Raw genomic sequence first — 57671 nt, 5'->3', positions numbered from 1 at the left:
CAATCCCTTCTGGTGGAGGGAAATGGTCTCAGACTTAGCCTCCCCTGTAATGGAAACCCTGCCTGAAAAAGTCTTGTCAGCACGATTCAAGTCCAAAAATAAATCATAATGCTCAGGGACAAATGTATCAATAAAGTGCGCAACTGCTTGCATATTTTTCTCCTCATCTAACCTAGCAGAGCTCCCGGCGCTGCTTGGTATCATCTTTTAACATTGTAACATATTTAACTGAATTCGTCATAAATGGGTGGCAGAGAAGCCCTGTGAGCAGGACAAAAATCGGTCAGACGAAGTCTTCAATCTTGTCAGCCAGTCTTCCTTTCTAGCTGCTGGCCAGAGGAAGCCAAATCCCAAGCTGTTTTTGACACTTACTTTGTCAGTTTATGCCCCTGCCTCAAACGAAAAGACGGAATCGTTTGCTTGTGTGCCGGCCACTGAAGGCCAAGGGATTCAGCTTACGCTTTCCGAGTAAGTCCGGCATAAACAATCTCTCCTTTTGTTTCCTGATACAGCAGGCTTTTGCAACTTATCCTAAATATATTTTTCTAAATATATGGTAAACGCTTTCTTTTTTTAGAAAATCAGTGGTATAATTAACATATGAAGTATCTTTTCCTAATCATTTTAAGGAGGTGGTACTATGGAAAAGAACAATAAACAGCTGAATTGGGCGATGATTTCATTAATCGCCTTCAATTTGGTATGGGGGCTGGGAAATGTCGTCAATAACTACGCCCAGCAGGGACTGAGTGTCGTGACCTCTTGGGTCATCATCCTCGTCATCTACCTGATTCCTTATGCCCTCATGGTCGGTCAGCTCGGCGCTACGTTCAAGGAGCAGGAAGGCGGGGTAACGGACTGGATTGCCAATACTTCCACCAAGCGTCTGGCCTTCTTTGCTGCTTGGACTTACTGGGTGACGCAGATTCCTTATCTGGCTCAGAAGTCTCAGGTTATCCTGATTTCTTTGGGTTGGATCGTGCAGGGGAATGGGGATTTCCTCAGCTCACTGTCAACGCCTGCTCTGGTTGGACTGGAACTGCTGGCCTTCCTTCTCCTGCTCTACCTGTCCACCAAGGGCCTCAAAGCCTTAAAATATCTAGGCACCTTGGCTGGCGGTTCCATGCTGGTCATGTCCCTTCTGTTCATCCTTCTAGCTGTAGCCCTGCCTGCTATCAAGCCTGACCTGCAGCTGGCAACGGCAAATATGGACAAGGTTTCTACCTATATTCCTAAGTTTGACTTTGTCTACCTGACGACCATCGCCCTTCTCGTATTTTCCGTCGGCGGTGCCGAGTCAATGTCTCCTTATGTCAACAAAGCCAAAAACCCCGCCAAAGAATTTCCCAAAGGCATGATTGCCATGGTCATCATGGTTGGGGTCTGTGCCATCTTTGGCTCCTTTGGAATGGCCATGCTCTTTGACAGCAATAACATCCCTGCTGACCTGATGCGCAACGGTGCTTATCAAGCCTTTGACGTCCTTGGCCAGCACTGGGGTATCGGCCGTTTATTGGTCTTCATCTATGCAGTGACTCAGTTTCTGGGACAAGCTTCCGTATTGGCTCTCAATGTGGATTCCCATATGCAAATTTTCCTCGGCAGTGCTGATAAGGACTTTATCCCCGGCTGGCTGCGAAAACGCAGCAAGACCGGTACACTGGTCAATGGCTACATCCTAACAGGAGTATTGGTCAGCATTCTGATAGCCCTCCCGCTTCTCGGACTGAAGCAAATCGACAGTATCGTGCACTGGCTGACAAATCTGAATGCTATCGTGCTGCCAACATCCTATCTGTGGGTTTTCCTGGCCTTTATCTTCCTCTATCGGAATTGGGATCAATACAAGAATGCCCAATACATCTTTATCAAGAATAAAAAACTAGGCATTCTTATCGGAGGCTGGGGATTCTGCTTTACAGCTTTTGCCTGTATACTGGGAATGTTTCCGCAGATAGACATGGGCAAACAGCCGACTGAATGGTGGTTTACTTTCCTAACAAACATCATCACGCCGGTCCTTCTCCTCGCCATCGGCTTAATCCTGCCATGGCTGGCACGCAGAGAGCAAAAAGCAAAAAATTAAAAAACGAGGCTGGGACAACCGTACCCAGCTTCGTCTATTTTTATCATTTGATACTCTTCAAACTTCGTCAGCTCCAACAGACTGTTGAAGCAAATCGTGCGGAGAGCCTCATATCGTCATTTGTTCCTCTTTTATTATGTCGTTAACTCGCCTTGCAACAGTCCGGGGGAGTGAAAAGCAAAGGAAAAGACTGTAAAAGGCTATAATTCAATAATCTTACCTGTCTCAAAGTAAACAACCCATTCACAGATATTCTTGGCATAGTCGCCGATTCGTTCCAAGTAAGAGATAACTTGGAAGTAGTCACGGCCAGTCACAATCAGCTCTGGATTTTGTTTGATTTCCTCAGTAGCAAGATCGCGAATATCATCAAAGTATTGGTTGATTTTCTCATCTAGAGCTGCTACTGCATAGGCTTGGTCTACATTTCCATTGAGGTAGACGTTCAGGGTTTCTTCGACGAAATTCTTAACATCGCGCCCCATCTTGCTGATGGCATCTTCTACAGACTCGATGCGGACTTCTCCCTTCATCCGAACAGTAGCTTTGGCGATAGATACAGCGTGGTCGCCCATGCGTTCCAAATCACTGCTGGCTTTCAGCACGGTGATAACGGTTCGCAAATCCTGAGACACAGGTTGCTGCAGGGCGATGATTTCTAGAGATTTCTTCTCCAGTTTCACCTCGTATTCATTGACTTCAGCGTCGTCTTCAATGACCTGACGAGCCAGTTCACGGTCATGTGTGACAAAGGCACGAACCGTTCGGTTAATCTGCGATAGGACTTCGTTTCCCATCGCATAGAATTGATTATGAAGTTTTTCTAAATCTTCTTCAAATTGTACTCTAAGCATAAAATTCCTTTCTCTTCTGCAGCTGTTTAGCCAAACTTACCGGTGATATAGTCTTCTGTTTCCTGATGTTCAGGACTGAGGAACATCTTTTTCGTCTCGTTAAACTCAATCAGATCGCCCCCTAGGAAGAAGCCGGTCCTTTCGGAAATCCGTGATGCCTGCTGCATGGAGCGGGTGACCAGCAGCATGGTGTACTTGTCTTTCAGACCGTACAGCGTTTCCTCAATCTTTCCGGCAGAAATCGGATCCAGCGCTGAGGTTGGCTCATCCAGCAGGATGATTTTCGGACTGGTCGCCAATACCCGGGCCACACAGACCCGCTGCTGCTGACCGCCGGAGAGACCGATAGCCGAATCATGCAGGCGGTCCTTCACCTCATCCCAGATAGATGCCCCGATAAGGGAGCGCTCGACTGCTTCATCTAAAATATTTTTGTCCTTGACACCATTGATGCGCAGGCCATAGACCACATTCTCATAAATGGTCATCGGAAAAGGATTGGGCTGCTGAAAGACCATACCAATCTCCTTGCGCAGCTCCACCGTATCTGTCCGCGGACCATAAATATTGTGGCTGTTGTAAATGACTGTCCCAGTCGTTGTCACTTCGGGATTCAAATCCCCCATGCGGTTGATGGCCTTGAGCAAGGTTGATTTGCCGGATCCCGACGGTCCGATTAAGGCCGTGATTTCATTGGGCATAAAATCCAGTGACACACTGTTTAAAGCCTTCTTTTTATTATAATAAACCGACAAGTCCTTGACTTGCAAAATAGGTTCTGTCATTCGTTTTTCCTTTATTTTTATTAGCGTTTATCGGAAAGGCATCGCCGCATCCTGCGCCCCCCCTCCAATGTTTAGCCAAAATGGCCGGATACATAGTCATTGGTGGAGCGCAGTTTGGCATTCTGGAAGATATTGGCGGTCTTGTCGTATTCGATCAAGTCGCCCAGATAGAAAAATCCTGTATAATCACTGGCCCGGGCAGCCTGCTGCATGTTGTGGGTCACAATGATAATGGTATAGTCATTCTTGAGCTCAAACATCGTTTCTTCCAGCTGCATGGTCGCAATCGGATCCAGGGCAGAGGCCGGCTCATCCATGAGCAGAATGTCCGGCTTGACGGAGATGGCCCGGGCAATGCAGAGCCGCTGCTGCTGACCGCCTGACAGGGTCAGAGCAGACTTGTGCAGGTCGTCCTTGACCTGATCCCAGAGAGCTGCTTGCTTGAGCGAGGTCTCCACGATTTCATCCAGAACCTTCTTATCCTTGACACCGGCCCGCTCATGGGCAAAGGTGATATTGTGATAAATGGATTTGGCAAAAGGATTGGGCCTCTGAAAGACCATGCCGATGTGCTTGCGCATCTCATAGACATTGATTTCCGGCCGATTGACATCAATCCCCTCATAGAGAATCTCACCAGTCACATTGGCAATATCAATAGTATCGTTCATGCGGTTGAGGCTGCGAAGATAGGTGGATTTCCCTGATCCAGACGGGCCAATCAAAGCAGTGATTTTATTTTTTTCAAACTGCATATCAATGCCCTTGATGGATTCCTTTTTACCATAGTAAACATGCAAATCCTTGGTCGACAGGGCTACCTTTTCTTCAGGAAAAGTAATGATATGTTTTTCATTCCAATTATATTCTGTCATTTCTTCTCCTTTAAGCAGAGGTTAATTTCTTATGCAGATAGCTACCTAGTTTGCGGGCTCCAAGATTGAAAATCAAAATGAAGATCAGGAGAACCGCTGCTGAACCTGCAGAAACAGCCGTTCCATCAGGAATTGTTCCCTCGCTGTTGACCTTCCAGATATGGACAGCCAAGGTCTCAGCCTGACGGAAGATAGAGATAGGACTAGTAACGCTAAAAATATTCCAGTTTGACCAGTCAAGAGCTGGAGCTGACTGACCTGCTGTATAAATCAAGGCCGCTGCTTCACCAAAGATACGACCAGAAGCCAGTACAATCCCTGTCACAATACTAGGCAAAGCTTCTGGGATGACCACATGCAGGACCGTTTCCCAGCGGGAAATTCCCAAGGCCAAACCAGCTTCACGTTGCGTATGATGGACATGGCGCAGGCTGTCTTCGACATTCCGCGTCATCTGTGGCAGATTGAAGACTGTCAGAGCCAAGGCACCAGAAATGATTGAGAAGCCATACTCAAACTGGACAACAAAGATCAAATAACCAAAGAGCCCTACCACTACCGAAGGCAGTGAAGATAGAATTTCAATACAGGTGCGGACAAAGTTGGTCACTGGGCCTTTCTTAGCATACTCTGACAGATAAACCCCAGCCCCCATAGAAAGAGGCACAGAGATAATCAGAGTAATTACCAGCAGGAAGAAGGAATTGTATAGCTGAATCCCAATACCACCGCCAGCTTGGTAAGAAGAGGATTTCCCTGTCAAGAAAGACCAAGAAACATGCGGCAATCCTCTAACTAAGATATAGAGGATGAGAGAGGCAAGGATGGCAACAATGATACTCGCTATTGTATAGAGAACACCAGTCGCCAATTTATCTAATTTCTTAGCGTGCATAGTTTTTCTTACCTCTTTCTTTTGTAATTAGTTTAATCACACTGTTAAAGGCTAAGCTCATCATCAAGAGCACCAGAGCCAGAGACCAGAGAACGTTATTGTCCACTGTTCCCATAACGGTATTTCCGATTCCCATGGTCAAGACAGAAGTCAATGTAGCTGCTGGCGTTGTCAAAGAGGTTGGAATCACCGCAGAGTTACCCACGACCATCTGGATAGCTAAAGCTTCACCGAAAGCACGCGCCATTCCAAAGACCACAGCTGTAAAAATACCTGAGCGAGCAGCCTTGAGTGTTACCCGCCAAATAGTCTGCCAGCGCGTTGCGCCCATAGCCAGACTTGCTTCACGGTAGTGGCGTGGCACAGCACGCAGACTGTCCGTCGTCATAAAGGTTACTGTTGGCAAAATCATGACAAAGAGCACAAAAATACCAGACAAAATCCCAAAACCCGTACCGCCAAAGACTGTACGGACAAAAGGTACTACGATTTGCAGACCGATAAATCCATAAACAACAGACGGAATACCAACTAAAAGCTCAATCGCAGGTTGCAGTATCTTTGCTCCTTTTGGAGAAACCTCTGTCATAAAGACAGCTGCACCAATCGCAAAGGGAGTTGCTATCAGAGCAGATAGAATAGTAACGATAAAGGAGCCTAAAATCATTGGCAGGGCACCGAATTCCTTACCAGAAGGATTCCAGACACCACCAAAAAGAAAATCAAAAACATTAACGCCGTTGACAAAGAAAGTGGATAAACCTTTCTGAGCAACGAAAATTAGAATCATAGCCACAATCACCACAATCAGTGACAGACAGGCAAAAGTCAGATAGCGGCCAAACTTCTCCAAGCGAGAATTCTTAGAAGGCGATAACAACTTTTTGGTTAATTCCTCATTTTTCATTTTGAATCTCCTTCTATTGCTGTGACATTCCCATCAGCATCCTTGCTGACTTTCATATCATTGATAGAAATATAGCCCATGCTGGATACAATCCCCTTCTGAACATCGTCAGACAGCATGTACTCCAGAAATTCAGCCGCCAGACCCGAAGGCTCTCCCTGTGTATACATATGCTCATAAGACCAGAGCGGCCAGCTGTTGGTCGTTACATTTTCAGCAGTAGGCTCATAGCCATTCAGCTTGATGGTCTTCACCGAATCATCCACATAGGCAAAAGCCAGATAAGAAATCGCCCCTGGTGTCTGAGACACGATGGACTTCACCATACCGTTTGAGTCCTGCTCCTGACTCTGTACTGCAGTTTTTCCATCCATAATGACGCTGTCAAAAGTCGCCCGCGAACCAGAGCTGGCAGCCCGATTGATGATGGAAATCTCCAGGTCCTTGCCGCCGACCTGATTCCAGTTGGTAATCTCACCGGCAAATATCTTCTGCAGCTGCTCGGCCGTCAGATTGTCAACATCGACTTCTTTATTGACAATCACTGCAAGACCGGCCACGGCAACCTTATGGTCCACCAGAGCCGAAGCATCAATGCCGTCTTTTTCCTCCGCAAAAACATCGGAATTGCCGACTTCTACCGCACCGGACTGAACCTGCGAAAGCCCCGTACCAGAACCGCCGCCCTGGACATTGACAATTTTGCCAATATTGTTGGAAGCAAACTCATCCGCCGCTGCTTCTACCAAAGGCTGCAGAGCAGTTGAGCCGACCGCCGTCATGGACTCACCGCGGTCAATCCAAGACGAACAGGCTGAAAGAGCCAGACCCAGAGTCAGCGCCGCCGCCGACAAGATTATTTTTTTGAATGTGTTCAAAAGATTTCTCCTTAAATAAAATGAAGAGGTCGAAAAAGCCTTGCCATTCTGAAGTCACTGCTGGCCATGCCTTCACACCTTCAACTATATCATATAATAGCAGCTTTTCCTAATATTTTACCTAAATCGCAGACCCTTGGGAAAAAAATTTTTCAAGGTTGTCCCAGTGACCTTGGCAAAGCCCAGACCATTGCCCTCCAAAACCAGCTGATACCAGCCATTCGCAAGGCTTTGAGGCAGCACCAGAGTCTCACCGGCAGCATATTTTTGGAAATCCTGCCGGTCAATTTTGACGCACTTTTTTACTTCGCTGGGTTTGAGAGCCAGACCGAGAGCAAAGCTCGGCTCAAAGCGATTCTTTTTGAACTGCCCCAGATGCAGGCCGTTGCGGACGATCCTCAGCTTGGACATATCCGGGAGCCCGGCAGGCAGCAGATAGAGATGATCCCCAAAAGTCTGCAAATCACCTGTCAGGTCAGCCTTTAGGTGCTTTTTCTGAAAGTCCTGCCAGAGTTGCTGCTGTTGGGCTGTCAGACGATGCCGAAAGGGCTTGATTTTCTTGCAGGTATGGTCACAGGTAAAGCGGAATTTCGCCGCAAACTGCCCCTCGCCCCGAAAATGATGCGGATACATGCGGGCTGTCTGCGGAAAGCCAATCCCTTCTGTCATGCCGTTGATTTTCGGAATTTCCTGCAATTCCAGCGGAAATTCCTGCAAGAGCCAGGCAACCATTTCTTCATTTTCCTCCGGCGCCCAAGTACAGGTCGAATAAAGGAGCTGTCCGCCGGGTGCCAGCATTTTGACCGCATCCGTCAGAATCTCTCGCTGAAGGCGGGCACAGCTGGCAGGATAGTCCGGTGTCCAGTACTGGGCGGCCTCCGGCTGCTTGCGGAACATCCCCTCACCTGAGCAGGGAGCATCCAGCACAATCAGGTCAAAATACCCCTGAAAGACAGCTGCCAGACGATCAGCTGATTCATTGGTGATCACGGCATTTCTGGCTCCGAAACGCTCAAGGTTCTCCGCCAGAATCTTGGCCCGCTTGCTGCTGATCTCATTGGCCACTAAAAGGCCGGTATTGTCCAGAAAAGAAAGCAGATGGGTAGACTTGCCGCCGGGAGCGGCAGCCAGATCCAGCACTTTCATGCCCTTAGCCGGAGCAGCGGCCTGCGCTACCATCTGCGCGGCCGGCTCCTGTGAATAGACCAGACCAGTCACGTGCTCAGGCGACCGGCCGGATACCTTGCCGTAGTGTCCCCAGTCCGTATGGGGAATGGTATCAGGAAAATCCTGCTGCCCTTCTTTCAAAGGATTGGTCCGAAAGGCTGCGATGGGCTCCTCGTCAAAAGCCGCCCAAAAATCAGCTGCTTCTGATCCCAGCAGTTTCTCATATTTTTCCTTAAATCCTAGCGGAAAATCCATCACTGCTCTTTCCCCTTCTCTAAATACTTCTGCAAGTCTTTCAGCTTAGACTGGGGAGCCATCATGATGGGCTCCTGCCTTTGAAAATCAGGCTCTTTGCCGTCCAGTGTCTGAATGACAAAGCCCAGCTTAGCTGCCATGACATAAGCCGCCGCATAATCCCAAGGCCAGTTGTAGGAGAAATAAGCCACCAGACCGCCGGACAGGACCTTGGCAAAACTGATGCCGGCACTGCCATAGACCCGCACTCCCAGACATTCCCGTGAAAAATCCGCCAATCCCCAGTGATTGTGCTTGAGCATGCCGGCATTGGAAGCCATCAGATAGTCACTGAAAGGCTTGTTTTCAAAAAACGGCAGTTTTCTGTCATTGCAGTAAACATCAAAAAGCCCGCCGCCATGATAGAGCTGGTCTCTGGTCACATCATAAATCAGGCCGAACTGACCGATTCCATTTTCAAAATAGGCCAGCATAATCGCAAAATCAGCCTTCTGGGTAATGAAATTGGTCGTGCCGTCAATGGGGTCAATCACCCAGACCGATCCGTCCGCAATGCTGTGGCGCAGCCCGTTTTCCTCCGCCAGAATGGCATCCTCGGGGTAGCGGGCCAGAATCTTCTTCACCAAATCGTTCTGAATCTTTTGATCCATCTCCGTGACCAGATCGGTCGGACTGGACTTCTGCTTCACATCCAAATCATCGTACAGATGATCCAGCAAAAAAGCACCAGCCTGATAGATGATTTCCTTCGCAAAACGAAATTTATTTTCCAAGAGAAATGCTTCCTTTCCCCTTTCTTTTCGCCTCCTGAACAGCACGATAAATCGAATAGCCGCTGACAGTCTCAAACTCACGGCCAATCCGCTTTTCCTCTCCCTTGCCGGGAACGACCTGCTTAAAAGCTGCGTAGGACCTGAGCAGGCGCTCCGCCTGAATGTGCCGCTCATAGGCAGCTTCTACATCATTAAAAAAAGAAAGCACCGAAGCAAGCTCTTCAGTGCTCCACGATAAATCTAGTGGGTAACTATAATTTTTGTCCATCTTTACTGAATCTCTGCTCTCATCGTTGCAGCTCTCAGCTCTTCCTTACGGTAGCCCCGAGGCAGAAAAGCGCGAATTTCATCCTCATTAAAACCAATCTGCATGCGCTTGCCGTCTAAAATAATCGGACGCCGCAAAAGACTGGGGTTTTCCTCAATCAACTGAATCAAAGTTGAAATGGACAAGCTCTCCACATCCAAGTCTAATTTCTGAAAAATTTTTGAGCGAGTTGAAATAATGTCATCCGTACCATTTTCTGTCAGCGAAAGGATATGCTGCAATTCAGAAGCTGACAGCGGGCTTGTCATGATATTGTGTTCGGTAAAGGGAACTTCATGATTAAGCAACCAAGCACGCGCCTTGCGGCAGGAGGTACAACTCGGCGATAAAAATAGTGTGATCATGCTTTTCTCTTCTTACTTTGTATAATAACTACTTCTATTATACTAAATTTTACTGGACTTGACTAGGTTTTTTTGGGAATCCTTCAGCTTTTGTCATAAAAATATAATCTTTTTATCTTTTTAGGCTCCTGCTGTCCATGCACGGGCCGTCTCCTCATCGCTTTTCAGCTGGGCAGCCAGCTGGTCTACACCGTCAAATTTGACCATGTCCCGGATCTTATCCAGCCAGAAAACCCGAATGGTATCGCCGTAAATATCCTGCGAAAAATCGAAAATATTGACTTCAAAGCGAAGCTCATCGCCTTCAAAGGTCACGTTTTTGCCAACGCTGGCCATACCGCGGTAAAGCCGGCCTTCATGCTCAACATGGACTACATAGACACCGTCTGCCGGCAGGATAACCCGGTCCAGCGGCGCCAGATTAGCTGTCGGATAGCCAATCGTCCGGCCTCTGGCATTGCCATGCACCACAATGCCCCGCGTAGAAAGCGGGTAGCCCAAAAGCTCCTGTGTCTTGGTCATGCTGCCAGCTGCAATGGTCTCGCGAATGCGGCTGGAAGAGATCTTCTGCCCGTCCAGATTGACTGAAGGGATAATGACAATTTTCCCCTCAAAATAATCACCCAGTTCATGCGATTCCTTGCGGTCAGAGCCAAAATGATAGTCAAAGCCGGCCACCACAGCCTTGGCCCTCAAACGTTTGACATATTTTTCAAAAAACTCCTGAGCAGTATTGCCTGCAAAACGGCTGGTAAAGTCAATCAGATAAAGGCAGTCAACTCCCAGCGCAGCCAGCTGCTGCCTGCGGTCTGCAGGACTAGCCAGATGCAGCATGAGCTCTGGCTGGTAGCGGACAAAGGCCAGTTTGGGCGACTCCGGAAAGGTCAGCACTGCAATCTTCAAGTTCTGCTCCTTGGCGATTTTCCGAGCCTCAGAAAAGAGAGCCTGATGTCCCCTGTGAAGTCCGTCAAAATACCCCAGAACCAGAACCGTGTCCTCCGCCTGCTCAATATCTTTTTCATCTTTAATACGAATCGTTTTCATCATTCCTCTATTTTACTATGCCTCGTAGTTTTTTACAAGATAGAAGCTGAAAAAAACAAAAAGAGGCCAGTTGTGCGGCTGGCATCTTTTTGTGAGGTTTAATGTAGCCATTATATCATAGAGACAGCTGACTATCCATTACACCATTGTGACAGTTTTTTGACAATTCTAATGCTAAAGATCAGAGAAAGACCTTTCTGGGCTTGTACATCTCGTCCCGCTTTTCCAAAATCGCCGCTAACTTCTCCCCATCAAAACCAGCCAGCTGGACCTCGTCTGAAAGCAGGCTGATAAAACGGCCGTTTTTCACATCTTGGATCTGCTCCTCTGTGAGCTGGACCTTGGTCAAATCACCGATTCCTAACTCCAAGGGCTGGAGAAAGGAGAAGTCCTCTGCTGCCGCCAGCTCTTCAATCTGAGCCAGCGTCAGGGCCTTTTCTAAGCGCATACCGGCAGCAGCCGTCCGCGTCAGCTGGGACATGTGGCTGGCATAGCCCAGCCTGGCTCCCAGATCCACCGACAGGGTGCGGATATAAGTTCCCTTACTGCAGCGGACACGGAAAGGAAAGCGGGCTGCCTCCTCCTCATAGGCCAAAGGACCTGTCCGCTCAAAACTGTATATCGTCACCAGCCGCTCCGGCCGCTCCACTTTCTGACCGCTTCTGGCGTACTCATAAAGTTTGCGGCCCTTGACCTTGACCGCTGAGTACATAGGCGGAATCTGCCGCAGCTGACCGGTCATGGACTGCATCGCCTCATCAATCAGGGATTCTTCCACAAGCTCTTCTACCGGTGTGCTTTCCACCCGCTCACCGCTGGCATCCTCAGTCGTCGTCGAAAAGCCCAGAGTGATCTCCCCCTCATAGGTCTTGCCTTCCTCCTGCATAAACTCCACCAGACGCGTGGCCTTGCCGACTGCAATGGGCAGAACCCCCACCACATCCGGATCCAGGGTCCCGCCATGACCGATTTTCTTGGTCTGTAAAATCTTTCGCAGCCTAAAAACTGCATCATGCGAGGTCATGCCCGCTTCTTTTCTTAAGTTGATAATTCCGTTCATTGGTTACTTTCTAAAAATTCCAAGACAAGCTGCTGAAATTCTTTATTTTTTTCGTAGAGGGCATGGCCGCAGTCAGGCAGGACAATCAAGCGGCTGTTTTCGATGATTCGATTTAATTCGTAAGAGGCTTCCAGACCCAGAACATCATCCATCTTTGCACCGACAATCAAGGTCGGACAGAAAATCCTGGCCAGCTCTGCTCTGGCATCGTGTTCCTTACAGGCCTGGGCCTGAATCAGCAGTCTCTCTTTATTCTTTATTTTCCCGAAAAATCCCATTAGCTTATAGAGATATTTCAGACAAGCATAGGTCCTGCTGCTATAGGAGTGTTGGCCAATATCAGCCATCAAATCCTGATACTGATCTGCCTGTGCCAGCCTCATCCAGTGTCCGACCCGCTCCCTGCTCAGTTCATTGGCCCTAGCTGTCGTAACTGCTAAAAGCAATCGACTGACCTTATCCGGAAAGTCAAGGGCCAGCCACTGAGCAATCATGCCGCCCTGAGAGATGCCCAGAACAGGAGTTTGGGTCAGTCCCAGCGCTGTCATGGCTCGCGCTAAATCTCCGGCCATGTCTCGGGTGCTACAGCCCACTGGCAATTCATTCATCCGGCTGAAAACATAGACCTTGTAGTCCCGACCCAGTCGCCGATATAGAAAGGAAATGCTCTGAGCCATGCCCCTTACAGTCGCCAAGCCGTCCCCCAGGCCGGGAATCATCACCAGAGGCTTCTCCCCTCGGCCAAAGGTCACATAATCCATACTTTTGTCTGCCAGATGCAGGACATGATTTTTTGCGCTATATACCATCTTCCAAACCTTTTTATAAGAGCAGACTAATCTACAATGTCTTCCTCAGTAATAAGCATAAGTTCTTCTTTTGAAACTGAGGAGATTTTGAATATTCTTTTTGCCTGGTTCATAATCACGGCATCAAATAAATTCCTAGCCAATCGTCCGTTAGAATTAACTTCGTCTTCATTTTTCATCTGTTTTTCTAATACCTCTTTGAGTTTTATTTTAGCTTTGTCACTAATCAGATAATCGTTCTTGTTACAAAAAAATGTAAAAATAGAGAACATTTCATCTAAAGAATAATCATTAAAAATTATAAAATTATTGAACCGTGATTTTAATCCTGGATTTGATTGAAAAAACTTCTCCATCAAATCTTGATAACCTGCAACTATTACAACAAGATCTTCTCTATAATCTTCTAAGGCTTTTGTTAGTTCAGTTAAGCATTCCCTCCCATAACTATCACTATTTTCATTTTCAGTAATACTATACGCCTCATCTATGAATAGGACTCCTCCTTTGGCCTTTTGAACCAAGCGCTTCACCTTGATAGCTGTTTGTCCTTGGTACTCCGCAATCAAATCTGTTCGACTTGTTTCAATAAAGTGTCCTTTACTTAATAGGCCAAGAGATTTATACATTTTTCCAACAATCCTTGCTACAGTTGTTTTAGCTGTTCCTGGATTTCCTAAAAAAGCCATATGCATCGTTCTATAAGCTTTTTTTAGATTTTGTCTTTCTCTTAAAATTTGTACTTTATTAAAACAAATCAAATTGCTGATTTGTTCTTTTACAAAATCTAATCCAATCAACTCATTCAGTTGATTAGATAAATCCTCAAAGGAAAGAGCGGCTTCTGACTTTAAAACACTATATTTCTCATCAATTTCCCTTGCCCCTAAATATTTATAAAGCAATTCTATAATATTCCCCTGCTTAACATCAAACTTAGGGATAATTCGTTCTTTCTTTAAAATTCCCAATTTTTGAATAAGTTCAAGCTCGGCATTGCTAGAATAATTTGCTATATCATTGACTATCTTTTCCAACTGATATTTAGATGAACTAAATTCGTCTAAATTCCTAACCTCTTTACATAATAATTCAAAATACGTTTCGCTTATCATCTAATCCCCCAATAAAGTGTCAAAATAAACAAAACAACAAAAAATATTATAAAAATATACATTGTCTTTCTAAGCATCGCACTTTCTGCCTTTACAGTTTTTAATTCAGATTGATAACCAGTAATTAAAAGTTTCAATTCATCGTATTTACTTGTATCAGAAATATTTTTTTCTATTTTGTTTATTTGAGATTGTAAATAATCTTGGTTATTCTTTTGACTAATAAAATTCTGTAAAATTGAATCGTGTTTATTAAGAATCTTTAAAATTGTATCTTCATTGTTTAAAACTTCATTTAATAATTCTTTGTTTTGGTTTTGGTAACTTTCGATTTCTTTTAAACCTTGAAGTGCTTTTTGGTTTGCAGCTTGAGCACTATTCAGTGAAAATGATATATGTTTCAAGTAATCATCATCTAAAATCTGAAATGTCTCATAGATTGTATTAAATTCCTGAATAATTTTTTTGATATTTTTATTCTGTTCAATCATTCTATCCTGAATTACTTCAGTCAAATGATTCATATCTTTTCCTTTTACAGCATAATCAATATCAACCAGCCCAAACATTTTTTCATTTTGTGGCACTGTGGGCAACTCAGATTGTTTTGGAATTTTTTCACTAAATTCTTTCAACTCATCTTTTTTATTATTAAACTTTTCTAAATTTTTAAGTCCCATAACTTCAAGCGATTGTTCAATTTGTTCCGACATTTTTCACCCCTATAATAAATCAAGCAAGTCTTCCTGCATTTTTTTTAAACCAGTTTGTTTATTTACAAAATATTCTTCATTTTCAATAATTTTCTGCTTATAATCATTCGTTTCTATAAGTTCATCATTTCCCAATTTAGCTACTATTTCTTGCAAATTCCGATGATTCTCAGACATGTTTGCCAATATACTGTTGCGATAATGAGCTACTTTACCTTCTACAACAGCAATTTGGGTATCCTGAATATGTAATACACTATTTTTCACCTCTAGTTGCTTCTTTACATTCTCTTCAACCAGTCTATTAGAAATGAATCTATCTAGCTGGTTAATTGCAACAGCTCCTATTAAGCCAGATGTTAAACTAGCAAAAAACAGACCTATAATATTGGCAAAGGATCCTAAAAATGGAATTTCTATCTGCATTCCTGGGACTGTCATTAAAAATTTTGAAATAGTTTCACCAAGAAAAAATGCTCCTGTTGCTGTAATCCCTGTTATAAGAATTTTAGAAATACTTGCTATTTTTAATTCTACAGTTTGATTTTTATTTGCAGGATTTAGCAAGTAAGAAATTGCCTGATTTACAGAGGCTATAGCCTGCTTAATAATACTTGTAAACTTCACAAATGTTTGACCTACAGCACCCAAAATTTCTGAAATGATACTGCCAATAAAGGAAACTGCTCCCGCTTCAAAAATACTAGAAAGCTTGTTAAAAAATGATTTAATTGCTTGTTTCATTTCCTCCAAAAAAGAATCAACTGACTTTTTCTTAGATTTTAGAAAACGTATAAAAGCATTCATGATTTCTTTTAACAATGCAAATAAAGATGAAATTGCCATAACTTTTAAAGCATCTTTACCTGCTTTTTTTCCTATATTCAAAGTTGCTTTTGGAGCGATGTCTTTATAGATTGCTTTCTTTGCAGATTTTTCAGAATCCATCATCAACTTATCCTCTGCATCTAGTTTATCCTGTAATTTTTTGTCATTTTTTGCTTTAAGCTGTTTCTTTTCAACTGTACTAATACCACTTCTCTTATCAATCTTATCATTAGCACGTTTATTTTGCTCTATTAATTTTTGTTCTCTTACTTCTCTACCTTTAATGTATTCTGTATTTGATTTGGCACCTTTACTCTTATTAAGTGATTCGTTGGTCGCTTTAAGGTTTTCTGGTTTATTTGCTAAATCTTTTGTATTGATATCAGCAATCTTACGCCAAGAATTATCATATATTTCTTTTCTAGGAACAACATGGTCCAAATTAGCTTTATCATTAATTTTCAGTTTCTTTCCTGTGTATTCATCTTTCAAATTCCCCTCACGCTGCTGTTGTTTCATTTGCTTATTGGCATCACGATAACTCTTGTCCTGAAGAACAGAGTTTCCTACATTTTTAGTGTATCCATCAGGATTTTTTCTGTCATAGGCTTGCACGAGTGTTTCATCTGTTAAATCCAAACCAATTTGATTAGCAAACTGATTCCAGACTTCTTCCAAAACAATCTCTCCTAAATTATCTGGGTTGCTGATTTTTTCTTTTTCTTGTTTCAGAATTTCCAATTCTTCAAAACTTATTGCCAACTGACTTTCCAAAAGTTCCTCTAGTTCGTCATAACTAAATTCCGATTCACCATTGGTTAGTTCAAAATTTTGTGATAAATTTTCATTTTTCATAATAATCTCCAATAAAATAAACTTAAGTTTGTTTTTTTAAAATAGCTTCGTCTATATTTCTACTCCCCCTTCAAAGCCTCAAACTTGGCCTTCATAGTCTGGTTTTTACGGGTCAGTTTTTTGACAGAGACGTCGTCCAGTTTGTTGTTGGCCAGACGCAGCTGGTTTTCAGAAGTCGTCAGGAATTTCTTGACCTCTTCCATGCGCTTGATGGCCTTGTCAATCTCATCAATGGCCTTGCCAAAGTTGGTCGAAGCAGAATTGTAGTTTTTAGCAAAAGCCACTTTGAAAGCATTCAAATCATCTTCAAAGTTGGTAATGTCAATGTTTTGACCGCGCATATCAGCCAATTCCTGCTTATATTGGAGAGAATTAAGGGCCGCATTGCGCAGGAGGGTAATCATGGGCAGGAAGAACTGGGGCCGGATGACATACATCTTCTCATAAGCATAGGAGACATCCACGATACCCGAATTGTAAAGATCGCTGTCTGCCTCCAGCAGGGTCACGAGAATGGCATACTCACACTTCTTCTCATTCCGATCCTTATCCAGCTCCTTGAAAAAATGCTCATTCTTTTTCTTGGTCGCCGTCTCGTCACCTTCATTTTTCATTTCAAACATGATGGAGAGGATCTCAACGCCATTCTCATCCACCTCCCGGTAGATGTAGTCGCCCTTGCTGCCGGTTCTGGCGTCATTGTCTTTGCCAAACTCCGCTCGTGGAAACATGGCCATACGGTTCTTGTTAAACTCGTACTCGCAGTGCTGTTCCAAACTCTCGCCAATCATCTTAGTAGACTGCTTGGCCTTGAAATCCTTGTAAAACTCAATGGTCTCATCTTTCTGCCGCAGCTGTATTTCATAGCGTTCCTTGAGGGAAGTCTGAGCAATCTCCGCTTCCTTTTCCTGCAGGGCCAGCTGATTTTTAGCCGCATCCCGCTCCTTCTCGACAGCAGACAGGGTCTTCTGCAGCTGGTTTTCATGCTCCAGCCGCAGGGTCGCCAGCTGATTTTCCAGCTGCTGGACTTCCTTGTCCTTAGCAAGAATCTGCTGACTGGCAGCCTGCTCGGCCTCTTTCCTCGTCAGCTCCTGCTGGGTTTCAAACTGAGCAATCTGACTGCGGAGATCGGCAAGAGCTTGGTCCTTTTCAGCCATTTGCTGATTATAGTCCTTCTCCACATCTTTTTTGACCAGCTCCTTTTCCACAGCAAACTGACTGACCTGATGCTGCAGATTTGCAATCTCCTGCTCCTTTTCCGTCAGCAGGGTCTGCTGCTGATTCTGAGCCTTTTGCTCCGCCAGAGCCAACTCCTGCTCAATCCGCGCATGAATCTCCCTGTCAAACTCTGCCGTCCGTACTTGGGACAAAAGTTCACTATACTGGCTTTCGTTGACTGTAAAAACTTCCCCGCAGTTGGGGCATTTGATTTCGTTCATAGGGTACCTCTTTATTTCTATCGTTTCTCTTTTCCAATCTTGTAAATTATATCGCCTGTATATACGATTTCTAATTGGCAAGAAAAAATCTTGTTTTCTATAGACAACTCTCCTTGCCAAAGACATTTTTCGTAACCGTAATATTCATAAATAATCGTAAAATCAAACTGTGGAAATTGCTTTAAAAAATCCTCCAATGAATAGAGACAGCCTGTGAATGTCTGATTTTTCTGATTATCCAAAATGTAAGCTTGGCAAAAGTCAGGCTCAGCATTTTCAAAACAAATACTGGCTTCATAATATCTTTCTTCCTCTTGGCTATAATCAATCATATACTCAAACTGAATGTGTAAATCATTATTTTCGTATAAAATTTGACTGACCCTTAAATCGTGTAAAGAAAATGGAGTATCAAAACTTCTGTAAAAAATTTTTTTCATATTTCTCCTAACCATAGCCTCTACTTCCTCAGCAATACTACAATACTAATAATGTAATGGCTAGCCCAAACTAATTCCACAAACCAAAATAATCCTTCGCTTCTTCCAGAGTCAAACTCTTTCCCAGCTGATAATTTTGATAGGCATGTTCTGACTGTTCTTTCAGCTCTTGTATCAATCTTTTCTCAAAATCGTTCTGAAAATTTTCCTCAACTTTTGGCATCTTGCCCCTCCTATATCTTCTACATCATTATAGCACACTTGACTGGTCTGGCATAGTCGAGGACATAAGCTCCTGTGAACGAAAAAAAGCAAACCTAGGGCTTGCTGAATATTATGGGATTAAAATCCTTTCTTTATAATCCTCAGGGAGTTCGTAAGATATTTCACCTATACTATTGCCTAACCTACTTTTGCTAAAAATAGAAGAAAGTTTTGAATCAGCCTCGGATTTAATAGCAAAGCGTCCATTATAAAAACTTATAACGGCCGGTACTGAGGAATCCTTAAAAATAGACCGACCATCCTGTGAATAAAACTCTGCCTCTATAGTCGCTGCTTCCTCAGGATATTTTTCAAATGTAACATCGAAACGCAGCTCTTTAGTGGAATAAGGAAAGTAGTCTTGCCTTTTACTCAGGCGAATGCTTTGAATCTTCCCCAATGATTGTTCCAGTTCTGGATCTGCTCGATAGAGTTCTGTTTGGATAGCTGACTTGAAATTTTCCTGGTGTTCTTGCAGCCACTGGTCAAAGAGAAGGGCTGCTCTTTCTGTTTGAACCTGTTTCACAAGACTTTTCCCCAAATCAGAAAGAGAGTCCGCGAAATTTTTCCATGCATATTCTGCGACCTCTTCCTCTCGTTTCCAATCCCAAAAAGAATTTTCAGACACTTCAAAGTCTGCATACCAACTGGTCATATCCTGATCGGCATCTTCATAAGGATTAGGGTGAATAAAAGTAAAAGGAGGTATCTCAGCATCCGGAAAAGACAGCTCGCCCTTTAATGACTGTTCTCGATTGTCATTGACATAAGCCGAAAAATAAATATGATAGTTCCCGCTGATTGAGCCGCCATTATCGTATTCACCCTGAGCAGTGCCCGGTAAAAGTGTAACCGACTGTATATGCTTTTTTTCAGGATCCAGCATTTCAATGATTGTTTCCTTGATTGACTCCTGATGTTCGACAATAAACTTTCCGTCATCGGTATAGTCATAAGAATGCTCAACCAAAGATGGGAGACAGGCAATAAAAACAAGTAGGGCAATACCACAGAAAATAAAGATGAATTTTTTTGATTTAAACACAGAAAAAGCCTCATATTGATAATGATTCATCTATTATACCATTCCTCCCCCAAATTAAAAACAGCAAACCTCCCAGTCTGCTGTTTCAGCAATCAATCATTCGTCTCAATCCGCCAGCTGGCGGCTGTTTTTCTTTCTTGGATAAAGCGGCTGTAGAGGCCGTCTTGGGCCAGCAGGTCTTGGTGCCGGCCTTGCTCGACGATGCGTCCTTGGTCCAGAACGATGATCTGGTCCGCCTGCTCAACGGTTTTGAGCCGGTGGGCAATCATGATAATGGTCTTATCATGGGTCAGAGCCTGAATGGCCTGCATGAGAGCTTCTTCATTTTCTGGGTCCACATTGGCCGTGGCCTCGTCCAGGATGATGATGGGAGCATCCTTGATAATGGCCCGGGCGATGGAAATCCGCTGACGCTCGCCGCCGGACAGGCTGGCCCCGCCTTCGCCGATTTTTGTCTCGTAGCCCTCCGGCAGCGAGAGGATAAAGTCATGGCAGGCCGCTTTTTTAGCCGCTGCTTCTACCTCTGCCTGACTGGCATCCGGCCGGCCAAACTTGATATTATTGGCAATGGTATCCTCAAAGAGATAAACCCTTTGAAAGACAAAACTGAAATTACGAATCAGGCTGTCATAGCTGTAAGTCCGGACATCGTGACCGTCCAGGCTGATCCGGCCCTCATCCACATCCCAGAAACGGGCGATGAGATTGCAGAGGGTGGTCTTGCCAGAACCTGACGGCCCAACCAAGGCTGTGGTCGTCTTTTCCGGAATCTTGAAAGATACATCCTGGATAATCTTCTTATCCCCGTAGGAAAAGCTGATATGGTCCAGCTCGATATTCGCGGTCTCAGGCTCAATCTCCTGGCCGCTGGTATCCATGGGCTGGATAGCCAGCACCTGATTGACCATATCGACTGACAGGTCAACAATCCTCAGAAGTGAAGAATAACTGCCCACGCCATCCAGGTTTTCGTAGACCATAAAGCCGCTGACAATCATCATGACGCAGACCAGCAGCTCCATGCTGCCGTTCAGATAGAAGTATATAGAGGCCAAGCCCATGAAGACACCCGTCAGCTTGGTCGCTATGCCCTGCAGGGCGATATAAGGCGAGCTGGCATAGGTCATCTTGGTATCCATCCGGCTCTTATGGTCAATGGCTTTGGACAGCTTTCTGGCCGAGCGGTTGACCAGATTGTAGTTTTTGACCTCCGCAATGCCCTGACTGTACTCCAGCACAACGGCCACCAAGCCCGTGTCTGCCTGGTGCTTCTCATCCGAAACCCTGCCTGCATGCCAGCGCATGATGCTATTTGGCAGGAGAAAGAGAGCGAGGCCAATCAACAGGACCAGACCCACCCGCCAGTCATAGACAAAGACCAGCAAGGTGATGAGGGCGGTCGTCAGAAAGCCCTGCACCGTCATCATGACCACCCGGGTTGCCACATCGGAGAGATTTTCCAGCGTATTGGTCGTGACACTGGTAATCTTGCCCAGACTGTTCTGATTAAAATAGCCCATAGGCAGATAGCGCATGTGCTCAGCGATTTCGATCCGCTTCTGTGCACAGGTATGGTAGCCGGCTTCTGTCTGCAGCATGGTGATTTTGAGGGTAATCCAGACATTGAGAAGGACGGAGACCAGCATGATGACCAGACTCAGCCAAAAGGTCTGCATGGACAGATTTTTCTCAATCAGGCCCATAACAACTAGGCCGATTGCCGGGATTCTGAGGGCAATGATAAAGGATTTGAGAATGCCCAGATAAATGGATTGGTAGAATTTCCTGCGGTCTTCTGCCGTACAGAAATCAAAGAATTTTTTCAGTGTATCAAGCATGGGCCAGACCTCCTTCCAGATCATCGCTGTCTTTGACCGCGATGTGAGCCTGCCACATAGAAGCGTAGAGCGGACTTTCTGCCAGCAGCTCCTCATGCCGGCCCTTGGCCTCTGCTCGGCCCTTATTGACCAGGATAATCTGGTCTGCGCTGATGATGGTGGACAGGCGGTGGGCGATGACAATCAGCGTCCGCCCTTCTATCAGGCGGGCTAGGCTGGACTGGATGCGGGCTTCATTTTCCGGATCAGTATAGGCCGTGGCCTCGTCCAAAATCAGGATAGGCGCATCCTTGAGCATGGCCCGGGCAATGGCAATCCGCTGGCGCTCGCCGCCGGACAGGTGGCCGCCGCCAGAGCCGACTATGGTGTCAAAGCCATCTTCCAGATTCATGATAAAGTCATAACAGCCGCACTTGCGAGCAATATCCAGGACCTCCTCATCAGAAGCCTCGGGATTGCCCATACGGATATTTTCCCTAATGCTCTCGTCAAAGAGATAGTTATCCTGAGTCACATAGGCAATCTGCCGGCTGTAATAGTCCAGCGGCAGCTGACGAATATCCACGCCGCCGTAGGTAATCTGACCAGATGAAACATCCCAGAAGGAAGCCAGAAGCTTAGCAATGGTAGACTTACCGGATCCGGAAGGACCGACCAAGGCATTGATGCTGCCGGCCTTGATCTGAAGGGACAAATCATGCAGGACTTCCTCATCCTCCGAGTAGCCAAAGCAGACGTCTGACATGGCCAGCTCTGTCCCCTGCGGCCGAACTGTCAGCTCCTCGGGCCGAGCCAAATCCGGCTTTTCCAAAATCGCAATGACTTCGCCGAAAATGGTGCCAATCTTGCGCAGGTCGTCCATATAGGAAGCGACCAAAATCAGCGGCGTCAAGAGGCTCAGTAACAGGATAATCATCAGGATGAAATTTCCGGCGCTCAGACTGCCCTGCAGGTAAAAATAGGTGCCGGCCGGCAGCAGAAAAAGCAGGCCGGAAGGCAGAAAGGCGGTCACAATTCCCATTTCCAGATTAAACTTGCGCATCCACTCGATAAAGCAGTCTGCTCCTTCCTTGGCCGCCTTGACAAATTTATCATAGGAAAATTTTTCTTTGCCGAAAACCTTGATAACCTCAATACCATTGATATACTCAACCGCAGTATCATTAAGCTTCTGAGTCTTGGCAATGGTATTTTGGTAATCTGCTTCGCTGTTTTTGGCCATACGGATATAGGCCAGAATCACGACCGGAACCGTCAGGAGGGAGAGCAGGGTCAGCCGCCAGTCAATGACCAGCATGGCAGCCAAAATAATCAGGGGACCAAAGAGACCGGAGGTAAATTCCGGAATCAGGTGAGCCAGCGTTGTTTCCGTGGCATCGACCCGCTCCACAATGATATTTTTATAAGTACCAGACGACTGGCTGAGCACCGTTCCCAAGGGGAGTCTGGCCAGCTTATCTGTCAGCCGGTGCCGCATTTCTGCTAAAATCCTAAAGGTCGCCGTATGTGACAGCAGAGTGGAAATACCGTGAAAGCCCCAATAGGCTGCCCAGAAGAGCCCGATCCAGACGGACTGCAGCAGATAAAAATCCCAGTCTTTATTGCCAGCCAGGAGCTGATTGATCATGCTGCCAATGAAGAAATAGGGCAGAAAACCTGCGAGCACAGAAGCAAAGGCAAAGAGCAGGCTGAAAGCAAAATATAATTTATGGAGGGAAACAAATTCCCATATCCAGGAAACGACAGATTTCTTTTTCATCCTTATTCCTTCTTTCTATTCAAAAATCCAGCAGGGCTTCCCAATTAAAAAACTGAAGAACCGAAGTGCAAAATGCCATGGCTTGACTCTTAGGCCAGTCCTGTGCCAAGGGCTCAAAAAGAGCGGTATAGTAGGCGGTCATGCACGATCGCAGATATTCGTATTCTAGCAGGTGACGGATCTTGCCTTCCTTATGGGCCCGTTCCAGATAATGATAGGTCTCAATCGTAGCAAAGTAAATCATATCGGACTTGAAATTCGCCAGTGAAGAGCCCTGCGAGCGAAACAGGAGCAGGCGCATATTGTCCTTGTGCTCATAAAGCAGCTGCATCAAGGCCTCCAAATCTTCCAGACGGTGCTCCCACATCCGGGACAGCTGACTCTTCTCCAAGAAATCATAATCGCGCGTTTTCTGTGACTCTCCATAGGCCTCAAGGGCCTCCAAGGTCGGTGCAAGAACAGCTTTAAAGAGCTGGTCCTTGCTGGAAAAGCGCTTGTAAAGCGCCCCTGTCGTCAGCCCAACACCGCGGCAGATACGCCGCAGCGAGGCATTCTGATAGCCAAAAGTATAAAACTCGCTTTGAGCGCTGGCTAAAATTTTCTCATTTAAAAGATCGCTTTCTTTTCCCATTACTGCCCTCACTCCATCTTGATAACACTGTTATCAGTTTTCTACCTCTATTATAAATTCTGACAATTCTAATGTCAAGGAAAAATAAAAAGACAGCCCTTCAGCTGCCTTTGGTCAATCATCTATCGTATATCCTTCCAGTTGCAGATCTTCTCTTCCCAGATATAAGCATAATTTTTGGCCAATTCACGTGCGGTCATGGGTTTTTGTCCCGTCAGAATTTCTACATCGTCAGATGGCACATCCATCAAGCCTTCAGCAATGCTGGCTTCGTTTGTGACCATATCATTGCCGCACCAAGGAACAGGCGACTGAGAATAATCGCCCGTGGCCTCTCTCGGGATATGCATGGAATCCAAGTAATCATAAAATTCCTGATGACTGACAGGACAGTATTCGATGGAAATGCCTGACAAGTCACTGATGATGGCAGCAATATCACGCTGAGAGATGGATTCTGAACCGCAGATTTTATAGGTTTTCTCTGGCTGACCTTTCCCTAACAGCAAGGCTGCCGCCACACGCGCCACATCGTCCTTGGGGATAAAGGTTCCTCGCCCTTCTCCCGCTGTCGTATACCATTTATTGCCTGACATGAGGGCCAGCATGACAGAAGTCGTCAGATAATTTTCCAGATAGAGATTGTCCTGCATAAAATTATAATCCACTCCGTGGACAGAAGCCGCTTCACGAATGTAAGACTCTGTTGCCGTATGGTCTGGGGTCACATAGACATGGGCATAGGCAGGATCGCTGGCTCCCAAGAAGGAGGTATAAGTGATATGCTGAACCCCTGCTTGAATCGCTGCATCAACCACATTTTTGTGCTGCTGAATCCGAATGGCACCAATGGTCACAGCAGATACGATAAAAATGCGGTCCCCGCCTTGAAAAGCAGCCGTCATTTCTTCCAGATTGTCATAATTGGCCTGACGAACGGCTATCCCCAAGCCTTCCCAGCGTTCCTTCTTCTCAGGATCCAAACGGTCTAAAAAGGGACAAGTGACAATCAGATCGCTTCCCTTGACCTCTTTTAGCATGTTTTCTGTGACACGGCCGCCCAGCTGACCGTCACAGCCAGTAATAATATATTTCATTGCACACCTCATTGATAATATTTCTTTATTTTTATCATTATTTTAACAGTTTTATAGCTGAATTAGAAATTCTTTTATGTTATTATTAATAAAAGGTTTTTATCAGAAAGGACAGCCATGAACAGCAGACAATTAGAATGTTTCATCCATCTGGCTGAAACACTGAATTTTAACGCCACAGCCCGATTAGTCTATATCAGTCAGCCGGCTGTCAGCCACCAAATCAAGAGCTTAGAAGAGGAGTTGGGACTGCAGCTCTTTTTGCGAAATAAAAGACGGGTTGAACTGACACCGGCAGGGCAGTCCTTTTACCAAGATATGAGGGAGATTTACCCCAAGCTAACCGCTGCTGTCAGCAAGGCCAAAAGTCAAGGCAAGTTTTTTACAGACAGCCTCGTCATCGCCTACGAGGGCAATGAAAAAGAGCAGGTCTGGATGGCCGAGGTGATTGCTCATTACCATAGGCAGTTTCCGTCCCTGCGCTTATTTTTAAAAAATTTAGACTATAAAAGCAGCAAAAAAAGCCTGCTAAACCAAGAACTGGATCTGATTTTCACTGTTTCAGAAAATATTCAGGCCTATTCGGAAATTCAATTCCAAGAACTGTTTCAAGAACAGTTTGTCTGCGTCTTCAGAAAGGACCATCCGCTCAGCAGGCAAGAGCAGCTTTGCTTAGAGCAGCTCCAGCAAGAAAGCTTAGTATTCTTGGACCCTCTCAATACACCGCCCGAACTGGCGCAAGTCCAGAATAGAATCGAACACTCCCTGACAGAGCCACAGATCTATTATGCAGATTCTGCTCAGATAGCTCAGGCCATGATTTTAGGGGGAGTCGGTCTTGCTGTTATGCCGCGCTTTGCCGTCCAGCATTCCGATCGGCTGCAGGCCATACCTGTCAAAGACTTACCTGCCCTATCCTATGGCATCGCCTGGCACAAGCAAAATCCAAAAGACATTTCAAGCTTTAGCCAAGAAATAGCCTTTATTTTCGAAAGGTAAATTGCAGTCAAAAGTACTAGGACAGACCCCCATGATGGCTGCGCCCTCATCCACAGAGGGATGGATCTTTTAGAAGATACCGTATAAGACCCCATGGTGGCTGCGCTCTCCTTTTGGAAGATTCCGTATGAGACTCCCATGATGGCTGCGTCTTCATCCGCTTCTTGCTCCTCATTTCGGTAACGGTCCAAAACATTCTCTATAAATATCTGGGTCATGCGAAGGTATGATTTCTAAGTCTGGATTTGCTTTCCAAATCCTATTTAAGACCTTATATAAATCATGGTATTGCCTTATATTTGCATGCACAGCATTTGTAAGAATCGAACCGTAGGCCATCTCTTCATAGTTGTCCCTGCAATAGACAGCGTCCACACACAGGAAATAGCGCTCACTCTCAGAGCAATTGACAATCAGCCCCATCTGTCCTGCTGAATGGCCAAATAAAGGAAGCAGGATTAAGCTGCCATCTTGAAAAATATCAATACTTTTACGAAACGGTCCGTAAGGTGTTCCTTGTTCAAAATCGACAATCTGCACCTATTCCTGCTTCAGCATAGAAAATAGGGATTTGAGATAGCCTTTTTTGAGCAGTTGTAGATCCGTTTCCTGTCCAAGCTCCCACTCTTCCTTTGAAATATAGACCGGTGCATTTGGAAAGTCACAGATACCTCCAGTATGGTCGATATGCAGATGAGATAATATAATAGTGACTTCATCAGGAGATATTCCCCTTTTTTCCAGTTGCTGCTTTGCATCTTCTTCCTGCTGAATTTTTACGGGTAAAATCCAATTTAGCATATTGTATGGAAATTTTTTCGTCACTTCATAGTATCGGGAATGATAGCCCGTATCAAATAGGATTATTCCCTGAGCCGGATGCTCAATAATAAACCAAAAGGCTGGACCCCAAATATGCTTTCTAGGGTTCCCCTTTTTTATCATATTTAATTTTGTGCCATAAAAACCCGCATTCATCAGAGTGAGCTTACACTTTGGTGTGGTTGATTTTACGGGCGGTAATTTCAAATTCATCCGATTGTCCCTCTATACGATTGTATTTGTCAGGCTTCCCAAGCGTTCAATTTCTAGACGGATTGTATCGCCTGTTTCCAGAAAAATTCCATTTTCAAGACCGCAGCAATTTACGACTGTTCCCGAACCAATAAACTCACCAGAGTAAACATTCTCTCCCTTGGAAGCATAAGCAACAGCTGCTCCAAAGGAATGTTGAAAACACTCAGTCGAACCAGTCGCAGCCACTTTGCCATTTATGATCACAGTTGTTTTCAGCTTATATAAACTGGGTGGAATTTCATCTGCAGTTACAACTGTATTGGAAATGGAGCTGGCAAAATCTTTTGATTTACATGGACCTGTTGAATTCATTTCTTCATATTGTACATTCCGAGCACTAAAATCGTTCAAGATACAAAAAGCGCCAATTGCATCCAGGCCCTCCTGCTCTGTCGCATCACGAATTTCCTTTGTAATAATCATACCGACTTCTAATTCGTAGTCTTTTAGAGCTGCATACTCAGGAAAGGCAATCGCTTCCTTATCACCTAGAAATGAAAGGTGATTCCCTTTATAATAAAGCGGATGGTCATAGAAGGCTTTTCTGCTAATTGAAAATACTGATTTATACTATTCATCTTACTCTCCTTGATAATGTGCTATGGGAAAAATTCCCATTTACAGTCATTTAGTTTATCTTTTATTACGTCGTTAGCTCGGTTTGCCGTACGCCAGTACAGCTGACACTTCCTCACGGAAGCTCTATTCACCACCTCCAATAGTCCAGTGGACTATTGGAGCACCTTGCTGCCTAGTACTAAAAGCAAACTAAAAGACTATATCTGCTGTTTTAACTAAGGGTGTTTTAATAATAATTTTCCATTGATTTTTCCTTCTTCCAAATCCAGCAAAGATTGAACAGCATTATCAATAGGAGCTTTATAAAGTTTGGGAAGTTTGATTTGATTGTTTGCGACTAATTCCAGAGCCCAGATTAAGTAGCCGTTTACCTTTTGGATATGATGTGAGCAATAACCACCAAAGTTAAAACCTGTAAGATTGAGATTGTTCAGCCAGCAGATATCGGGATTGATATCTGCTCGTTCTTCTTGTGAAGCATTGCCGACAATAGCCAGTGTTCCATATGGATTAAGTTTTCCTAGATTATCTTTACGTTGCACGCCACCGACGGGGTCTACGATTAAATCAAATTTTTCTTCAGAAGAAATGAAACATTCTTCCCGCAAATAAGCAGCATCGTAGCCTAATTCTAGCGCATTTTGACATTTGGTCTCATTGCTGACGGCTGCAACAACTTTTTTAGCACCTAAGAGTTTTGCTGCTTGGCCAACCTGAGCACCCAAACCTCCTGTAGCTCCATAAACAAGTACGTTAGCACCGATTGGAAGTCGGACTATTTCCTTTAAAAGTACCAAAGCAGTTGCCGTATTGGTTAAAGCTGCAGTTGCTTTATCAATCCCTAAGTTTTCAGGGATTTTAACCACATAATCTTCAGGAAGGCTGACCAATTCAGAAAAGCCTTTTAAAGTATTGATGGTTAATCCCGCAACCCGATCCCCTAGTTGAAAATTTCTCACCTCTTTTCCAATGTCTACAACAGTTCCTGCTACTTCAAGTCCAGGTGTTGCTGGAAGAGGCAGAGCTCCGAACCCTCTGGAGAAGATGATATCAATTAGTCCTACACCTGAATAGTCAACCTTGATAAGGACTTCTGTTTCTTGAACAGTTGGACGTTCAGTCTCCTGATAGAGCATCGTTTCAGGACCACGATAGTCTGTAATTTGCAATGCTTTCATATGTATTACCTCCTTGAAAGTGATAATAATACTCAAAGAAAATCAAAGATGACAAGGCAAACTGATGCAGATAGAACTGGAGTTCATCAAAGAGGTTTAACACAGTCAACATTTGATTTTCAAAGAGTATAAACACCATCATTGATGATTTGCTTACAGTATAGCAGATATGTTATACTTGAACAAGTAGGCACTTTTTTCGCTTATACTAACAAAAACGTAACTAAAGGAGCGTAATGAAATGAGAGATACACAAGAAGGCTGCCCTTTTGGCTGTACTGTAGAAATAGCGATGGATGTCATTGGCGGACGCTGGAAGGGGGCTATTTTGTTTCACCTCGCAGATGAGGGGATTCTGCGTTTTGGTGAACTTAGAAAACGGATTCCCGGTATCAACCAACGTATGCTGACCAATCAGCTGCGTAAACTGGAAGAATGCGGGATTATCAAACGAACTGTTTTTCCTGTGGTTCCGCCCAGAGTAGACTATGAATTGACTGAATTTGGAGATACTCTCAAACCCATTCTCTTCCAACTAAAGAAATGGGGACATGAGTATATTGATTATCAAACGGCTAAGTCCGACCAACGCTTATCAAATTCTTCAAAATAGTTCTCTTTTAATATTTTTGTATTTACAGATTTATCAGGTTGTACAGTCTTTTAGTTTGCTTTTAGTACTAGGCAGCGAGGTGCTCCAATAGTCCACAGTTAGAGTAGTTTCGCTCTTTACTATGGCCCTTAAATATCGTCCCTGTTCCTTCTGAAATGAGAAATCAATACCCTAAAAATGTAGATTTAATCTATTTTTTTAAAGATAAAAGAAAAGAAATTAACCCAGAAATTACAACACTAACTATTGAGTATGCAATAACTTTCTCCTCACTAGTATTTGTAACAAGTGAATAAAGTAAAATCAATATGTTTGCTGTTATTATAATTACATAAAAACGAGATTGAAGTTGCTGCCATTGTTTTAAAGTACGAAAAGCGCTTGGAAATCGTAAACCAACTCCAGCATTCCTATTTGGGGAAATGTAATTCAAAATCCATAAAAATAGAGAACCAATAATTATATAAATCGAAATCATGACAATCCTGAGTTCAGTCCATCACTTGCTTCAATTTAATGTATTGTAATAATGGATTCTGAATAGACATTTAATTGAGTTCATTTTGGCACCTCTCTACCTTTGTGCTTTACTTCATGACAATTATACTGCTAATAAGCTATTAAATCAATAAATATTTCAAATATTAGAAAAGTTTTGGTTTTTTAATCATCATAAATAAATTACTAATATAACCCAAGTAATCCAAAATAGGAAAATCTGTAGTTTTCATCTCCAAGGTTAATTTTTTCAAGAATCTGGCACATCTTTCTTCCATCAAATGATTGCTGCTCATTATCAAGGAGTTCTTTTAGTTGAAGCGCATAGTACTTCTGTAGCTTTTGTTTTTCACTAAAACTTTCCCACTTCTCTTCTAGCTTTTCCTTATTTTCTCGAAGAACCTCTATAGCCCTGAGGAAAGCTTGCTGAAGCGTTTCTTCATCTTAAACGTATATCCCAACCAAAGCTAAAAAGCCACTGTTTCTAGTGACTTCATAAAACTTTTCGCTAAAAGATTTCTAGGCTTTCACCAGCAGAGCTGCACACTCAGCGGTTCGGACTTTGCGATTCATTTCGTTGGCCAAGCCTCCTCATTCTCCGAGTCCTATCACATGGGCAGAACATCTACTTCTACTTCGCTGATGAATCAGCTCGTATAAGCAGTGATACTGCCTCAACATGTCATGTCTGAGACGTTCATGGTTTCCATAATATCTCGAACATAGATTGTTCCCGTCTTATTGACAAGGTTCACAATCTCATCTAATCGCTCCTGTTTCCTCATTTTACTACCTTCTTGTGCTTTTTCTGTTTATTATATACTTTTAATGTGACAAAAGCAACAGTTATATGTTTTAAATAAACAAAAAACTGAGATTGACTCAGTTTTCATAGTGTTAACATAATCTTGTTCAGAATGTCTACTTTATTAGAATAATCGTTAATAAGAGCCAATACAACTCCTAAGTAATTTTCTATTATATTTGGTGATTCATTTAGATTACCAAGTAAATTTTTACTATTTTGTAATTCTTCATAAAGCTTCTCTCTTACAAACATTCTATTTTTTCCTATATAGTTGAATGCACACATCATAACACTCATCCCTGCATAACCGCGACAAAGATATAAATCATCATATTTCCAATCTCTACTGCTATCAAATATGCAGAATATTTCATTATACAAGTAACTACTTATTTCCTGTTCAACTGATAGTGAGTATAGCAATAAAAGTATGGAAAGTCTAGATTATTATATCTTATAATTAAGAGTTTGATTTAATCATCCCTTCTTCAAGAGTTAACACTTCATCAAACATTGAGATAAAATTATCTGATGGTTCGTGAGCAATACAAATAATCATTTTTCCTTGCAATGAGGCTACTAATTCTTCAATACGCAATCTATTTTCTTTATCTAAAGACGATGTAACCTCATCCAAAAGTAAAATTTCTTTATTAGCAAGTAGAGATCTAGCAAAATCTAGCCTCCTCTCTTGCCCACCAGATAACTTATTTTTGATTTCATCCTCTAAATTAATAGTTTCTAAACTGACCTTCTGCAACACTTGATGAAGTAGACCTTTATCATAATCTTTATACATTGTTAAATTGTCAATGGCTGGTTTATCAAAAATAAACGTTTTCTGCTCCACATAAGCAACTGATGAGTAATCTAACTTGATACTAGTAAAATCCTGCCCATTAACTAAAATGCTCCCAGTAGTATTAAAACCATCTGGTATCAAACCTATCAAAGAATTCAAAAGTGTACTTTTCCCACTTCCACTTTTTCCAACAATGAGATATTTTTTACCTATCTCAAATGTTAAATTTATATTTTGTAATATATTTTGTTTCTCTCCTAATATTCCAAAATTAACCAGTTCGATTGTATCAATTTTTATATTTTCCCTATTAGATGCTTCAGCTGGTACTTGCTTTATCGTTTTAACTAAATCATTAACCAATTTCTTTGAAGATAAGATATCCGTATAGCTATGCTTCATGTTAGTAATTGGATAAGTAATATACATCACTAATTGACGGAGTCCAATAAATTCTCCTAGAGAAAGCCTCCCCTTAAGGACAAAAAATCCTCCAACTACCCAAGCTCCCTGGTTTACAATCATTGTTATTGCATATGATATCGCTTCTATTGAATTTGCTTTTCTATAATAAGCCACGTTTGATTTTCTCAACTGCTTACTTTTTGAATTCACAATATCAGTGAAAGAGTGCACTGCTTCAAATAGCTTGACTGTCTTTAAACCAAAGTAAAAATCTGATACCACATTAAAATAGTTTTCTTTTGATTTTACGCTCACATCTCTTGCTTTTTGTAAAGAATTTTGAGTTAACAAAGGATAAAAAAGAGGGAGTAAACTCAAAATAACCATTATGATAGTATAAGACGGTTGTAAAAATAAAGATATGATCGAAGCAAAAACAAAAACCAAAATATCATTAGTTATACTAATAATTTGTTCTAAGTATTGTTTTTCTAAGACTTCTAGTTCATTAGTATAGGTTGAAATATACATTTCAGGATTGCTACGATAGATAGCAAGCAAGGACTTTCCTCCGTTACTATCAGTCAAATCACTTCGTATATCATGTAAAATTTTTTGAATCAATTTCTGATTTGAAACTTCAACACAATACTCCATTAAGGAATCAAAAACTATATAAACTAATAACAACACTACGTAGAATATGAATGTTTCTGAGTTAACATTTGAAATAGAATCAATGATACCTTCTAGAACAAAAGCTAAGCTCAATACAGAAATTGCGCCAATGATATTTACTATTAAAAATTGGCCTACTAAAAAAGGATTTTGATAAAAATATTTTTTCATTTGAGATTCTTTGTAACTTCTTTAATAAAAATAACCTAATAAAAATCAGGAGCGATAATGATTATCCCCCCCGACTCAACAAAATGTACTTTAGCATTTATGCTGACTTGGCTGATTTCTTCCCATCAAGAGAGCAGCTACATCAATATCATCAACATCGATAGAAACATTTTCTTGTTTTAGAGTAAGATCTGTATTTTCCATAGTATGTATTATCCTTTCATAAATATATTTAAGATTTTTATCCTGCGAGGACAAATCTTATCAAACCTCATAATTGGCGTTATAGATTACTGAATAGTTAAAAAATTTTTCCATTTGCAGGGCCTAGATCGATACCTCTAGTCATCTTATGGACTCGAGGTCCTCCTGCAATTCCTAATAGGATTAAACCCATAACTAACAAAGCAACTGTTTTCCTAAACAAACTCTTCATATGTCTCTCCTCTTGTTTTCTTACATTTATTTTATCACTTCAAAATTATCTTGTCTAGAGTTTTTATAATTTTTTTATTTTTTTTAATTTAATACTTTTATGTATCTAATGCAATTAAAAACAATGCTCTTCGTTGAACATTGTTTTCATTATTATGTGACATCTGCAAGGTAGTGCTCGACTTTCAGAGTCATTGACATATTTTCCTCAAGTTTGTAGAGGAAATGAGCTATCTCAAAATATTCTTTTACCGAACTTTTAGAAGAAAAACTTTCACTGACATTTCCCATCAATAAATACAAATCAGCCAAAAGATAAGTTGTTCTATAGTCACTACACTGCTTTATCGTAGCTGTTATTTTGGTTATAGCTTCTTCAACATTTTTCTGTAACCATAGGTATCGACAAACGTTATAATTGAACTTAATAGATAGTTCTAACTCTTCAATTGTGTTTAAATTAAGTTGATTCACTTGATGCTCTAGCTTGTCTCTAATCTCATTAAAACGTTCTAAATCTTCAATATCATAATAAAAATTGAATAGAGTATTTGAAACTTGAAGGTAGTTCAAGTCAGATACACTTAACTGAGATAGCATATTCTCTAATTGTGTAATTGCCTCTTCTTTCTGTCCGTAAAAATAAAAATCTATCAAGGATTTTATCCACTCCATATAAAACTTATCTGTTAGAGATAAGCGATGAGCTTTTACACTTTCCAATTCATATATATATTTCAAAGATTCATAATTTCGATTTGTGATAAAAGTTTTCGCCAATTTTTTAAACTCTGATAACTCATTAATTTCCTCTACAATCTGATCATCGAAAAAGTAGTCCATACTAACATTCAATTTTTTAGCCAAAGCATGCAGAAAATCAGCTCCAGGAGTAAACTCCCCACTCTCTAACCGACTAATTTGACCTTGTTTACAAATCCCCTCAGCTAGTTCTCTCTGAGACATTTTTAATTCTTTTCGTCTATTTTTTAATCTTGTTGCTAATAGTATACCCACGTTTGTATTTCCTTTTCTTATTGATTCCTCTTTAAATTGTAACACGATTAATTCTAAAATTCCAAATATATTATTCAAAAAATACAAATTTTAATCTCTAAATAGGAATGAAGATAAATATATAGTATCTATTCTTTCCTATTGTCACAAACCTATAAATCAACTTCTGTTCCTTCTAAAAATTTAATACTGATGCAGCCGTCTTCCCCGAGTGCTATTTTCTCTAACACCTGGCACATCCTTCGTCCATCAAATGCAGTCTGGTCACTCTCAACTAGTTTCTTCAGTTGCTCCGAATGGTACTTCTCCAGCTTTTGATCCTCACTAAAGTTGGCCCATTTTTCTAAAAGCGTGTCCTTGTTTTCCCTCAAAATTTCTAAGGCTCTGAGAAAAGCCTGCTGCAGGGTTTCTTCATCAATATAGCGATTAGTGCACCCCTGGACTCCTTTTACCTTGTAGCGGTTATTGCAATGCCAGACAGGCCGCTTTCCTCTACTGGTTGTCCAGTTCTTTCGACCAAATAGACCTCCGCATTCCTTGCAGAATACTTTGCAGGTGAATGGGTTTTGTTCGCACTGGATTAGGTTCATGGTTACTTTGATACATCCGCACTAAGGCTAAAAAGCCACTGTTTCCAGTGACTTCATAAAACTTTTCGCTAAAAGATTTCTAGGCTTTCACCAGCAGAGCTGCACACTCAGCGGTTCGGACTTATCGTATCATTTCGTCGCTTTATCTCCTCATTCTACGAGTCCTATCGCATGGGCAGAACATCTACTTCTACTTTGCTGATGAATCAGCTCGTATAAGCAGTGATACTGCCTCAACATGATGCGTCTGCGGGAATAAGTCCACTGGCTGGACCTGCTTGAGTGTATAGCCCTGTTCTTGGTAGAGTTTGATGTCACGCGCCATGGTGGCAGGATTGCAGGAGATGTAGGTGATTTTGTCTGGCTGCATGGCTGAGCTAGCCTTGATAAAGCTTGCAGTTAGGCCCTTTCGCGGCGGATCCACCAGAATGACATTGGGACGAATGCCTTCCTTGAGCCAGTCTTGGATGGCCTTTTCAGCCGCTGCACAGACATAGCTGGCGTTGGTAATACCGTTGATTTCCGCATTCTTTCGGCTATTTTCGACAGCTTCAGGGATCACCTCCACACCATAGACCTGCTTGACCTGCTTAGCGACTGACAGGCCGATTGTGCCAATGCCCGAGTAAGCATCCAGCACCATATCTTCTGCGGTCAGTCCGGAGAAGTCAATCGCTGTCTGATAGAGCTTTTCTGCCATCTCGGTATTGACTTGATAAAAAGCAGGTGCCGCAATTTGAAAGTCATTTCCCAGCATCTGGTCGGTGATGTAGTCTTGACCATAAAGCATTCGCCAGTCTTTTCCGAAAATCGCATTGCCAGGTTGGTCATTGATATTCTGCATAATAGACTTGATAGCTGGGAAAGCTTCTATCAAGCGCTCCACCAGCTGGTCAATGCGGAAAATCTTAGGCCGGGTCGTCACCAGAATGACCATGATTTCCCCTGAATAATGCCCCCGGCGGACCACCAGACTGCGGATGAGACCGGTTCTTTCCTTTTCATCATAGGGTTTGATGTCAAAACGACGCAGCAAATCCCGGGTAAAAAGGATAACTTGGTCAATGACCGGATCCTGAATGTAAAAATCTTCGATTGGCAGAAGGTCGTGGGAATGTTTTCTGAAGAAGCCGGTTTCCAGCTGGTCCTTGACCCGGCGGACTGGTACCTGTGCTTTGTTGCGATAGTGCAGCGGCTCATCCATGCCCAGTGTGGGCAGGACCTCTGCATCCGCAATACCGGCAATCTTATAGAGGCTGTCCTTGACCTGCTTGCGCTTGAAGTCCAGCTGGGCTGGGTAGCTCAGATGCCCCAAGTCCGCAATGCCGGTCCGCAGGTAGGCCATGTCAAGATTTTGATTGCGCTGGTCTGAAGTACGGAGAAATTCCTCCACCTTGCCAAAGCCGATTTTTTTGTTGACCTTGAGCACACGCATGCGGATGAGCTCGCCCGGCAGGGCATTTTCCACAAAGAAAACCAGGCCTTCTGCCTTGGCAACTCCAGCTCCCTCGTGACTCAGATCCACGATTTCAACTTCAATCACATCATTCTTTTTTAACATATTCTTCACTTTCTGCTCTTTATACTCTGCCATTTCCAAAAGAAAAGGCAAGACATCGTCCTACCTTTCATTATATCATATATCTTATCTGAGACCCATTTGCTGCAGTCTTTCTTTATAAGCGTCAAAATCAATCAGGAGGCCTTGGCCACCGTACATGTCATAGGTATCGATCCAGTCACCGTTTTCCGGTATTGTCAGGCGCTCAACCCCATTGCGGGAGTCTGCTGCCAGCGAAATACCGTTGGTCAAAAGGAAGCTGTAAGGCACATTGGTCGAGGTCAGGGCAAAGACCTTGCCCAGGGCTTCTGATCCGGTAAAGAGCTTGGTCGGGTCCTTGACCTGCTGGAAGATAGCCGTCAGGACTTCCTGCTGGCGGCGGGTCCGGCCAAAGTCCCCCTCGTCATCCTTGCGGAAGCGGGCATAATTGAGCAGGGTCCGGCCGTCCATCTGCTGCTGGCCGACCTTGATGGTCTGGTTGGGTACGACGCCGTCCTGCATATTGAGATCGTCAGGCACTTCTACCTCCGACACTGCTTCACCGTCAATGGTTGAAAACTGAGCATTCATGCTGACACCATTGGGAAAAAGAGTATCAATGGCTGTCGCGAAAGTCTGGAAGTCCACCAGGGCATAGTATTTGATGTCCAAGTCAAAATTATCCTTGAGCATCTGACGGACATAGTCTGCCCCGCGATTGTGATTCTGCTCGCCAATCGTATAGGCCGAATTGAGCTTTTGGTCATAGTAATCTGCCTGCGAAGGGTCGCTGTATTCATTGCTGATGCCATCGATATGAATCAGGGTATCGCGCATGAAGCTGACCAGCTTAATCTTGTGGTCCTTATTGCCCACATTCAAGACCATAATCGAGTCGGTCCGCGTCTCCGTCGAATCCTCTCCGACCCGGCCGTCCGTTCCTAAAATGAGGATATTGACGCCATCCTTGGTATCCTGGCCATCAAAATATTCGGTCTCAGCCGGTTTGGAATTGCCGTTATTGGCTGTGGTCAGTCCTTTGATAAACATGAAAATCATGCCGCCCAAGACCATGAGCAGGAAAATTCCCAGCCAGAGAAGGATTCGTTTGAAGCGGATTTTCTTGCCTTTTTTCTTGGGCTGCTGCCCTCCGGATGCTGTCTCTGCGGCCGCTTGCTGTGCCTTTCGCTCTTTGCGGCTGCGTGAAGGCTGCTCAGGGTATTTGGGCAACAGGCCTGACGAGTCTGTCTCAGCCGGCTCTTCTGCCGGAGCAGCAGACTGGGACGCAGACGGCTCCTCATAGCGGCTGGCTTGGGGACTGCCGGATGGCACAGCCTGACCTTTTGATTTCTGGCGCAGATAGGAAAATTCTTTTTTCTCTTTGTCGTTTAGATAATAGTAATTCTTGTAGAGATAATCCAAGCGGAGCTGCTCATGATGGCTAAGATTTTCTGATTTTTTCATCTCTTCTCCAATCTATTTCTCTGGAATTTGAAAAACATTGTAGCTACCAAAAATTTTATAAGTAATTCCCAGACTTGTCAACTCTTGAAAGGCAAAATCCGCCAAATTTTTCTGTCCATTGTCAATATCAATGATGAAGAAATACTCGCCCAAAGCCGTCTTCAGAGGGCGGCTTTCAATCTTGGTCAGGTCAATACCGCGCCAGGCAAAAGTTGACAGGGCCTTATAAAGAGCTCCGGGCAGATTGTCCGGCAGGGTCAGAGCCAGCGTCTGCTTCTCTCCCTGCTGAGGCAGGCTGAGCTGAGGCAGATGATGGCCCAAAATCCAGAAACGGGTGTAGTTTTCCTCCATTTCCTGAATGTCCCGGGCCACTACCTGCAGGCCGTACTCATCGGCCGCACTGTGCGGTGCGATGGCTGCATACTGCCGGTCCGGATGCTCAGCCACTAAGCGGGCCGCATTGGCTGTACTGGCCGTCATTTCAAACTGGGCATGGGGAAAGTGCCGGCGGATATACTTTTTCCCCTGAGCAATGGCCTGAGGGTGAGAAAAGACCTTCTCAATAGGCCTGCCAAGCTCAACAGCCAGCAGCTGCTGCTTGATTGGCTGGATAACCTCAGCTACCGCCTGGATCTCCGACTGGTGAAAGAGATAGTCCAGCGTTTCATGGACGCTGCCTTCAATCGAGTTTTCCACCGGAACGACCGAGTAATCCACCTGACCGGCTTCATAAGCCTTCATAACCTCAGTAATATTCTGATAAGGGACTAGATCGTCTTGGGGAAAGGCCTTTTGGGCGACATGGTGAGAAAAAGACCCCTTGGGTCCTAGGTATCCTACAAGCATCGAATCAGCTCCGCAATTTCTTCTGGGCTCTTATCTGCTACATCAATAACATGGGTAGCAATCCGTTCATAGAAAGGCAGACGTCCTTCAAAAATTTCCTTAAACTGCTCACGGCTGTTATTGAGGAAAAGCGGCCGTTGCATGGCCACATCATTTTCGATCCGCTCATAGAGGGTATCAAAATCAACCCTTAGGTAAATATTATGCGGATTTTTTTCCAGCAGCTCACGGTTATGAGGATTGACCACGATACCCCCGCCGGGAGAAATGATGTCCACTTCATCCTGCAGCAAGCTCTCCAGCATGGCTGCTTCCAGACGTCGGAAGGCATCTTCTCCCTCCTGTGCAAAAAAGTCATTGATAGACATGCCGATCTTTTCAACGATTAACTCATCCATATCATGGAAATTGGGGTCCAAAAGACGGCCGACCGTAGTCTTACCCGCTCCCATAAATCCTAGTAAAATTTTAGCCATGTAGTAGTTCCTCCAAATCAGTAAAAAAGCTTGGGTAGCTGGTATTGATAGCTTCTGCTCGTTCCAGTGCCATCTTTCCTTCTGCTGCCAAAAGGGCTGCAATCGCCGTCATCATACCAATGCGGTGATCGCCAAAGGTATTGACCGCCGCACCATGAAGGGCTGTTTTCCCCTCGATAATCATGCCGTCCTCTGTCGGGACAATCGCTGCGCCCATGCTGTTGAGAGCGTCAGCCACCACCTGAATGCGGTCGGTTTCCTTGACCTTGAGCTCCTCAGCGTCCCGGATAACTGTCCTTCCCTGAGCCTGCGTCGCCAAGAGGGCGATAATAGGCAGCTCATCAATCAGGCGCGGGATAATACTGCCGCCGATGTCTGTCCCTTTCAGCTCAGAGCTTTCAACCGTAATGGTAGCTGACTTGGCCACTTGGTCCACATTGGACAGGCGAATCCTGCCGCCCATAGCCTGGATGACATCCAAAATGCCCGTCCGGCTTTCATTGATGCCGACATTCTCCAAAACAATCTTGGAATCCGGGACAATCAGGCCCGCTACCAGCCAAAAGGCCGCACTGGAAATATCGCCCGGTACCGTTACCTGCTGAGCCTGCAGCTGCTGACCGCCCTCTACGCGGATTTCCTTGCCATCAACAGCAATCCGTCCGCCAAACTGGACAATCATATCCTCGGTATGGTTGCGGGTCAGCTCCTTTTCGATGATGACAGATTCACCCTGAGCCTGCAAAGCAGCAAAAATCAGAGCGGATTTGACCTGAGCAGAAGCCACCGGCAGCTGATAGCGGATAGGCTTGAGGGTCTTGCTGCCGCGAATGGTCAGAGGCGGCAGGTCGCGCTCGGTCTGGCCGGAGATCTGCACCCCCATCTGCCGCAGGGGAATGGTCACACGGTCCATGGGCCGCTTGGACAAGCTGTCGTCGCCGAACATCTCAGCTTCAAAGTCCTGGCCGGCCAAAACACCGGAAATCAAGCGGATAGAGGTCCCCGAGTTGCCCATATCCAGCTTATGTTTAGGAGCCTGCAGGCCGTCAAAGCCGACGCCGAAGATCCTGACCGTCCGGCCGTCATCCTCTATCTGCACCCCTAAATCACGGAAAACCTGCATGGTCGAAAGGACATCTTCCCCACGCAGGATATCATGAACAGTGGTCACTCCCTTGGCTAAACTGCCAAAAATGATGGAGCGGTGGCTGATTGACTTATCACCCGGCACCCGCAGAGTGCCCCTTAAGCCCTTGGCATTGGTTGTTAATTCCATAGAATTCCTCGCAGCTTCTTTCATTATTACTATTCTATCATAAAAGCCCCAGAAATTCTAAAAAATTCCGGGACTTTTTCAATAACTTTCAGAACTTTCAGCAAATTTTCGGACAAATGGACTCTGACTAAGCAATGTCAAGCGAGGCAGCGGCTGAACGGACACTTCAAAATGCGAACGCAGCTGCCGTCGGTTTCGCATTGCACCAACGGTCCGGAGAGCTGACACCGTGTGAAGAGATTTTCGGAGAGTATCGTCTTTTTATACAGTATCCTTCCAAAGATACATCCCTCTGTGGGTGAGGACACAGCCATCATGGGAGGCTGTCTCACTCTCCCTGCCAAAAGCAAACTAAATGACTATATAAGATAAGACAGACAGTCTAAAAATCACCCCGAGACAAGCTCGGAGTGATACAATGAAAAGCTGTAAGTAGAGGGAATTAATCCCCTTTAATGCTTTCGGCAGCCAGCTTACCAGAGGTCAGGGCCCAGGCATTATTGGCGCCGGATGGAGAGTCCGTCCCCATGACACCGCCGACGACTTCGCCAGCAGCATAGAGGCCTTGGATGACCTTTCCTTTCGTATTGAGCACTTCCAGCTGGCTATTGACAACCAAGCCGCCCATCGTGGTGGCAAAGCGCGGTTTCTGCTCAATGAGATAGTAAGGCCCCTGCCCGACCTTCTTCTGCAGGAATCGGCTCTGACGGCCAAAATCTTCATCGACACCTTGTTCTACAAAGTGATTGTAGCGCTCGACAGTAGCAGCCAGTGCCTGCCGGTCCATACCGGCCAAATCAGCCAGTGCCTGCAGATTGTCTGCATGGAAGAAATAAGGGGTCCTGGAACCGTTATTCTCCAGCCACTGGTCAATATCCGCCTGAGAAATACCGCCTTCAGCCACTTCCTCACGGAAAATAGAGAAGTGTTCCTGATCCAGCAGCAGATAGAGAACCTTGGGCTCTTGTTCCATCAGAACGTCCAGAATATCATGATTGCTGGCCCGCTCATTAATGACCCGCTGGCCGTTGGTATTGACCAACAGACCGTTTTCACGCAGGACAGCAATATTGCCTCCTATGGTCGACTTAGCTGTGCCCTGAGCTACTTCTACACCATTGGGGTAGATCTTTCCTTGATCCAGCATGACCGTCGCAGCATCAATGCCGTGGGCCTGGGCCATGAGAAGGCCTTCTCCCATAGAGGAGCGAGTCCCGTAGAAGAGGACATCTTTGAGCCGCTTAGGCAGCAGCTGTTTGTTGTTGCCATAGCCGCCGGTCGTCAGCACCACAGCCTTGGCCGAAATCCGGTGGGTCCTGCCGCTGTCTTCGACTGCCACCAAGCCGGTGACATTGCCTTCGCCGTCGGTCAGAAGCTGCTGAGCCTTGGTCTGCAGAAGGAGCTGCACGGCTGAGTCCGCTACCTTGCTGCGGACAGCCGCAGCAAAGCCATGACCGCCATGATCATAAGCCAGCTCCCGGTCCTTGCGGTATTCGGCCAGGACATGGAGGCCGCCTTTCATATCGTACTGAACACCGACATAGTCATGCACCCAGTCCGTTGTCTGGCCGATATTGTCAGCCAAGAGCTGCAGGAGCTCTCTGACGTTGGCCTGATTGCCATTGGCCAGAAAATCTTCGACCATGAGCTCAGCCGTATCGTCCGTCACACCGGCTTCTTTTTGCAGCCGTGAGCCCATGACAACCTGATTGCCGCCTGATACGGAGATTGCCCCTCCGATAAAGCTTAATTTTTCGAGTAAAATGACGGACAAACCGAGCTCTTCTGCTCGAAGAGCCGCAGCTACGCCGGCTGCACCGGCACCGACAATCACCACATCAACTGTTTCTTCCAGCACTTCATTGGACAGCTCAACACTTGGCTTCTGACGGGCTTTGAGGACATCGACGGCATCCTGACTGCTGGCCTGCAGCACAGCGTCCGCCACACCGTCCACTACTCCCTGACTGGTCGTTGAGGCTCCGGAAACTGCATCAACATTGAGGGTTTGGAAATCAATAATCTGCTGCGGCAGGCGTTCAAAGACCATGTCAGACAGGCCTTCGGATTCGCCTGTGCTGTCAATTTCAATACCGGTGATTTTATGTTTGCTGAAGGTAACCACCATCGGCAGATCGCTATTATGCCCCTTGGCAGCTACATGGTACTGGCCTTCCTTGAACTCCAGCTCTTTTCCCATGAGCTCAATCAGCCGCTCGGCTTTCTTCATTTCCGCATCAGCATCCTTGACCAGCTGGAAGCTCTCATCCATAAATTTCCAGAGCGGGGTCGGAATGACTAGATTTTTCCGGTCATGGATATCAGCAAATCCCTTGACTTTACGGCCGTCTCTGACGGCTTCAACCCAGTTGGGCTCCACTAGGAATCCCTTGGCAACAGCCACTAAATCATAGCCCAGCTCAAGAGCCTCTTCGGCATCGGTCTTTTGCAGAATGCCCCCAACACCGATAATCGGAATCTTGGCCAGAGCTTCACTGCGGCCAGCCAAGAACTTAGCAATCAGCATCTCAGGGTCATCTGGCTGTACAATGGAATTGCGGGTGTAAATCCCCATAGAAAAGTGGAAATAATCCAGTCCCAGCTCTGCCAGGCGATTGAGCAGATAGAGGGTATCCTCAAAGCGAATGCCCGGCTCCTCCAGCTCCTCCGGAGAAAAGCGGTAGCCCAAAATGAAGTCCTCAGCGCCTTCTTCAGCAATGACTTTCTTAGCTGCCTCCAGAACGGCCAGCGGGAATTTCGCCCGCTTCTCAATCGTTCCGCCCCAGGCATCGGAGCGCCGGTTGGAATGAGGCGAGAAAAACTGCTGAATCAGATAGGTGTTGGCACCGTGCAGCTCTACCCCGTCAAAACCGGCCCGAATAGCCCGTCGGACTCCGTCCGCAAAAGCTTCTATCATATCCAAGATTTCCCGGTGGGTCATCTCCTCAGGAATAGGGGCATTAGGCCGCAGCGCTGCTACACTGCTTGCTGAAATGGGAAGACAGCCCTTGTTCATTTCCGGAAAGGCCATGCGGCCGGCATGATAGATTTGAATAAGGGCTTTAGAACCCTTGGACCGGATAGCCTCTGCCAGACGGGTCAGGCCTTCAATCTTGTCATCTGTGTCAATCCCGATGGCACCGAAAAAGCCGCGGCCCTTGTCTTCCACAAAGGCGCTTTCAACAATGACAGCCCCGGCCTGTCCTGATCGATGGGCGTAATACTCAATCAGCTCATCGGTCAGATTGCCGTCATAATAGGCTGACTCTGTCGTCATAGGGGCCATGAGGATTCTGTTTTTGAGACTGGCTCCTGAGGGCAATGCAACCCTGTCAAATAAATGTTTTGTCATCTCTTTTATCCTTGTATTTTTTCGTCTATAAAAGGTCCTAGTATATGCGCTTGGCCAGGACCTTATCAGATTTAGGCTTCCAGCTTCAGCGTATCCAGAATCTCTCTCAGGACTGATACCGGCACCTGACCGGGAGCCGAAGCTTTTTTGGCTGCACCGAAGGTTGCAGCTGAGCCAAATACTTCTCCGCTGACCCGACTGACCATACCCAAGGCTCCCATTGACATGGTAATCAGAGGCCGGGTCGCCTTGGCTTTCATCTCTGCCGTTGCATGAAGCAGGGTCAAAACATCCTGATTGGAATTTGGCATGACTGCAATCTTACAAATATCCGCATGCTTTTCTTCCATCAGACTGAGACGGCGGACGATTTCTTCCTGACTAGGTGTCGCGTCAAAGTCGTGGTTGCACATGACAATTTTGACACCTTTTTGATGTGCCAATTCAATCGTTTCCTGCACAGGCTGATCAGGCATAAACAGTTCCACATCTAACAGGTCTGCCGCGCCATGATGAAGCACTTCTCGGTAAATGTCGAAGTAGGATTGGTCAGAAAGTTCCAGCTCACCGCCCTCTTTTTTAGTACGGAAAGTGACCAGAAGTGGTTTTTGAATCGCTGCCTTAACCTTATGGGAAAGAGCCGCTGCTTGGCTAGCTTCTTCCACTTTTTCGTAAAAATCAATGCGCCATTCAATCAAATCGCAGTCTAGCTCTTTCGCCTGAGCTGCTGCTTCTAAAATTTCATCTTCTGTCCGTCCAACGATTGGTACGATAATTTTCGGCCGTCCCTCACCCAGAGTGACATTGCCAACAGTAACAGTTGCTGTCATAAGATTCTCCTATTTTTTAGAGGTATCAACGGTTTGATGATAACGAATATAAACGATAATAGCAATGACAAAACCAATAGCTGCAAAGACGGTATCAAGCAACATCACATTGTGCACACTTGTCTTTTCAGTCATAGCAATGAGATTTGGCACTGCATAAGAAGCAATGGAACCAAAGGTATAGAAAATACCTGTAATGGTCCCCTTACCAGCTGGGAACATTTCCCCCATAACAGTCAAGCCAAGCTGCATAACGCCGCCAGCCGCAAAGAATCCAACAGCTGCCGTACCGACTTGAACCACAAATGGGCTTGGGAACAGCCACATAGAAGCGATAGAAACTAAGGACATGAAAGTATAAACCAAAACAAGATTGACTGACCGCAATTTCAATCCAACAATAGCTGTGAAGGCCACACAAAGGAGAGAGCCTGTTGAATAGCTAGAAAGCAGCAATTTAGAAGCCGCTTCTGTCATGCCTGCCGCTTTTTGACCATAAACAGAGATATACTGAGAAATCAAATAGAAGGTTGCTTGTGAAATAAAACCATAAATGATGAAGGCCACACCTTCCAACCAGATTTTTGGTTGGGATTTAAAAGTCACCGCTGAAACGACAGCTTCTTTTGCTTCACCCTTCTCAGCATCTTCCTTAGCGTCAGCATCAGGAAATGGCAGCTTCCAGATAAGGAACATATTCAAGAAAAGTACAACTGCCGCAATCCAAAAAGCTAATTGCCAAAAGCCCATAGCAGAAGCTGCAATGATGATAAATGGCAGGATAAATTGTCCAATCTGAACAGCTGCTTTAATCAAAACATTGGCTGTCCCTGCTTGTTCTGGAAATGATTCCATAAGTGCCGGATAAGTTCCTGAATCAAGGAAAGAATTGGCAATCCCCGCCAAAACTGTCAAGATCATGGCCACTAAGGTGTTGGGGCTGTATATCAGTCCCAAGAAATACAGAATGTAAGTCGCCGCTCCCAACATAACAAATGGCTTACGACCAAACATATCAGACAAACGGCCAGAAATGAGAATGGCAATCAAACGGCCAATCCCAAGCATCGACACAACATTCATAACAGCAGCCGCATCGGCTCCCCACTGGAGACCTAGCTGATCTCTATGCTGTGAAATAATGACAACCCCAATCCCATGAATAATATAGTTGAGGTAGAGAGATAGAGCGGTCGGTAAATAACGGTTTTTCATACATATTCCCCTTCTAATAGTCCTGTTTATTTAAAGAGCACAGACTTAACATAGTCAACCGGCATTTCTTCTCCGGTGATCAAGTGGAAGGCTTCTGCTCCCTGATAGAGCATCATGCCCAGACCATTGAAGGCAATCTTGGCCCCATTTTCCCGTGCAAATTTGAGCAGTTTGGTCTCAGCCGGAGCATAGACCACATCCATAATGGCCAAATCAGGGCGGATGACCTCTGGGTCATTAATCAAAGAAATGTCTTCCTGCGGCTTCATACCGGCACTGGTCGCATCGATATAGACTGAGGATTCAGCGATGGATTTCTTGAAGGCTGCCTGATCTTCCAGCGGAGTCAGGCTGGCCTTGCAGTCGGTATTTTCTAAAATCTTCTTGACCGTTTCTTGGCCATTGGCGTAAAATTCATCATCACGGTTAAAGATGCGCAGTTCTTTGACACCGTCCAAGGCTGCCTGAATGGCAATGGCTGTGCCGGCGCCGCCGCAGCCGGTCAGAGTCACAATCCGGTCCTTGATATCTACTCCTTCTTCGGCCAGAGCTCTCATAGCACCGGTTCCGTCGGTGACGTGGCCAATCAAATAGCCGCTTTCGTCCTTATTGACCACCGTATTGACTGCGCCGACCAGCTTAGCAGCAGGGGACAGCTCATCCAGCAGGGGAATGATGGCCTGCTTATTAGGCATAGAAACATTGGAACCCTGAATCTTCAGTGAGCGGATGCCCTGCACAGCACCGGCTAAGTCTTCATTGCCGACTTCAAAAGCCAGATAGGCATAGTCCATGCCTTTTTGGGCAAAGGATTCATTCCACATGGTTGGTGAAAGACTGTGGCGGATAGGGGTCGCAATCAAGCTGACCAAGAGCGTATGACCGTTTAAACGTTCTGACATAAGAGATACCTCATTTCTTAAATGTTAAATAGTGACGTTTTCTTTGGAAAAGACCTTTTCATAGCGGTATTTGACAAGCAAGATGGCCAAAAAACCGACAAGGGCCAAAAAGAAATCGTAGGCAAAGACTTGATAAATGGACCGCTCAGCCATGAGCCCAGTCAGATAAGGTGTGACCATAACGGAGATGGCTGTGGTGAGCGAGTAGAAACTGGTGACCATCCCCTTGCTCTGGGGGAAGAATTCCAGCAGAAGTGCCAGCCCCAGCTGCCAGATCCCGCCGGCCGCAAAGACTCCGACTGTCAGACTGGCCAGGACAATAGACTGGAGCGAGGGGAATAGGAGCATACCGCCTAAGGACAAGGCTGTAGCCAGCAGACAGATCAGGATCAGTTTGGCAATATTTGCCTTTCTTTTAACGATAAAGGATGTTAAAAAAACCGAGACAAAGGAAGCGATACTGTAGATGCTGACAAAGAGCAGACTGTCTTCATTTTTGATGGATAAAACCTGCTCAGAAAAGCTGGGAATCCAGAGGATAAAGACATTGAAAAGGGAGACCGACACAAAGGAAAACAGCATGAGTGCCGCTCCTTCTGCTCCTATCTTTGCCCGAGGAAGCTGGCTCCTGATTGGTTTCTTTTCCGCCAAATCCTGCCTATCCGGATAGGCAAAGCGCCTTAAAAAGAAAAGGTTGAGCAGCAGTCCCAGAGCACACATCAGAAAGGTCCAGCCGAAATAAAGATGCTGCTGTATGGTCCAGCGGGTGATAAAAGGAAAAATAAACTGTCCAATGGAAATGAAAGCCTTATTCAGCACACTTAAGGCACTGTTATCATTTTCCGACGGAAAGGACTCTACGACAATTGGATAGGTGCTGGTATCCAAGAAGGCATTTCCGACTCCTGCCAGCAAGGCAACCAGAAAAGCTGGCAGATAGTGGTTTGTCCATACGATTCCAAAGAAAAAAAGGCAGTAGGCAATGACGCCAATCAAGACCGTCTGCTTTCTGCTGAAACGGTCTGAAAACCAGCCCGAGAAATTCAGGCTGATAATCCGGCCTAAACCAATCGCACTGATGACCAAGGTCACTTGGCTGAGACTGGCCGACCACTGCTTTTGAAAGAGAGCCAGATTCTGCGAAATGGCAATAGCTGCAATCCCTTGAAATAAGTAATTGATATACAAACTGCCAATGAGCGGAAGATAGGTTTGATTACTTTTTTGCATATACTCCTTTCGTCAGCTGCATCATAACTGAAAAACAATGTGAAAGGAAAATCATCAATGAATCATTCTGCCGCTAGCTGCAGGGCGGCGAATATCCGATGGCATCAAGACTTTTCCTTTGATTTTCAGTTTCTGTTTCATATGTGATTTTCATCACAAGGTGTAATGTTTACGGTTACAGTATACCATATTTAGCTGACTAAGTCTATTTTTTTCTGAAAATATCATCAAGAGTGCGGAGACAAAAATCGCGGAAACAGAGTCCGCGATTTTGTCAGCGAGTCTTCGTTTCCAGTTGCCGGCCTGAGCTTGTCAATACAGTCAAATAAAGCAGCGGCTTGTAAGAGTTGATGGGTCAACAAATGATACTCTTTGAAAATCTCTTCAAACCGTGTCAGCGTCGCCTTACCGTACTTCTCAGAAGCTCCATCCACCACCTCAAAACTTCCACCAGAGCTTTTGAGCAGCTAGCTTCCTGCTGCACTGATGATTTTCATTGAGATGACAAGCCGCTCAGCAGGGGTTGATGGTGCTAAAGCGCCTAATGAACTGTGCAGAGGAAATGCTGGCTGACGAAAGTCAGCAGAAATCCTCCCAAGTCCCGAGGCTTGCAATCAAAGGATAGAAAAGCAGAAGCTGGGTACTTTCGTCCCAGCTTCTGCTTTTCTGTGAACCGACCAGTCTTTGCACATCAACATGATACTTCCTTTTGAGTGCAGCAAAGGCGCTGCTTTGAGGCGGCAGATAAACTCCTGCAAGGAAGCGTCAGCCTCGGCTTGAGTCGGCCGACGGTCGGTTTTGATTTTCGAAGGTCCGGGCTGACTGAGAGAGAAAGAGCACTACTCCGCCTTGACCACCTGCAGCTCTTCGCCGCCCAGCAGAACCAAGTATTTCTCAATCGCAGAAATCCCATAAGAGCGGCTGAGCGCTTCAGCATAGAGGGTCAGCTGGCTGCGGTAGCGCTCTGTCAGTTCGGAAGGATGCCGGAATTTGTCAGTCTTGTAGTCAAAGAGGACAATGCGGTCAGCAAAGAGCAGGTAGCCGTCCAAGATACCGCGGACGACAAATTTCTGGCCGCTGGCATCATCTGTTTTCAGCATGGCAAATGGCGCTTCTCGGCGAAGCTTGTCCTTATGCTGGATGAGGAGCTTACCCAAGTCGCTGTCAAAGAAGGCAGCAACCTTATCCAGATTGACCTGCTGCTTGACTGCATCATCTGCCTGCACCTGTGACAGAGCCTGCTGCAGAACAGCCCTGCTCGGCTTTTCCTGCAGAGGAATCCGCTGCATGAGCTCGTGAACAGCGCTGCCGACCTGTGCGCCGGTGACTGGGCTCTTTCCGCCAAAGTCCGGCAGCTCAAAATCCGGAGACGGCCGATAGCCTTCTCTCTGATCCATAATATCCAGCCCTTGGCTGTCCATGATTGGTTCATAGAATTTCTTAATCTGGCTGGGAGTACGGACGCTGGGCAGCTCAATAGCTGCCTGATAAAGGCTGTTGAGCCGGTCCACGCTTTCCAGCACATCCAGGGCCCGGCCGATATCCTCGGACTGCCGATTATCCGCCAGCACATCTGCTTCAAAACGATCTGTTTGCGCCAGGCTGCCGATTTTCTCCGCTGTCAGCTCCTCATCGGTCACAAAGCGGGTCCGAAAGGCCAGACTGTCCCCCTCAAAAACGGCCTGAATGGCATAGAGCCAGTCCTGAAAAGAGCTTAACCGGCTGCGCAGACTGACAGGCAGCCGACCATCCTGACGGACTCCCCATTTGCGCTCACTCAGCTTGCTTTCCTGCCCCTTGCCGACCAGATAGAGCTTGGTCTCAGCCCGGGTCATGGCCACATAGAGCAGACGCATCTGCTCAGACAGACTGGCCAGCTGCAGCTCCTCTAAGTTCTGCTGATAGGGCAGAGTATCCATGGAAATCCGCAGCTGCTCCGGAGCATGAGCATCCTCCGTCTTTACAGCGACATCTGCCACATACTTGATGCCAATGCCCTTTTGGCGGCTGAGGATAACAGCAGAGCTGCTGTCCTGTCGGTTAAAGGGCTTGTCCATATTGAGCAGAAAGACATACTTGAACTCCAGGCCCTTGCTCTTATGAATGGTCATGAGATGCACGGCATTCTTAGGAGCAGCCAGCTGGACACTGGCCAAGTCATGCTCGTTTTTGATTATCTTATCAATCATGCCGATAAAGCGGGACAGGCCCTTGTAGCTGGACTTTTCATAGTCATTGGCTCTGAGGGAAAGGGCGTAGAGATTGGCCTGCCTCTGGGCGCCGCCCGGCAAAGCCCCCACTGTATCATAGTAGAAACGGTCTTGGTAAATCTTCCAAATCAAGTCGTAGAGGGAATTGGTCTTGGCGTAGGCCCGCCAGCTGTCCAGAGTCTGCACAAAATGCTGCAGTTTTTTGCGCAGTTCAGGCAGAATCAGCTCAGGCTGCAGCCCATGGCCCGCTAAGGCATTGCCCAGCTTTTCATAGAGATTTTCCTTGGACTGCTCAGATGCAGCCTGCAGGGCAATCCGGGTCAGCTCATCCTCATCAAAGTCAAACATGGCCGACTTCAGCAGGGCGGTCAGGGCATAGTCATTGAGCGGATTGTTGATCGTCCGCAGGGTATCCAGCATGACCATGACCTCAACAGACTGCAGGTAATTGCTCAGGCCATCATCGGGAACAAGGGGAATGCCGTACTTGGCAAACTCAGCCAAAATCAGGTCATTGCGGGTCCGCGAAGCCGTCAGCAAAGTGATATCCCCGAAGGCCACTCCTTCTTCATTGTGCAGGCGGATAATCTCCTTGATGACCAGCGCTATTTCCCCAGCAGAAAGGCTGGCCGGCTGGCTCTCACTTTCCTCTTCAGCTGGGCTGGCCGCAGAGCTGTCATAAAGCAGAAATTCTGCCGTCTTGTGAGGATCAGGCTCCTGCTTAGCTGGATTGCCGGCCACCAGGTAGTGGCTTTCATTATAGTCCACTTCTCCCACTTCCTCGTCCATGAGGCGTTTGAAGACATCATTGGTCGCCTGCAGCACCTCCACATGGCTGCGGAAATTTTCCTTGAGGATAATCAGCTGCCCTTGGTCAGGCTGCTCCTGATAGAGCTTAAACTTATCATTGAAAATCTGCGGGTCAGCCTGACGGAAGCGGTAGATTGACTGCTTGATGTCGCCCACCATAAAGCGGTTATCCTCCTTGGACAGGAGCTCCAGCATGCGCTCTTGGGTGTGGTTGGTGTCCTGATATTCGTCCACCATGACTTCATGGTATTTAGCTTGGTAAAAGGCCCGAATCTCCGGGAAATTCTCCAAAATCCCAATGGCAAAGTGGCTGATGTCACCGAATTCAAAGGCATTTTCCTCCTTTTTGCGCTCCAGATAGTCTTGGGAAAAGTCTCTGACAAAGTCCCGCAGCAGCTCCAAAAGCGGCAGACTCTCCGCCTGATGCTCTGCCATGAAGTCCAGATGATAGAGCCTGGTCTCTGCTTCGCGCAGTTTTTCAATCAGGGGTTTGCGGGCCTCGTTATAAGCCTGAGCCAATTCTTTTTTCAGCTCATCCTTGCCGCCGCGGGCTGTAAAGGCCTGACCGTTGGACTGTCTGGATAAGGCCGTCATTTCCTGCAAAATCTGCAGCAGCTGGTCCGTCTCAGTCTGCTGGCTGACAGGATCCAGCAGGACCAAAGCAGCCTGTACATGGTCCTGATACTTGGCACCGGCAAACTCCCGGCCGTCATTGTCCAAGTGAAAGCGAAAGAAATCTACCAGCTCCAGCAAAGCCTCCCGCACCTCACTCACTATCTGCTCTTTAGCAGCTGCAAAATCGCTGTGCTCGTAGCCGTAGAGGAAGGTCTCCTGCAGCCAGACTTCCGGATTGCTGGTCGACTGCAGAAAGCTGTAAATGCTGTAAATCTGCTGGCGAAAGCCAGCAATATCCTTGCGCCGGCCGGTAAAATTCTTGACCAGACGGCTGAAAGGTTCTTTTTTCTCACTGTCATAATAGCGATTAAAGAGCAGCTCAAAAACTTCATTCTGCAAGACCAGCTGCTCGCTGGCATCCTGCAGAATCCGAAAATGCGGAGCCAAGCCCAACAGATAGCCGTACTTGCTGAGGAGCTTCTGCGTGAAAGAGTCCATGGTGCCGATGTCAGCATTGGGCAAATCTGCCAGCTGCCGGGCCAGGTGGCGGCGGAGCTCTTCATCGTCACACTCTCTCAGACGCTGCTCCAATTCACTTTCCAGCCGCTCCCGCAGCTCCCCGGCCGCCTTGACCGTAAAGGTAGAGATAAAGAGCTGGCTGACCGCCACTCCGCGGGCAATCTGATCTAGTATCCGCTGGACCATGACAAAGGTCTTGCCAGAACCGGCTGAAGCCGAAACCAGAATATTCCGGCCGGAGGAGTAAATGGCTTCTATCTGCTCTGGCGTCCGCTTTTGAGCCTTGTCAGAAGCAGCTTCAGCTGCCTGCTTGGCTGCAATTTCTTGGCTGCTTAAAAAGGGAATCTGCTTCATTTTCCCAAGTCCTCCTTCATCTTTTCTAACCAGGCCTGCCGCAGTTTGTCCCCGGTCGGCCGCCGGTCAAATCTGTTCACATCCAGCTTCTCCAGCTGCCGGGCCTGACCGATGTGCAGATTGGCTTCAAAACCGGTAATGGCCTTGAACTGATCGACATAAGGCGCAATGCTGCGGCCGTTTTCCGTATAGGGGTTGATGGCAAAGTGCCCCGACAGAATGCTCTCAGCCGCCCGCCGGTAGAGGGCAGCATTGTAGGCCAAAAGCAGCTCCAGCTCCTCTCTGCTGAGCAGATTGGCCTTGTTTTTCTCATAGGCCGCCCCCAATTCCTGGATCTGGTCTGCCAGAAAGAGGCCTTTGTACTGCTGGGTTTTCATCACATTCCTGACCGCATCTGCCAGCTCTTTGGTATCTTTGAGAGCCACGATGGGATCGGTCATCTGCAGATACATGGCCCCAAAGCTCCCCTTCTCTTCCTGATAGTCTTTCAGCTGCCGAATGGCTGCCAGATAGGTCGGCAGCTGGGAATTGAGACCGTTGAAAAACTTTTCATAGCTAAACTTGGTCTCGCCGGACTTGTAATCCACCACACCCAGACTCTCTGTCTGAAGCAGGCGGTCAATCCGGTCCACCTTCCCAGTCACCGTTACCGCTCTGCCATTGTCCAGCGTCAGAAAAGGCTGAGCAGCCGAGCCAAAGGCGGTCTCCTCACCGATGGTCTCAATCGTATCCGACTGGGCCAAGACCCGGCCGGTCGCCTGAGCCGTATCCAAGAGCAGGCGGCGGGCAAAGCGGCTTTGGCCATTTTCATCATAAAGACTGGCAAATTCGGCCTCCTGAGCGGTCTCTGCCATAGCCCGCTGCAGCCGGCTGTCAAAATCCGCTTCCGAGTCATCCTGCAGGACTTTTTCAAAAATCCGGTGAAGGAAAGTCCCGTGGCTTCTGGCATCAGGATGAATGGTCCACTCTTCCTGCAGCCGGAGCACATACTTAAGAAAATAAGCATACTGATTCTTGAAAAACTCATTGAGAGCCGAGGCCGACAGCTTCAGAGCCTGCCCTTGAGGATAGAGGGCCTGCAGGGTATCTGCCTTGAGGCTTTCCGTTTTCAGCTCCTTGCTGATCAGGGGAATCCGGATACCTTGAGAAGCCAGCTTTTTACGCAGGACCCGGACCGCCACCGCCCAGAAAGTCTGCTCTTCCGGTGTCCACTCTCGGTCAATCTCCTCCTGATGGAGCTCAATGATGCGGGACAGCAGGGCCTGATAGGAGCCAATGTCGTCGCTCGAAGCCTGCGGTTTTTTGACCGTTATCGGCAGGGACAGCGGCTCAATGGTCAGCTCCGTCAGATAGGGAGACATGCGGCCCTCCACTTCATTGACCAGCGCCGGTGCCGACAGCACCAGCTCTTCGGTCGCTGCATTGAGCAGGGACAGGGCTGCAAAGCGGTTCTTTTTGAGATTTTCACTGCTGGCAATGACCAGTTCGGCTTCTTCTGCTGTTGCCTGATTGAGCCGCTCTCGGTCTTCGTCACTGAGCAGGCTCTGATTCTGAGCAATCTTTGGGAAGCGGTCCTGAGTCAGGCCGACCGCATAGACATAGGGAGCAGTCAGGGGCTCGATCAGGTCATAGGACTGGACCGTCACCACATCCACTGTAGCAGGGACTGTCCGGTAATGAGACAGCAGCATCCCCGAGCGGATCAGGGTCAGAAAATCATCCAGTCCCAGCCTACCACCTGCAAAGACCTGGGCAAACTGCTCCAGCACATGGCTGAAAGCCTTCCAGACCTCCTCCTGTTTCTCCTGCTCCTGCTGGCCGGCACCTGCTGCCAGACGGCTTAGATTTTCACCGACCTTGGCCTGACGGATAAAGTCAGAAAACTTCTTGAGAAGACCGGCTGCCGTCTGACTTCTGGTCTTGAAAAGCTCCTGCAGGGGGGCAGTCGTTTGCTGCCGCAGTTCATTGAGGCGCTTGAGGTCAAATTTATGCTGGCTGTTGATGGTAAAGTCTTGGGCAAACTTACCGGCTCCCTTAATATCCGCAAAGCGCAGATACTGCTCCAAGTGGTCCAAATCATCCTGTGTCAGATTGCCGTAGAGACCGGTTTTGAGAAGATTGAGAAAATCCTCTGTCCGAAAATTGTAGCGTTTCAGCCGCTCCAAAGACTCCGCAAGCTGGACCAGCGGGTGGTGGGCCATCGACTCACTCCGGCCCAGATAAAAGGGAATCCGATACTGATCAAAAATGGTTTTCAACTGCAGCCGATAGGCTTCTACATCACCTAAGAGCAGGCGGATTTGCTGGTAGCGGGCCCCGTCATGGAGCCTCTGGCGGATGGACTTGGCCACATACTCCAGCTCCTCTTTCTGGTTCATCGTCGCCCAGATCTGCAGGCGGGAACGGTCCTCCTCGCTCAGCTCAAGCTCTGCCTGGGAGAAATCATAGCGGCTTTCCAACAGCTTGGAAATTCTGCCGAAAGCATCCTCTTTTTCTTCTCCCTTTCCTACTGCATTCTGGGGCTGCACTCCATAGTCCTTGGCCAATTTGAGCAGAAAGTCTACGCTGGCCTGATAGAGATTGCCCTCACGAAAGGCTGAGCGATAGGCTTTGCGGCTGGCATAGGTCCCGATGACAATCTCCACTCCCTTGCGGTGCAGAAGGCCCAGCAGGTATTCTTCCTCAGCAGAAAAGCGGGTAAAGCCGTCAATGACCAGCGCCAAATCAGCCAGCTCACTGTCCACGTCACCGGCCGCAATGTGCCGGGCAAAAGCCGCAATCTTTGAGCTGGCATCAAAATCCTGATCCTCCAAGGCCTGAGAGACTGCCCTGAAAATCTTCAGCAAATCCTCCCGCTTCTCCTCTTCCTCCAGATACCGCAGGTCCTCAAAGGACATCTGAGCCGTCTGCAGCTCATGGTAAAGCTCCAGCAGCTGCTGGATAAACTGCGGGTCTTTCTTGATGCGGCCATAGACCGTCAGCTCCCGCTCCTCCATCTCAGCCAGCGTCCGATAAAAAAGCATACCCAGACCAATGTCGTCCAGACTGCGCCCCTGCTGCACATCATTGAGGACAAAATAGCGGGCCATCTGGGCAAAACGCGTCACCGTGATAGCAAAAGAAGCGTGACGGTTCAGCTGCTCCAAAACCGCCCGCTCCTTTTCAAAAGACAGGGAGTTGGGGGCGATATAAAAAACCCGCCTTCCGGCTGCAGCCAGCTGCTCCGCTTCGCGTGTCAAAAGCTCCGTCAGCGAATGACGGATATCTGTATACAGTAATTTCATAGCTTCCTTTTCCAAGAGAAAATATAGACCTATTATACCATTTTTAGCAGAAATACTCATGCAGCAGCCATTCTTGGATTTGCTCATGATAAAAGAGCGGGCATAACTGCCAGCTCTAAATCTCTACCTATTTTGTTTGGCTTTGATGAGGTCATGAAAGCCATAGATGTCCACTGTCGTTTGGCCGCTTTGGATAGCCGCCAAAATTTCTTTTTCTTTCTCAAATTTTTGAAAGGCTCTGGCCAACACCTGCTCCTCGTCTGCCTGCGGAATCACAACGACCCCATCGCAGTCACCGATAACCAAGTCTCCCTGATGAATAGTCACTCCCCCGACAGTCACAGGCAGCTTTGTCTTAGCCAGACTTTCCTTAATAGTCGGAGCTGGATTGTAGCCTCTAGCAAAGACCGGATAGGCCAAGTCGTAAATATCCTGAGAATCCCGGCAGCTGCCGTCAATAACGACACCAGCCACCCCCTTGACCTTGCAGCAAAAGATAAGCAAAAAAGACATCGCAGGAATGTCTTTTTCAGCTTTAACTATATAGAATTTGTCCTGAACTTCCCAAGTGCTTGGAAAGTATCAGCATTCTGCCTGATTGAGGTCTTGCAGGCGGGCAGCCAAAATCGGAAGGGCCGCAAGCCAGTAATCTGCGCACAGCATGCCGGAAGACATCCCGCCATGGTGAAAAGCGTCAACAAAATCCATCGCCCCTGACCTAAGCTCTCTGCCGGTCAGCTCCCTGTAAATCTCAAGAGTTTCCTGCCGGAAGTCTTCTACAGGATAGGGAACAGCCGTATGTGCATAATGGCCTGCCAGATAACGCCACAGATAGGGGTCGCCCCGCAGGCAGCCGACAGACAAATTTGGCATCCCCTCTTTAAAAACAGCTGAAACGTAAGCCATGCTGCTCCTTTCTGTCATCTTAGAATGATTTAGCCTAACTGGTCACCGGTCTTTATACTCAAGGAAAATCGAAATCAGCCGAGGCAGTCAATCAAGGCCACGGGACAGCCTCCTTTAACTTGCCTTGAGCATGTTAGTCGCTCCGCCAGCTTATATCCGCACCCGAGCCTCTTCCTTGCGCTCACCTGTGACAAACATGGTAAAGGTCGCCTTGCAGACATTAGCCCCCTCTTGATTGGCAATCACTACATCTACGACCCGAGTCGTCCGCCCGGCATGGACACAGTGTCCGCGGATGGTCAGCACATCTCCCAGACGCCCTGCCTTGAGATAGTTGATAGAAGACTGCAGAGTGACACCGTCCACACCTTGGGAAATCAGCACCAAGCCGCTGATCTGGTCACAAAGAGTAAAGAGATAGCCGCCGTGGGCATTGCCGTAGTAATTGAGCGACGAGTCCACAACCTTGGTCGTCACGACGACCCGTCCGCCCTTCATTTCTTCTATTTCATAATTTTCAAAAGCCGCAATGGCATCAAAATGAAAATCTTTCATCATGCACCTTCCTTTTTTCTTTGCTTACATGATACTACTTTTTCAGGACAGACACAAGAAAACCCTGCTAGGCAGGGAAAGCTTTTATATTTAGACTTTTAGTAGTGAGGCTGGGACAGCCTATCGCTTTACATACAGGACGATAGGGCAGCGAGCCGCTCAAAGGCTCCAGTGGAGGTTTCGAGGCGGTGAGAAAAGGCGGTGGGACAGACTCCCATGATGGCTGTGTCCTCACCCACAGAGGGATGGATCTTTGGGAAGATACTGTATAAGAATTTTTTAAAAATTTAGTTCCCTTCGCTCTTTTGTTTCTAAGCTCAGGCTGAAAAGGTTCCCCAAACCTTTTCACTCCC

The 57671-nt window shown here is 46.1% G+C and carries 52 protein-coding genes (1 of these 52 running past the window's edge); 3 read left to right on the top strand and 49 right to left on the bottom strand.

Annotated elements, in window-relative coordinates; translation table 11 throughout:
- Nucleotides 1–153, bottom strand: the 5' end (the start) of a protein-coding gene (locus DHL47_RS08890; RefSeq protein ID WP_209551613.1) for a M1 family metallopeptidase. 2394 nt of this gene lie to the left of the window's left edge; only the first 153 of its 2547 coding nucleotides appear in the window; its start codon is at nucleotides 151–153; the stop codon falls past the left edge of the window.
- Nucleotides 154–640: 487 nt separating this feature from the next.
- Here DHL47_RS08890 and DHL47_RS08885 point away from each other — a divergent pair, with 487 nt between their 5' ends.
- Nucleotides 641–2086: an APC family permease gene (locus tag DHL47_RS08885; RefSeq protein ID WP_209551612.1), complete on the top strand. Its 1446-nt coding sequence runs from the start codon at nucleotides 641–643 to the stop codon at nucleotides 2084–2086.
- Between the two features lie 200 nt (nucleotides 2087–2286).
- On the opposite strand, the gene phoU is transcribed toward DHL47_RS08885, so the two are convergent.
- The 24 genes from phoU to DHL47_RS08765 all read right to left on the bottom strand — a co-directional run bounded on the left by phoU (nucleotide 2287) and on the right by DHL47_RS08765 (nucleotide 25084).
- Entirely contained in the window at nucleotides 2287–2940 is a 654-nt protein-coding gene (gene phoU / locus DHL47_RS08880) for a phosphate signaling complex protein PhoU (protein WP_002897761.1), read from the bottom strand.
- Between the two features lie 26 nt (nucleotides 2941–2966).
- Nucleotides 2967–3725, bottom strand: coding sequence for a phosphate ABC transporter ATP-binding protein PstB (gene pstB, locus DHL47_RS08875; RefSeq protein ID WP_128837231.1), 759 nt, complete (start codon nucleotides 3723–3725; stop codon nucleotides 2967–2969).
- Nucleotides 3726–3796: 71 nt separating this feature from the next.
- On the bottom strand, nucleotides 3797–4600 hold the full coding sequence (gene pstB / locus DHL47_RS08870) for a phosphate ABC transporter ATP-binding protein PstB (RefSeq protein WP_209551611.1): 804 nt from the start codon (nucleotides 4598–4600) through the stop codon (nucleotides 3797–3799).
- A gap of 10 nt (nucleotides 4601–4610) precedes the next feature.
- Nucleotides 4611–5495 (bottom strand): phosphate ABC transporter permease PstA, encoded by an 885-nt coding sequence (gene pstA, locus DHL47_RS08865; protein WP_002895770.1) that lies wholly within the window; start codon nucleotides 5493–5495, stop codon nucleotides 4611–4613.
- Entirely contained in the window at nucleotides 5485–6402 is a 918-nt protein-coding gene (gene pstC / locus DHL47_RS08860; RefSeq protein ID WP_002895771.1) for a phosphate ABC transporter permease subunit PstC, read from the bottom strand. Before pstC ends, pstA begins: the two co-directional genes overlap by 11 nt.
- Nucleotides 6399–7280 carry a phosphate ABC transporter substrate-binding protein PstS family protein gene (locus DHL47_RS08855; protein ID WP_209551610.1) on the bottom strand — a complete coding sequence of 294 codons (882 nt, stop codon included), beginning with the start codon at nucleotides 7278–7280 and terminating at the stop codon, nucleotides 6399–6401. Before DHL47_RS08855 ends, pstC begins: the two co-directional genes overlap by 4 nt.
- Before the next feature lie 117 nt (nucleotides 7281–7397).
- Nucleotides 7398–8702, bottom strand: a complete 1305-nt coding sequence (locus DHL47_RS08850) for an RsmF rRNA methyltransferase first C-terminal domain-containing protein (RefSeq protein ID WP_209551621.1) — start codon at nucleotides 8700–8702, stop codon at nucleotides 7398–7400.
- Nucleotides 8702–9475 carry an inositol monophosphatase family protein gene (locus DHL47_RS08845; RefSeq protein ID WP_209551609.1) on the bottom strand — a complete coding sequence of 258 codons (774 nt, stop codon included), beginning with the start codon at nucleotides 9473–9475 and terminating at the stop codon, nucleotides 8702–8704. The genes DHL47_RS08850 and DHL47_RS08845 overlap by 1 nt, the downstream gene beginning before the upstream one ends.
- Nucleotides 9465–9743, bottom strand: a complete 279-nt coding sequence (locus DHL47_RS08840) for a UPF0223 family protein (RefSeq protein ID WP_209551608.1) — start codon at nucleotides 9741–9743, stop codon at nucleotides 9465–9467. Before DHL47_RS08840 ends, DHL47_RS08845 begins: the two co-directional genes overlap by 11 nt.
- A gap of 2 nt (nucleotides 9744–9745) precedes the next feature.
- Nucleotides 9746–10147 (bottom strand): Spx/MgsR family RNA polymerase-binding regulatory protein, encoded by a 402-nt coding sequence (locus DHL47_RS08835; protein WP_128837235.1) that lies wholly within the window; start codon nucleotides 10145–10147, stop codon nucleotides 9746–9748.
- 120 nt (nucleotides 10148–10267) lie between these two features.
- Complete coding sequence (locus tag DHL47_RS08830) at nucleotides 10268–11191, bottom strand: bifunctional riboflavin kinase/FAD synthetase (protein ID WP_338060110.1); 924 nt, start codon at nucleotides 11189–11191, stop codon at nucleotides 10268–10270.
- A gap of 181 nt (nucleotides 11192–11372) precedes the next feature.
- Nucleotides 11373–12251, bottom strand: coding sequence for a tRNA pseudouridine(55) synthase TruB (gene truB / locus DHL47_RS08825; RefSeq protein WP_209551606.1), 879 nt, complete (start codon nucleotides 12249–12251; stop codon nucleotides 11373–11375).
- A complete protein-coding gene (locus DHL47_RS08820; RefSeq protein WP_209551605.1) occupies nucleotides 12248–13060 on the bottom strand; it encodes an alpha/beta fold hydrolase in 813 nt (270 codons plus the stop codon). The genes truB and DHL47_RS08820 overlap by 4 nt, the downstream gene beginning before the upstream one ends.
- Nucleotides 13061–13086: 26 nt before the next feature.
- A complete protein-coding gene (locus DHL47_RS08815; protein WP_209551604.1) occupies nucleotides 13087–14175 on the bottom strand; it encodes an AAA family ATPase in 1089 nt (362 codons plus the stop codon).
- Nucleotides 14172–14888: a hypothetical protein gene (locus DHL47_RS08810; RefSeq protein WP_128837239.1), complete on the bottom strand. Its 717-nt coding sequence runs from the start codon at nucleotides 14886–14888 to the stop codon at nucleotides 14172–14174. The genes DHL47_RS08815 and DHL47_RS08810 overlap by 4 nt, the downstream gene beginning before the upstream one ends.
- Nucleotides 14889–14897: 9 nt before the next feature.
- The gene (locus DHL47_RS08805; RefSeq protein ID WP_209551603.1) at nucleotides 14898–16571 is read right to left on the bottom strand and encodes an HNH endonuclease family protein; all 1674 of its coding nucleotides are present in this window, start codon (nucleotides 16569–16571) and stop codon (nucleotides 14898–14900) included.
- Nucleotides 16572–16630: 59 nt separating this feature from the next.
- Nucleotides 16631–18010 carry a DUF2130 domain-containing protein gene (locus DHL47_RS08800; protein ID WP_209551602.1) on the bottom strand — a complete coding sequence of 460 codons (1380 nt, stop codon included), beginning with the start codon at nucleotides 18008–18010 and terminating at the stop codon, nucleotides 16631–16633.
- 17 nt (nucleotides 18011–18027) lie between these two features.
- On the bottom strand, nucleotides 18028–18450 hold the full coding sequence (locus DHL47_RS08795) for a hypothetical protein (RefSeq protein WP_128837241.1): 423 nt from the start codon (nucleotides 18448–18450) through the stop codon (nucleotides 18028–18030).
- A gap of 70 nt (nucleotides 18451–18520) precedes the next feature.
- Entirely contained in the window at nucleotides 18521–18673 is a 153-nt protein-coding gene (locus DHL47_RS08790) for a hypothetical protein (protein WP_209551601.1), read from the bottom strand.
- A gap of 111 nt (nucleotides 18674–18784) precedes the next feature.
- Nucleotides 18785–19789 (bottom strand): hypothetical protein, encoded by a 1005-nt coding sequence (locus DHL47_RS08785; RefSeq protein WP_241209415.1) that lies wholly within the window; start codon nucleotides 19787–19789, stop codon nucleotides 18785–18787.
- A 62-nt stretch (nucleotides 19790–19851) separates the two neighbouring features.
- Entirely contained in the window at nucleotides 19852–21597 is a 1746-nt protein-coding gene (locus tag DHL47_RS08780; protein WP_209551600.1) for an ABC transporter ATP-binding protein, read from the bottom strand.
- Nucleotides 21590–23356 carry an ABC transporter ATP-binding protein gene (locus tag DHL47_RS08775; RefSeq protein ID WP_209551599.1) on the bottom strand — a complete coding sequence of 589 codons (1767 nt, stop codon included), beginning with the start codon at nucleotides 23354–23356 and terminating at the stop codon, nucleotides 21590–21592. Before DHL47_RS08775 ends, DHL47_RS08780 begins: the two co-directional genes overlap by 8 nt.
- A gap of 19 nt (nucleotides 23357–23375) precedes the next feature.
- Nucleotides 23376–23987: a TetR/AcrR family transcriptional regulator gene (locus DHL47_RS08770; protein WP_209551598.1), complete on the bottom strand. Its 612-nt coding sequence runs from the start codon at nucleotides 23985–23987 to the stop codon at nucleotides 23376–23378.
- 122 nt (nucleotides 23988–24109) lie between these two features.
- Nucleotides 24110–25084 carry an NmrA family NAD(P)-binding protein gene (locus DHL47_RS08765; protein ID WP_128837245.1) on the bottom strand — a complete coding sequence of 325 codons (975 nt, stop codon included), beginning with the start codon at nucleotides 25082–25084 and terminating at the stop codon, nucleotides 24110–24112.
- A gap of 117 nt (nucleotides 25085–25201) precedes the next feature.
- Between DHL47_RS08765 and DHL47_RS08760 the strand changes: the two genes are divergently transcribed.
- Nucleotides 25202–26083: a LysR family transcriptional regulator gene (locus DHL47_RS08760; protein WP_209551597.1), complete on the top strand. Its 882-nt coding sequence runs from the start codon at nucleotides 25202–25204 to the stop codon at nucleotides 26081–26083.
- 171 nt (nucleotides 26084–26254) lie between these two features.
- Here DHL47_RS08760 and DHL47_RS08755 read toward each other — a convergent pair whose 3' ends face one another.
- The 4 genes from DHL47_RS08755 to DHL47_RS08740 form a co-directional block, all read right to left on the bottom strand.
- A complete protein-coding gene (locus DHL47_RS08755) occupies nucleotides 26255–26623 on the bottom strand; it encodes an MBL fold metallo-hydrolase (protein ID WP_209551596.1) in 369 nt (122 codons plus the stop codon).
- The gene (locus tag DHL47_RS08750; RefSeq protein ID WP_209551595.1) at nucleotides 26624–27118 is read right to left on the bottom strand and encodes an MBL fold metallo-hydrolase; all 495 of its coding nucleotides are present in this window, start codon (nucleotides 27116–27118) and stop codon (nucleotides 26624–26626) included.
- A 12-nt stretch (nucleotides 27119–27130) separates the two neighbouring features.
- A complete protein-coding gene (locus DHL47_RS08745; protein WP_338060109.1) occupies nucleotides 27131–27634 on the bottom strand; it encodes a fumarylacetoacetate hydrolase family protein in 504 nt (167 codons plus the stop codon).
- A gap of 320 nt (nucleotides 27635–27954) precedes the next feature.
- On the bottom strand, nucleotides 27955–28917 hold the full coding sequence (locus DHL47_RS08740; RefSeq protein WP_209551594.1) for a quinone oxidoreductase family protein: 963 nt from the start codon (nucleotides 28915–28917) through the stop codon (nucleotides 27955–27957).
- 241 nt (nucleotides 28918–29158) lie between these two features.
- Between DHL47_RS08740 and DHL47_RS08735 the strand changes: the two genes are divergently transcribed.
- Nucleotides 29159–29530, top strand: coding sequence for a winged helix-turn-helix transcriptional regulator (locus tag DHL47_RS08735; RefSeq protein ID WP_209551593.1), 372 nt, complete (start codon nucleotides 29159–29161; stop codon nucleotides 29528–29530).
- A gap of 1172 nt (nucleotides 29531–30702) precedes the next feature.
- Here DHL47_RS08735 and DHL47_RS08730 read toward each other — a convergent pair.
- The 20 genes from DHL47_RS08730 to DHL47_RS08635 all read right to left on the bottom strand — a co-directional run bounded on the left by DHL47_RS08730 (nucleotide 30703) and on the right by DHL47_RS08635 (nucleotide 57318).
- Nucleotides 30703–30813: a DeoR family transcriptional regulator gene (locus DHL47_RS08730; protein WP_209551592.1), complete on the bottom strand. Its 111-nt coding sequence runs from the start codon at nucleotides 30811–30813 to the stop codon at nucleotides 30703–30705.
- A gap of 104 nt (nucleotides 30814–30917) precedes the next feature.
- Nucleotides 30918–31217, bottom strand: a complete 300-nt coding sequence (locus DHL47_RS08725; protein ID WP_128837252.1) for a hypothetical protein — start codon at nucleotides 31215–31217, stop codon at nucleotides 30918–30920.
- A gap of 79 nt (nucleotides 31218–31296) precedes the next feature.
- A complete protein-coding gene (locus tag DHL47_RS08720) occupies nucleotides 31297–32892 on the bottom strand; it encodes an ATP-binding cassette domain-containing protein (RefSeq protein ID WP_209551591.1) in 1596 nt (531 codons plus the stop codon).
- Between the two features lie 588 nt (nucleotides 32893–33480).
- Nucleotides 33481–34344: a helix-turn-helix domain-containing protein gene (locus DHL47_RS08715; RefSeq protein WP_209551590.1), complete on the bottom strand. Its 864-nt coding sequence runs from the start codon at nucleotides 34342–34344 to the stop codon at nucleotides 33481–33483.
- Between the two features lie 152 nt (nucleotides 34345–34496).
- Entirely contained in the window at nucleotides 34497–34934 is a 438-nt protein-coding gene (locus tag DHL47_RS08710; RefSeq protein ID WP_245335595.1) for a recombinase zinc ribbon domain-containing protein, read from the bottom strand.
- 190 nt (nucleotides 34935–35124) lie between these two features.
- Nucleotides 35125–36495 (bottom strand): 23S rRNA (uracil(1939)-C(5))-methyltransferase RlmD, encoded by a 1371-nt coding sequence (gene rlmD, locus DHL47_RS08705; RefSeq protein WP_209551589.1) that lies wholly within the window; start codon nucleotides 36493–36495, stop codon nucleotides 35125–35127.
- Nucleotides 36496–36579: 84 nt separating this feature from the next.
- Nucleotides 36580–37938 (bottom strand): LCP family protein, encoded by a 1359-nt coding sequence (locus tag DHL47_RS08700; RefSeq protein WP_209551588.1) that lies wholly within the window; start codon nucleotides 37936–37938, stop codon nucleotides 36580–36582.
- Between the two features lie 12 nt (nucleotides 37939–37950).
- Complete coding sequence (pheA, locus tag DHL47_RS08695; RefSeq protein WP_128837255.1) at nucleotides 37951–38784, bottom strand: prephenate dehydratase; 834 nt, start codon at nucleotides 38782–38784, stop codon at nucleotides 37951–37953.
- On the bottom strand, nucleotides 38775–39260 hold the full coding sequence (locus DHL47_RS08690) for a shikimate kinase (protein ID WP_209551587.1): 486 nt from the start codon (nucleotides 39258–39260) through the stop codon (nucleotides 38775–38777). The genes pheA and DHL47_RS08690 overlap by 10 nt, the downstream gene beginning before the upstream one ends.
- Nucleotides 39253–40536 carry a 3-phosphoshikimate 1-carboxyvinyltransferase gene (gene aroA / locus DHL47_RS08685; protein ID WP_209551586.1) on the bottom strand — a complete coding sequence of 428 codons (1284 nt, stop codon included), beginning with the start codon at nucleotides 40534–40536 and terminating at the stop codon, nucleotides 39253–39255. The genes DHL47_RS08690 and aroA overlap by 8 nt, the downstream gene beginning before the upstream one ends.
- Nucleotides 40537–40978: 442 nt before the next feature.
- Entirely contained in the window at nucleotides 40979–43888 is a 2910-nt protein-coding gene (locus DHL47_RS08680; RefSeq protein ID WP_209551585.1) for an NADH-dependent flavin oxidoreductase, read from the bottom strand.
- A gap of 71 nt (nucleotides 43889–43959) precedes the next feature.
- Nucleotides 43960–44718, bottom strand: coding sequence for a type I 3-dehydroquinate dehydratase (aroD, locus tag DHL47_RS08675; protein WP_128837258.1), 759 nt, complete (start codon nucleotides 44716–44718; stop codon nucleotides 43960–43962).
- 9 nt (nucleotides 44719–44727) lie between these two features.
- A complete protein-coding gene (locus tag DHL47_RS08670) occupies nucleotides 44728–45933 on the bottom strand; it encodes an MFS transporter (RefSeq protein ID WP_128837259.1) in 1206 nt (401 codons plus the stop codon).
- A gap of 26 nt (nucleotides 45934–45959) precedes the next feature.
- On the bottom strand, nucleotides 45960–46835 hold the full coding sequence (locus tag DHL47_RS08665; RefSeq protein ID WP_128837260.1) for a shikimate dehydrogenase: 876 nt from the start codon (nucleotides 46833–46835) through the stop codon (nucleotides 45960–45962).
- A gap of 24 nt (nucleotides 46836–46859) precedes the next feature.
- Nucleotides 46860–48065 carry an MFS transporter gene (locus DHL47_RS08660; protein WP_128837261.1) on the bottom strand — a complete coding sequence of 402 codons (1206 nt, stop codon included), beginning with the start codon at nucleotides 48063–48065 and terminating at the stop codon, nucleotides 46860–46862.
- An 839-nt stretch (nucleotides 48066–48904) separates the two neighbouring features.
- A complete protein-coding gene (addA, locus tag DHL47_RS08655) occupies nucleotides 48905–52573 on the bottom strand; it encodes a helicase-exonuclease AddAB subunit AddA (protein ID WP_209551584.1) in 3669 nt (1222 codons plus the stop codon).
- Nucleotides 52570–55857: an ATP-dependent nuclease subunit B gene (gene rexB, locus DHL47_RS08650; RefSeq protein WP_209551583.1), complete on the bottom strand. Its 3288-nt coding sequence runs from the start codon at nucleotides 55855–55857 to the stop codon at nucleotides 52570–52572. The genes addA and rexB overlap by 4 nt, the downstream gene beginning before the upstream one ends.
- A 123-nt stretch (nucleotides 55858–55980) precedes the next feature.
- A complete protein-coding gene (locus DHL47_RS08645; RefSeq protein ID WP_209551582.1) occupies nucleotides 55981–56370 on the bottom strand; it encodes an RraA family protein in 390 nt (129 codons plus the stop codon).
- A gap of 69 nt (nucleotides 56371–56439) precedes the next feature.
- Nucleotides 56440–56763 carry a hypothetical protein gene (locus tag DHL47_RS08640; protein ID WP_209551581.1) on the bottom strand — a complete coding sequence of 108 codons (324 nt, stop codon included), beginning with the start codon at nucleotides 56761–56763 and terminating at the stop codon, nucleotides 56440–56442.
- A 150-nt stretch (nucleotides 56764–56913) separates the two neighbouring features.
- Nucleotides 56914–57318 (bottom strand): PaaI family thioesterase, encoded by a 405-nt coding sequence (locus DHL47_RS08635; RefSeq protein ID WP_128837339.1) that lies wholly within the window; start codon nucleotides 57316–57318, stop codon nucleotides 56914–56916.
- Nucleotides 57319–57671: the final 353 nt, after the last annotated feature.

It is taken from the genome of Streptococcus panodentis (assembly GCF_017884005.1).
Lineage (GTDB): Bacteria > Bacillota > Bacilli > Lactobacillales > Streptococcaceae > Streptococcus > Streptococcus panodentis.
Note: the sequence above shows the minus strand (reverse complement) of the source record. Positions and strands in the feature narration are given on the sequence as shown.

Coding starts and splice junctions, on each gene's coding strand:
- rlmD (WP_209551589.1), bottom strand. CDS start 36,495: ATGTTAAAAAAGAATGATGTGATTGAAGTTGAAATCGTGGATCTGAGT.
- pstB (WP_128837231.1), bottom strand. CDS start 3,725: ATGACAGAACCTATTTTGCAAGTCAAGGACTTGTCGGTTTATTATAAT.
- DHL47_RS08750 (WP_209551595.1), bottom strand. CDS start 27,118: ATGAATTTGAAATTACCGCCCGTAAAATCAACCACACCAAAGTGTAAG.
- rexB (WP_209551583.1), bottom strand. CDS start 55,857: ATGAAATTACTGTATACAGATATCCGTCATTCGCTGACGGAGCTTTTG.
- DHL47_RS08810 (WP_128837239.1), bottom strand. CDS start 14,888: ATGTCGGAACAAATTGAACAATCGCTTGAAGTTATGGGACTTAAAAAT.
- DHL47_RS08770 (WP_209551598.1), bottom strand. CDS start 23,987: ATGGGAAAAGAAAGCGATCTTTTAAATGAGAAAATTTTAGCCAGCGCT.
- phoU (WP_002897761.1), bottom strand. CDS start 2,940: ATGCTTAGAGTACAATTTGAAGAAGATTTAGAAAAACTTCATAATCAA.
- DHL47_RS08785 (WP_241209415.1), bottom strand. CDS start 19,789: ATGAATCATTATCAATATGAGGCTTTTTCTGTGTTTAAATCAAAAAAA.
- aroD (WP_128837258.1), bottom strand. CDS start 44,718: ATGACAGCAACTGTTACTGTTGGCAATGTCACTCTGGGTGAGGGACGG.
- pstC (WP_002895771.1), bottom strand. CDS start 6,402: ATGAAAAATGAGGAATTAACCAAAAAGTTGTTATCGCCTTCTAAGAAT.
- aroA (WP_209551586.1), bottom strand. CDS start 40,536: ATGGAATTAACAACCAATGCCAAGGGCTTAAGGGGCACTCTGCGGGTG.
- DHL47_RS08660 (WP_128837261.1), bottom strand. CDS start 48,065: ATGCAAAAAAGTAATCAAACCTATCTTCCGCTCATTGGCAGTTTGTAT.
- DHL47_RS08850 (WP_209551621.1), bottom strand. CDS start 8,702: ATGGATTTTCCGCTAGGATTTAAGGAAAAATATGAGAAACTGCTGGGA.
- DHL47_RS08640 (WP_209551581.1), bottom strand. CDS start 56,763: ATGGCTTACGTTTCAGCTGTTTTTAAAGAGGGGATGCCAAATTTGTCT.
- DHL47_RS08840 (WP_209551608.1), bottom strand. CDS start 9,743: ATGGACAAAAATTATAGTTACCCACTAGATTTATCGTGGAGCACTGAA.
- DHL47_RS08820 (WP_209551605.1), bottom strand. CDS start 13,060: ATGGTATATAGCGCAAAAAATCATGTCCTGCATCTGGCAGACAAAAGT.
- DHL47_RS08775 (WP_209551599.1), bottom strand. CDS start 23,356: ATGAAAAAGAAATCTGTCGTTTCCTGGATATGGGAATTTGTTTCCCTC.
- DHL47_RS08765 (WP_128837245.1), bottom strand. CDS start 25,084: ATGAAATATATTATTACTGGCTGTGACGGTCAGCTGGGCGGCCGTGTC.
- DHL47_RS08830 (WP_338060110.1), bottom strand. CDS start 11,191: ATGAAAACGATTCGTATTAAAGATGAAAAAGATATTGAGCAGGCGGAG.
- DHL47_RS08645 (WP_209551582.1), bottom strand. CDS start 56,370: ATGTCTTTTTTGCTTATCTTTTGCTGCAAGGTCAAGGGGGTGGCTGGT.
- DHL47_RS08800 (WP_209551602.1), bottom strand. CDS start 18,010: ATGAACGAAATCAAATGCCCCAACTGCGGGGAAGTTTTTACAGTCAAC.
- pstA (WP_002895770.1), bottom strand. CDS start 5,495: ATGCACGCTAAGAAATTAGATAAATTGGCGACTGGTGTTCTCTATACA.
- pheA (WP_128837255.1), bottom strand. CDS start 38,784: ATGCTTGTAGGATACCTAGGACCCAAGGGGTCTTTTTCTCACCATGTC.
- DHL47_RS08760 (WP_209551597.1), top strand. CDS start 25,202: ATGAACAGCAGACAATTAGAATGTTTCATCCATCTGGCTGAAACACTG.
- DHL47_RS08835 (WP_128837235.1), bottom strand. CDS start 10,147: ATGATCACACTATTTTTATCGCCGAGTTGTACCTCCTGCCGCAAGGCG.
- DHL47_RS08815 (WP_209551604.1), bottom strand. CDS start 14,175: ATGATAAGCGAAACGTATTTTGAATTATTATGTAAAGAGGTTAGGAAT.
- DHL47_RS08665 (WP_128837260.1), bottom strand. CDS start 46,835: ATGTCAGAACGTTTAAACGGTCATACGCTCTTGGTCAGCTTGATTGCG.
- DHL47_RS08710 (WP_245335595.1), bottom strand. CDS start 34,934: ATGAACCTAATCCAGTGCGAACAAAACCCATTCACCTGCAAAGTATTC.
- DHL47_RS08690 (WP_209551587.1), bottom strand. CDS start 39,260: ATGGCTAAAATTTTACTAGGATTTATGGGAGCGGGTAAGACTACGGTC.
- addA (WP_209551584.1), bottom strand. CDS start 52,573: ATGAAGCAGATTCCCTTTTTAAGCAGCCAAGAAATTGCAGCCAAGCAG.
- DHL47_RS08795 (WP_128837241.1), bottom strand. CDS start 18,450: ATGAAAAAAATTTTTTACAGAAGTTTTGATACTCCATTTTCTTTACAC.
- DHL47_RS08680 (WP_209551585.1), bottom strand. CDS start 43,888: ATGACAAAACATTTATTTGACAGGGTTGCATTGCCCTCAGGAGCCAGT.
- pstB (WP_209551611.1), bottom strand. CDS start 4,600: ATGACAGAATATAATTGGAATGAAAAACATATCATTACTTTTCCTGAA.
- DHL47_RS08780 (WP_209551600.1), bottom strand. CDS start 21,597: ATGCTTGATACACTGAAAAAATTCTTTGATTTCTGTACGGCAGAAGAC.
- DHL47_RS08790 (WP_209551601.1), bottom strand. CDS start 18,673: ATGCCAAAAGTTGAGGAAAATTTTCAGAACGATTTTGAGAAAAGATTG.
- DHL47_RS08700 (WP_209551588.1), bottom strand. CDS start 37,938: ATGAAAAAATCAGAAAATCTTAGCCATCATGAGCAGCTCCGCTTGGAT.
- truB (WP_209551606.1), bottom strand. CDS start 12,251: ATGAACGGAATTATCAACTTAAGAAAAGAAGCGGGCATGACCTCGCAT.
- DHL47_RS08670 (WP_128837259.1), bottom strand. CDS start 45,933: ATGAAAAACCGTTATTTACCGACCGCTCTATCTCTCTACCTCAACTAT.
- DHL47_RS08805 (WP_209551603.1), bottom strand. CDS start 16,571: ATGAAAAATGAAAATTTATCACAAAATTTTGAACTAACCAATGGTGAA.
- DHL47_RS08740 (WP_209551594.1), bottom strand. CDS start 28,917: ATGAAAGCATTGCAAATTACAGACTATCGTGGTCCTGAAACGATGCTC.
- DHL47_RS08730 (WP_209551592.1), bottom strand. CDS start 30,813: ATGAGGAAACAGGAGCGATTAGATGAGATTGTGAACCTTGTCAATAAG.
- DHL47_RS08635 (WP_128837339.1), bottom strand. CDS start 57,318: ATGAAAGATTTTCATTTTGATGCCATTGCGGCTTTTGAAAATTATGAA.
- DHL47_RS08720 (WP_209551591.1), bottom strand. CDS start 32,892: ATGAAAAAATATTTTTATCAAAATCCTTTTTTAGTAGGCCAATTTTTA.
- DHL47_RS08735 (WP_209551593.1), top strand. CDS start 29,159: ATGAGAGATACACAAGAAGGCTGCCCTTTTGGCTGTACTGTAGAAATA.
- DHL47_RS08885 (WP_209551612.1), top strand. CDS start 641: ATGGAAAAGAACAATAAACAGCTGAATTGGGCGATGATTTCATTAATC.